We start from the raw sequence: 57,671 nt of genomic DNA, 5'->3' as shown, positions 1-57,671 counted from the left end.
TCTTTGATCATGCGTTCGATTTCATCATCAGACAATGAAGTACTAGACTGGATCGTAATCGTCTGCTCTTTTTGTGTTCCCAAATCTTTTGCTTTAACGCTGACAATACCGTTTTTGTCGATATCAAACGTTACTTCGATTTGCGGGATGCCGCGTGGTGCTGGCGGAATATCCGCTAATTGGAAACGGCCAAGCGTTTTGTTGGCTGCAGCCATCGGGCGTTCGCCTTGCAATACATGAATGTCAACAGCTGGCTGGTTGTCAGCAGCAGTTGAGAATGTTTGTGATTTCGAAGTCGGGATTGTCGTGTTGCGTTCGATCAATTTCGTGAACACGCCGCCCATAGTTTCGATACCTAGAGAAAGTGGAGTTACGTCAAGCAATACAACATCTTTAACGTCTCCTGTCAATACACCGCCTTGAACAGCTGCGCCCATTGCTACTACTTCATCCGGGTTAACGCCGCGATGTGGTTCTTTGCCAGTTTCGCGTTTAACCGCTTCTTGTACAGCCGGGATGCGGGTAGATCCGCCGACAAGGATAACGCGGTCAACTTCAGATGCTGAAATGCCCGCATCTTTCAATGCTTGGCGAGTTGGCCCCATTGTGCGTTCAACTAGAGAAGAAGTCAATTCGTCAAATTTTGCACGAGACATAGTCACTTCCAAGTGAAGCGGCCCTGATTCTCCCGCAGTGATGAATGGAAGCGAGATTTGTGTAGATGAAACGCCAGACAAATCTTTTTTCGCTTTTTCAGCCGCATCTTTTAAGCGCTGAGTCGCCATTTTGTCTTTTGACAAGTCGATGCCGTTTTCTTTTTTGAATTCTTGCACCAAGTAGTCAATGATGATTTTATCGAAGTCATCTCCGCCAAGACGGTTGTCGCCGGCAGTTGATTTTACTTCAAATACACCATCGCCAAGTTCAAGAATCGAAACGTCGAATGTACCGCCGCCAAGGTCATAAACAAGGATTGTTTCGTCTGTATCTGTTTTATCCAAACCATATGCAAGTGCTGCTGCAGTCGGTTCGTTGATAATGCGCTCTACTTCAAGTCCGGCGATGCGGCCAGCGTCTTTTGTCGCTTGGCGTTCTGCGTCGTTGAAATAAGCCGGTACCGTGATAACCGCTCTTGTTACTTTTTCGCCTAAGTATTCTTCTGCATAGCCTTTAAGGTATTGAAGAATCATTGCAGAAACTTCTTGTGCTGTATACTCTTTGCCTTCAGCCGTAACTTTTTCTGAAGTACCCATCAAACGTTTAATTGATTGGATGGTGTTCGGGTTGGTGATTGATTGGCGTTTTGCCACTTCCCCAACTTGGCGTTCGCCATTTTTAAATGCCACGACAGAAGGAGTTGTACGGTTGCCTTCTGGATTTGGAATGATTTTTGGTTCGCCGCCTTCTAATACCGCGACTGCTGAGTTTGTTGTTCCTAAGTCAATACCAATAATTTTGCTCATTTAAATTCCTCCATTGCCAATTATTCGTTTACTTTTACCATTGCCGGACGCAACACTCTGCCTTTTAAGGTATACCCTTTTTGCAGTTCTAGCAATACGGAGCCCGGCGCCGCATTGTCATCTTTTTCTTGAATGACTGCCTGATGGACATGAGGGTCGAAAGCTTCTCCGACCGACTTAATTTCTTCCAGCCCTTCGCGTTTGACCGCTTCGAGAAGTGTAGAATGGACCATTTCCAGCCCTTTCAACAAAGAAGCCGCTTCTTCGCTTTTCGCTTCAACGGACAACGCCCGTTCGAAATTATCCATTACTGGCAATAAATCCGAAAGCAGCGATTGAGCTCGGAACTTTTCTGCGTCTTGCCGATCTTTTACGGTACGCCGTTTAAAGTTATCGTAATCGGCCATTAGACGAAGGTATTTGTTTTGCTCGGCTTCTAATTCCTCGCGTAGCAAAGCAGCTTCATCTGGTTTTTCTTCAGTTTGTTCAACCGCTTCTTCAGAAGTTGCCGCCGGTTCCACAGATTCCATGGCAGCGGTTGCTTCTTCTGTTTCGTTTGTCACTGTTTCTTCTGTCTGTAGTGGTTCATTTTCTTTAGACAAATACTGTTCCTCCTTTTCATCATTTACCCCGGAACATACGGGTCAGCTCTTTCGACAAATCGCCGCTTAGCACATCGAGTAATGTGACGATGCGCTTATAATCCATACGTTTTGGACCGACAATTGCGATTGATCCCGTCTGTTCTTCGCCGATATCATAAGAAACTGTAATAACGCTGCAATCTTCCATCGCTGAAAGTGCATTTTCTGAACCGATTCGAATGTGAAGGCCTTGGCTTCCAACTGGCAAAATCATCGGGATATGCTTGGTTTGATCCATCACATCCATCAAGTTCCTGATTTTCTGAATATCATGAAAGTCAGGCTGCTTCAGGATGTTCAGTTTCCCGCCATAATACACGTTGTCTTCATGCGGCAATACAGCCGCTTTCCGCAAGGTTTGGAACAAATCTCCATAACGCTGTACATGCTGTTTCAATATCGTCATTGTCTCTTGTTCGAGCCGCCGATGCAAATCATTTAACGGCGCTCCAACAAGGCGCTCATTCAAGATATTGGTCATTTTTTCAATATCTGACGGATTGATGCCTTCTGGAATCGAGAACACCCGGTTTTCTACATGGCCATTGTCGGTCACGATAATCGCGACTGCCGTGTCCGTTGAAAGCGGGACAATCGATAATCGTTTAACAATGTGTTTTCCAACATCTGGACCCAACAAAATGGACGTGTAATTCGTCAATTCCGACAGCATCATTGCAGCGCGCTTGATGATTTCTTCGGTTTCGGTCAATTTTTCTTCGAAAATTGATCGAATTTGAACGATGTCCTGCTGCGGCAGCGGCTTGGGCGTCAACAAATGGTCAACGTAATAGCGGTAACCTTTTTCAGAAGGCACCCGGCCTGATGATGTATGCGTTTTTTCAAGAAAACCCAAACCTTCGAGATCGGCCATTTCGTTTCGAATCGTCGCCGGACTAAATGGAATTTCGGATTTTTTGGATAGTTGGTTCGATCCGACCGGCTGAGCTGATTGAATAAAATCATCAACTGTCACTTTTAAAATGAGCAACTGCCGTTCTGTTAACATGATCATCACCTCTGTTAGCACTCTAGTTACCTGAGTGCTAATACTATACTAAAATTACCAAAATCCATTGTTAATGTCAACGGTTGTGCTTTTTCCTTTTGGAATCTATTTCTCTTTTTTTATTCTTAAGCCAACAAAAACTGCTCGAATACTTCGTTGCCGACAAACCGGCCTTTTTTCGTCAGCTTAATAAAGTCGTTGTCTATCACCAAATTTTCTTTAGCGATTTCTTTTTGCAGAATATCTCCGTATACAGCGCCCATCGATTTCCGGAATTTTTCTTGGAAACCGCTCATGGAAACACCGGCCGTTTTGCGGAGCCCTAAAAACATTTCCTCTTCCATTTGTTCATGGAGCGGAACTTCGTGGGTGTTTAATAGCGGACGTGCGCCTTCATCAAGCGGTGCCATGTATTTTTTCAGCGGTCCGGCGTTCGAATAGCGGACGCCGTGGACATATCCATGCGCACCGGCGCCGGCGCCGATGTATTCGGCATTGTCCCAATACAATAAGTTGTGGCGCGATTCAAATCCGGGACGCGCAAAATTCGAAATTTCGTATTGCTTTAATCCGCGGCGCTCCATTTCATTCATGAGCTTGTCGTACATATCCGCTTCAAGGTCTTCGGTGACCGTGTTCAATTTCCCTTTTGTCATGAGGTTATAGAAGACGGTTTTCGGTTCAATGATTAAGGAGTATGCCGAGAAATGCGGCAAATCAAAAGCAAATGCCTGCTCGAGCGTATCGTCCCATTGCGCCATCGTCTGCCCAGGCAAGCCGTACATCAAGTCGAAGCTTATGTTCGTGAAGCCGACTTCGCGCGCTTCTTCGACGGCCCGTGCGACGTCTCCGTTGCTGTGCGTGCGGCCAAGGCGCTTCAGCAGATCTTCATCGAACGATTGGACGCCCATGCTCAAGCGGTTGACGCCGCCTGCAAATAGCACTTGCATTTTCTCCTTAGTCAGTTCATCCGGATTTGCTTCAGAAGTCCATTCCAGATTGTCCGCCATCGGCACATATTGGTGGATATAGCCCAATAATTTTTTCAACTGCTCGGGCGTCAGCGACGTAGGGGTCCCTCCGCCGAGAAAAATGGTTTGGAGCGGCTTGTCGAGTGCGCCTTCTTGTTTCCAAAGCGCCAATTCTTTGCCGAGCGAATCAATATACGCATCCACCGGCTGGTCTTTGAAAAAGACTTTATTGAAATCACAGTAATGGCAAATCTGGTGGCAGAATGGAATATGGATGTATAATCCTTTTACCATGCTCGTTTTTCCTTCTTTCTAATAGGAAAAGGAGGCACAAAATCGGCCTCCTTTTTTTGTTTATTTGGATTGGTCGTCCATTTTTAGGATGGCCATAAATGCTTCTTGCGGAACTTCTACAGAACCGACTTGCTTCATGCGCTTCTTGCCTTCTTTTTGCTTGTCCAATAGCTTCCGTTTACGGGAAATATCGCCGCCGTAGCATTTCGCCAAGACGTTTTTGCGCATCGCGCTGATGGTTTGGCGAGCAACGATTTTCTGGCCGATGGCAGCTTGGATCGGCACTTCAAACTGCTGGCGCGGGATCAAGGTCTTCAGCTTGTCGACGATGACTTTTCCGCGCTCGTAGGCAAAATCTCTATGGACGATAAAACTCAGTGCATCCACTTGCTCGGCATTCAGTAAAATATCCATCTTCACAAGTTTTGATTCTTTATAGCCAATCAATTCGTAATCGAAGGATGCATAGCCTTTTGTACCGGATTTCAGTTGATCAAAGAAATCATAGACGATTTCCGCAAGCGGCAATTCGTAAATGATGCTGACGCGCGTGGCGTCAATATAATCCATTGTCAGGAAGTTGCCGCGTTTTTTCTGGCAAATTTCCATGACCGCTCCAACGTAATCGTTCGGCACCATGACCGTCGCTTTGACATACGGCTCTTCTACCACTTGAATCTTTTGGGCATCAGGCATCATTGCCGGGTTATCGATTTTCAAGATTTCCCCGTCCGTCATGTGAACGTCGTAAATTACGCTTGGCGCTGTCGTGATCAAGTCAATATTGAATTCGCGTTCAATGCGTTCCTGGATGATTTCCATATGCAATAAACCAAGAAAGCCGCAGCGGTAACCGAAGCCCAGCGCTTGGGACGATTCCGGTTCAAATTGCAGCGCGGCATCGTTCAATTCCAGTTTTTCAAGCGCATCACGCAAATCGTTGTATTTCGATGTATCAATCGGATACAAGCCGCAATAAACCATCGGGTTCAAGCGCCGGTAGCCTGGCAACGCTTCTTTAGCCGGGTTGTTTGCCAAAGTGATGGTATCTCCGACAGTCGAATCGCCGACGTTTTTAATGGCGGCTGTCAAAAAGCCAACATCGCCAACGGTCAATTCTTTTTGCAAAGAAACATGCGGCGTAAAGACGCCCGCTTCAATCACTTCAAATTCTTTTCCGGAAGCCATCATTTGGATGCGGTCTCCGGGTTTAACCGTTCCTTCCATAACCCGGATATAAGCGACAACGCCTCGGTACGGGTCATACAGCGAATCAAAGATCAAGGCTTTTAACGGTGCGCTCGGATCTCCCGTTGGCGCCGGCACTTTTTCGACGATTTGTTCCAGAATATCTTCAATGCCGATGCCTGCTTTGGCAGAAGCCAAAACCGCTTCAGACGCATCAAGCCCGATAACTTCTTCAATTTCGCCTCTCACCCGTTCAGGGTCAGCAGCCGGCAAATCGATTTTGTTGATGACAGGAAGAATTTCAAGTTCATTATCAAGCGCCAAGTAAACGTTCGCAAGCGTTTGCGCTTCAATGCCTTGTGCAGCATCAACAACTAGTACCGCCCCTTCACAAGCAGCCAGGCTGCGCGAAACCTCATACGTGAAGTCGACGTGTCCCGGCGTATCGATCAAGTGCATAATGTACGTTTCCCCATCTTTTGCTTTGTAATTCAATTGGACGGCATTCAGTTTGATGGTGATGCCGCGTTCGCGTTCCAAATCCATGGAATCCAGGGATTGTGCTTTCATTTCACGGGAAGTCAAAGCTTCCGTTTTCTCTAGTATCCGGTCAGCAAGCGTCGATTTTCCGTGGTCAATGTGCGCAATGATGGAAAAGTTTCTAATCTTGCTTTGCCGTGCTAATCGTTCCTCATGATTCATTCTCTTCACTCCTAAATAAACTACTTTGAATTATAGCAGTAGAGAGGCCATTGGGCAATGAAAGGCTGTTGGAATCGTTTCGCTGTAAAGGAAAACTTCTTTGCACGTATCTATTGCATTCCTTCTTGTGATTTGATAAAATAACTCTTGTTGTATAGAGACATAAAAGATGCGAGATGCTTTCATCTCGGTTCCTATTTGTCTAGGAGGTGAAATACATGCCAAACATTAAATCTGCAATCAAACGTGTACGCACGAATGAAAAGAAAAACGCTCAAAACTCACATGTGAGATCGACAATGCGTTCTGCTGTTAAAAAAGCTGACTCAGCTGTTCTTAACAACACAGAAAACGCTAGCGATACTGTAAAAGCGGCAATCAAACAAGTGGAAAAAGCGGCTTCTAAAGGGCTTATCCACAAAAACACTGCAGCTCGTAAAAAATCTCGCTTGATGAAACAAGCGTAAAACGCTAAAAGCCAGCCCCGTTTCGGGACTGGCTTTTTTTCTTTGCTATATAAGTTGAACTAAAAAAATGTTCTTTTTTATAAGCCGGTTAGGTCGCTTTGGGAAAGGCAAAGAATAGTGCTCCTGCGCAAGCTCGTCGGCTTACGCCTGCCGCCCGTGGACGCGCCGAAGCTAAGAGATTTCTTACTACCAGAAGAAATGACCAGCAGGATCACTCTATTACTGCTGCTGGCAGGCTAGAAGATATGGAGCAAAACAGCGGAGAAAACTTTACTGTTTTTGCATCGCTGCGCTGCTTCGTCGCAAAGACTTGGCCTTGCAAGCTACGGCCAATGTCTTTAGTAATGGAGCAAAGCGACAGAGCGACTGTGCCGAAATCCACTTTGGCGCTAAACCCAAGTTAGTTCGGTGCTAGCCCGCAGGAAAGCGGAGCTGTTTTGTGGAATATCGACAAGTCAAATACTCAGTTCAACTTAAATAGTTATTCGCTTTTGCCCGTTTCATCAAAAAGAATTCCAAAATGCGTTCGCGGTTGCCGCTTACCGTTTTCAGCTGCAAATCGATGTCTGCTAAATCGCCCAGCACTTCAAGCAGCCGGTTCTCTGGAATTTGCTGGCGTTTTTCCACCAGCAATTTCACCCGGTACGGATGGGCTTTTAGCTGTTTAGAAATCTGCTGCGCGTGATAGCCTTTTTTCTGCAAATAAAACACGTGGATCATAAAGCGGATTTGCGACGCGAGCAATGCCGTCAAGGCAACCGGCTCTTCTTTTTGCCGCAGCAAATCGTAATACACCGACAAAGCGCCGCTGACGTCGCCGTCAAGATAGGACTGCAGCATCTTAAATGCATCCTGCTCCAGTGTCCGCGCCGTCATTTTCTCCACGAGCTCTGCCGTAATTTCTTCTTCTCCAGACCCCAGATACAATGACATTTTCTCCAGTTCTGAAGACAAAAGCGTCAAATTCGTGCCGGCCATTTCGACCAATTTATCGGCTGCGCCTTTTTTAATCTGCTTGCCGAAACTTTTTGCTTCGTGCTGCAGCCAAACTTCCAAATCATTCGCTTGGAGCGATTTTGCTTCCACAAGCACCGTGTGCTGCTTCATAAGTTTCGTCACTTTTTTGCGTTCGTCCAATTTTTCGTATGGCGCGATAAAAACAGTTACGCAGCTTGAAGGCGGATTTTCCAGCCACGCTTCCAGCAATTTTAAATCATGGTCGATTTTTTCCTTGCCGCGTTCAGCCGCTTTTAAAAACGAAGCGTTTTTGACCACAATCAATTTCCGGTCTGAGAAAAACGGAATCGTGTCCGCTTCTTCGATCACCCGGTCGACCGGAACTTCCTCCAAATCGAATATCGACAACTCCAATTCGCCGTCCGTCAATTTATGTTTTAACAAATCCACTGTTTTCTCAATAAAATAACTTTCGTTTCCTACCACGAGATAGACAGGGTCGATTTGGCCGCTTCGAATGGCTTTCCATATTGATGTAATCATAAATGCGCACCCCCTTTCTACTATAGCGGATTTCAGGCCTAATTGGTATTTGACATATTTGTGACGGAGCCGAAAATTGATCTGATTAATCGAGTTCAATCTAGATTTTTCTCCCCTGTTCGCTTATAATGAGAAGGAATTAGGAGGGGTACTCATGAATGAATTTGAACAGAACGTCCAATCAAAACGCAACGACGCAATAGACGCTGGAATGGGCTTTGTTGTCTCATTCGGTTTCTTTGCAGCTATCTTTGTTATTGCAGTAGTGGTAGATTTCATAGCAAGCTAAATAGAAAAAAGGTTCCAGCCAGTGGCTGGAACCTTTTTTTATTTGGTTGTGAAAGCAGCTGCTCCAAGAGATATTCTCTTTTGCATTATTTTATTTGCAAATCCCATTCACCGCATGGTGCGAATTTCCACGTTGCCGTTTTGAACCGCCATTTCAATCGTACCCCGCTCTGCCGTATTAAGCGTTTCAAGCTGAAGCTTTCGAAAGCGCTCGACCACTTCTTTGCTTGGATGGCCGTAGCGGTTCTCGGCGCCAGAGGAAAAAATCGACAGAGACGGTGCCACCACATTTAAAAACGCTTCGCTGCTGGACGTTTTGCTGCCGTGATGGCCGACTTTTAGCACGGTCATGTCTTTGATTTGGCCACCGTAATCCTTCAACAGCTTCCCTTCGCCATTTTCTTCTAAATCCCCTGTAAACAAGACGCGGAATGGTCCGTTCGCCATAAGCAGGACAAGCGAATCGTCGTTGCCAACGTATTCCGCATCATCCGGCGCCAAGTAAGCAAAGCCCGTCTCTTGCACCTGCCAAACAGAACCGCTTCCCGGGTAAAAAATTTCCGCTTCTTTTGTGAATGGCATCAGCTCTTGCATCAAATCGGTTTGTTCCGAACCCGGCGTCAAGTGGAGCTCTTTTACCCGGAAGCGCTGAAAAATTTCTTCTGCTGCTTCCGCGTGGTCGGCGTCGGCATGGGAAAGAATCATTTTGTCTATAGACGAAATGCCTCTGCCCTTTAAATAAGGCGCCACCACTTGCCTGCCGATTTCATAAGGGCGCTCGCGCCTGCGGAACTCTTCTGCATCAAACCGAAGCAGCCCGCCGCTGTCGATCAAATAAACCCCTTTTCGGTAGGGCAATTCAATGAGTGCGCTATCGCCTTGCCCGACATCTAGGAACACCACTTTCAATGCCGGGTCGAAATAAGACGGCAATGTGATAGCTGCAGCGGGCAGTATAATAATCAGCAATTGACGCCATTTAAATCCCCGCTCCGCCCAACTATAAAATAGCCATACGGAAGCCATTAACACTACGACGAGCCAAGCAGCCGGTTTTCCGGGATTCCACATTTGATAAGGCAAAGACGCAATCCACGCCATCGCATCTCCGACAAACGTGCGAAGCGGTTCATATAAACCGAAAAGCAAATCCGCAGCCGGCTGAAACACCCACGTGCACACCAGCAATAAAAAATTCACCGGCAAAATAACGAGCGTGTAAAGCGGCACAAACACGCTGTTGACAAAAAATGCCGAAAGCGAAATTTCGTAAAAATGAAAAATCAGCAAGGGATAAAGGGTCAACTGGGAAATGAACGTGATAACAAATCCGATTTTTATATTGGATGAGTCGCGGGACAGGAAACGAGCCGAGTAAATAATGGCAAACGTCGCGCCATACGACAGCTGAAAGCCAATGTTGTAGAGGCTATACGGATTCCACAGCAAAAAACAAACAAAAGAAATCAACAAAATCTGGCTAATCGGCAAACGGATTTTGAACAGCCGGCATCCTAGCACCGCACAAACCATCCAAACCGAACGCCAAACCGACGGCGCTCCTCCTGCCAAAACGGCATACAGGGGCAAAGCAACGAGCATCAGCACAAGCACCGATTCTTTCCGGATGTGCAGGCGGACGAGCAAAAAGTAAAGCAGGCCTGCTGCAATTTCCACATGCAGCCCGGAAATAGCGAACAAATGGGTGATGCCGAGCGTCTGGTAAATTTGCTGTTCGTCCATCGTCATTTTTTCTTGTTCGCCGATCAACAACGCTTCAGCTTCCGCCACCAGCGAATCCGGAAACGTTTCCCGTATATGCGTTTTCAGCGATTCGCGCTGCCCATTCAAACTGCTTAAAAAGCTTTGCTTTTCTGAAGCGCCAGCCATTTTTTCAATGGCCAGTATTTTAGATACGCCATTTCGCTTTAAATACGTTTCCATATCAAATGCGTAGCGGTGCGGCGGCGGTGACGGCACTTCAAACAGCCCATCCACTTGCAAGATGGTTTTGTAAAGATTCGCTTCTAAGGCCGCCTTTTCTTCTGCCGATTGAATTTTGTAGCGCGCGTAAACTTTCGTTCCGTCTTCAAGTTCAGCAAAACCCTTTAGACCGTCGCCGTCGATTGTATACTGGCTGCCAAAATCGAGTTGGCCAGCAAACGGCTGAGAATAATCAAAGCTGTCTTGTGCACGCATGTCTTGTAAAACAAACACGGCCAGTGCGAATACCACAACACTTGCCATGAGCAGCAGCCGTTCGCGTTTCCAAGCCATCCAACAAAAAAGCAGCGCCATGAACCCGAGAAATGCCGGTGTTTCATGCGCTGCGTAAGTTGCGAGAGCTGTCGCTGCCGCTAAATACAAAAATAAATGGGTTGTTACACTTCCACTTCTCCGAATAATTGCTTCACCCGCTCGTTGTAATAGGCCAATTCTTCGTCACTTCCGCCTTTTTCACGCAGTTTCTCGAGCAGTTCCATATACAAAGCCGTTTTTTCAACGCTTAAAAAGTCAATTTTCCGTTCATCAAATGGCACTTGAACCACCTCTACACCCGCTTGCTCCAACAATTCAATGGCGTATTCGTGGTTCTTATAATCCGCTGCATAGTACAATCTCGAAATGCCGGCTTGAATGATCGATTTTGTGCATTGCAAGCAAGGAAAATGGCTGACGTACATATCCGCGCCGCCGACATTGATGCCGTATTTGGCACATTGCAGCAAGGCGTTCATTTCCGCGTGAATCGTGCGGACACAGTGCCCGTCGACCACGTAGCAGCCTTTATCGATGCAATGGTCGCCGCCGGAGATGGAGCCGTTATAGCCGCCTGCCATGATGCGGCGGTCTCTGACAATCGTTGAACCGACAGATAACCTTGTACATGTGCTTCTCAATGCTAATAAATGGCTTTGTGCCATGAAAAATTGGTCCCAAGTTATTCGCTTCATCTAATTGCCTCCTGGTGATTGGTTTAAAACTAGTGTAGCAGAGGCAGAAATTTCGTCAACCGGCTGCTCAAAACAGAAAAACAGCACGCCAGTGGCCAAGCCGTTACTTTACGCTGATCAACTCTTTTAATTTTTCAAACGTTTTTTCGCCGATGCCAGTAACTTCTTTTAAATCTTCAACCGTTTGAAAATTGCCGTTATCCGTCCGGTAAGCAATGATCGCAGCCGCTTTGGATGGTCCGATGCCTGGCAAGGTCATTAATTCCGTGTCTGTTGCGCTGTTTAAATTGACCGTTGCGTCGCTGCTTGCTCCCGGAGAATCGCTGCTCACACCCGGTGCAGCAGGCATAACGATTTCCTCGCCTTGTGCCGGGACGTAAATGGCCATTTCATCCTGCAATTTTTGGGCAAGGTTGATGGCGCGATTGTCGGCTTTTTCGGAAAAGCCGCCGGCCGCATCAATGGCATCTTGCATTCGCGCATCAATCGGCAATTCATAAACGCCAGGATTCGCCACTTGGCCTTTTACATCGACCATAACAAAATCAGGGATTTGCACTTCTTGGGGTTGGGGTTCAGTCTGCTGAGGGGATTCAGCTTGGATCAAATCTAAGGATGCAGCCGGAACAGCGTCCGGTTCGTCTTGAGGAACTAAAAAATAAATAGCAAGAATCAAGATAACTGCCGCGGGGATCAGCAGCCAACCGATTTTATTCTGAAGCTGAGAAAAATTCATGGGAATTTCCCCTTTTCTTCAGAAGGCAATTAGATAAGAAGCTATCTGAATTATATAGCAATTCACTTTAAATTGGGAAGGATTTTTTTCTGCCAGTTTACAGCAAAAGAAAAACTTCAATAAGCTAGGGAAATCCCCTGCTAATTGAAGTTTTTCTTTACTGCATGGAAAAAGATGCGTTCGCTTTCTTCATTCGGTTTGGATTCGGCGAAATCCGCCGTAATCGACTCGACTTGGAACCCGGCGTGTTCCAGCCACGTTTGGTAGGTTTCCACTGTGAATGTGCGCTGCTCATGCATTTCTTCGAAGCGTTCAAACAACTCACCTTGCCGCACAAAAAATGTGATGTCGTGGATGACGCTCAGCGGAAATTCGCCCGGCTCTGTATGCCAAATATACGCCACGTCTTCACCGTCCAGCACAAATGGGCTGTCCATATAAACGGTTTCCATTTTATAAGTTGAATGCACGTCAAAGAAAAAATGCCCGCCTTCATTCAGCGCTTGGTGCACTTCGCTGAATGTCTGCTGGACTTTTTCTTCCGCATCTAAATAGTTTAAAGAATCAATGGCGATGGTTACGGCGTCAAAACCAGCCAGCCCTTCCAAATTGTCCATCGACAATTGAAGCGTCGGAATTACAAGCCCCGCTTCTTGAAAGCGCTGGTTGGCCATTGTCAGCATTTCTTCCGACAAATCGCTCGCCGTAACGGAAAAACCTATTTCGGCAAAAAGCTGCGACAAGGTGCCGGTGCCGCATGCAAGGTCCAGTATACTGCCGGACTGCACATGCGCCGCCACCCATTCCACATACTTTTCGTACGGAATATCTTCCATCAGCCCATCATAGACAGATGCGAACTTTCCATATCTCATATATCCAGTGTCGGCGCTTCTCTCCAGAGGCGCTCAAGGTTGTAATAAGATCGTTCGTCTTTATGGAAGACATGCGCCACAACGTCGCCTAAATCGATTAAAATCCAGCGGGCTGCGTCAAATCCTTCAACGCTTTTCACCGGGTTTCCAGCTTCGTTTGATTTGTCGATCATTTCTTTTGCGATGGCTTGCACTTGGCGGTCTGAGTTCCCGCTGCAAATGACAAAATAATCGGCAAGCAACGAAATTCCCGCCATATTCAATACGACGATATCCTCGGCTTTCTTGTCTTCTGCTGCGTTGTAAGCGGTTTGCAATAATGTTTCTTGTGTCATTCGTTCACTTTCCCTTTCTGTTGCACGAAGTATTTAAAACACTTCAGTGAATCCGGATAGACCGGCTGATTTTTTGATTCTAAAAATTCGATGGTATGTTTGACGCTGGCTTCCATCATAACATCTAATCCTTGTTCTTTTAATTGACGCAATTCTTCAACACCTGTAAATTTGCGGTTCGGCTCCACCAGATCAGCGATATATATCACTTTTTCCAAATTTGACATGCCCGCGCGCCCCGTCGTATGAAACCGGATGGCATTTAAAATGTCTTCATCTTGAACGCCAAATTCCTGTTTTGCGACAAAAGCGCCAACCGGGGCATGCCAAAGTTCTGCATGGTATTCGAGCAAAAGCGGGTCCATTTGTTCTGAGAAAATGATGGACTTCATCCACTCGCGGTCGGAAAATTTGACGACGTCATGCAAAATTGCAGCGATTTCGGCTTTTTCAACGGATACGTGAAACCTTCTTGCCAGCTCAACCGCGGTGCTGATGACGCCTTGGACATGGGCAAAACGGTTTTCAGGAAGCCGTTTCTTTACTTCCTGGAGCATTAAGCTAGGATCCATACAATTGCTCCTTTCGGATATAGGTTTCCACTTGTTCCGGCACTAAAAAGGAAATGGTGCCGCCTTTTGAAATGCGTTCACGAAGCATGGAAGAAGACAAATGAATTTCAGGTGAATCCACCATCAAAACCGGAAAAGCGGTTTTGTTGTCATAGCCAGGACGTCTGATGCCGATAAAACGGACCAACTGGATGAGTTCATCGACCCGGTGCCAGCTTCCCAATCCATCAATCATATCGCCGCCGATAATAAAATAAAACTCATTATGGGGTTCAGCTTCCGTCATTTTCACCATCGTATCATAGGAAAACGAGACACCGCCGTTTTTTATTTCAAAATCTTCGACTGCGAAATAAGGATGGTCGGCTATGGCAAGGCGGGTCATTTCCAGCCGCTGGGCAGCATTTGCTCCGCTGACTTCTTTATGCGGGGCGATAAAATTCGGCATAAAGCGCACTTCATCCAATCCTGCTGCATGAAGAGCTTCATTGGCCATGATGAGATGGCCGAGATGAGGTGGATTGAAGGTTCCGCCTAGTATCCCGACTCGTTTCATCTTTTTACCGGAAGCTCAATCCGTTTGTGATTGACCGATTTTTTGTAAAGAATAACGGTATGGCCGATTAATTGGACGAGTTCCGCATAAGTGCCTTCTGCCAATGCTTTTGCCACTTCGTTTTTATCGTCATCGTTGTTTTGGAGAATGCTGATTTTGATCAATTCCCGCTTTTCAAGCGCTTCTTCGATTTGGCGCAGCATCGTTCCGCTGACACCACCTTTTCCTACTTGGAAAATCGGATCGATGTGATGGGCTTCGCTGCGTAAAAAACTTTTTTGTTTACTGGTTAACATAATGTCCTCCTAATTTATCCGTGATGATGCTGATCATTTTTTGGCTGTCCGGTTTGATGCCGGTCCATTTCTCAAAAGCGATGGCTCCTTGGTAGACAAACATCCCGACACCGTTCAGCGTGGTGCATCCCTTTTTTTCAGCTTCCTGCAAAAAAGGCGTGGTTATCGGGTTATAAATGATATCTGCCGCCAAGGAACTCGGGTTTAAATGTGTTAATGAAATCGGCAATGCCTGATTTTTGTCCAATCCGACTGAAGTGGTTTGAATAATTGCCCCGAATTCACCTAAAGCCGTTTCTGCTTCTTCCAGCGTCAACGCTTGTCCGCTGATTTCTGCCGCTAATTCCTCGGCTTTCGCCTGCGTGCGGTTCGCGATAACAACAGATGAAAAACCAGCGCGTTTTAAGGCATGGGCAATTCCTCTTGCCGCTCCGCCTGCACCGATGAGCAATACACGCGATTGCTTGTCGACCGGATGGACAAGCAGCGACTGCACAAAGCCGTCTCCATCGGTATTGAAACCGGTAAATTGCTTTCCGTCAAACACCACCGTATTGACGGCATTCATCGCCTTGGCCGTTTCGTCAATTGTATCGAGCAGCGGCAAAATCGCCTGCTTGTGCGGCAGCGTGACATTAAAACCGCTAACGCCGAGGATTTTTAGCCCTTCAAACGCTTGGCCCAATTTTTGCGGCTCGACGTGGAGCGGAATATAAGCCGCGTCCAAGCCGTGCTCGCGGAACCAGGTTTCGTGCATAAACGGCGACAACGAATGAGCAATCGGATCGCCCATGACGGCGTACCATTTTTTCATAAGCTGCCTCCTAAATTAATGATGGACGAATCATGACTTCGACGCCTTTTGGCGCATAAGCTGCTACAACTACGTTCGGATGCTGCACGGTGATCCAGCCAAGCCCGGAAAAGACAATATCGGTCTTGCTGTCTTTAACCCGGAACTCATGGCGGACTAACTCTGGATAATCGTCTTTGAATTCCACAGATGGCGGAGCCAGCATTTCGCCTTTGTGCTGTTCGTAAAGCGCATCGGCGTTTTCCAATTTTGTGCGGTGAATGGCTAAATCGTTCGCAATGTGGACCGTAAATGAAGATCGGTCTCCTTGAATAAAATCAAAACGGGCCAAGCCGCCAACGAAAAGCGATTGTTCTGCATTTAATTGGAACACACGCGGTTTAATTTCTTTTTTCGGCATGATTTTCTTCAAGTCTTCGGTATGAAGGTGATGGGCCAATTGATGATGGTTGATAATCCCTGGCGTATCGTACATCGAACGCTCGTCATCCAACGGAATTTCAATCATGTCCAAAGTGGTGCCCGGGAAATGGGAAGTGGTGATGATATCCGATTGGCCGGTCGCTTGTTTGATGATGCGGTTGATGAACGTCGATTTCCCAACATTCGTACAGCCCACGACATAGACATCTTCGCCTTTTCGGTAATGGTCAATGGCTTTCATTGCTTCTTCAATGCCAGTGCCTTTATGGGCAGAAACGGTCAAAACATCGATTGGCTTAAGCCCAAGCTTTTTCGCTTCTTGCTTCATCCAATTGATTAGTTTGTGCTGTTTGACCGATTTTGGCAAAAGATCCGCTTTATTGGCAATCAACAAAATGTCATTACCGCCGACAAACCGGTGAAGCCCTGGCAGCCAGCTGCCGTTAAAATCGAAAATATCAACAATTTTGACGATCAAGCCTTTGCGTTCGCCGAGGCCGTTTAAAATCCGCAAAAAGTCATCATCCGTCAGCGAAACCGGTTGAAGTTCATTGTAGTTTTTTAGCCGGAAGCAGCGTTGGCAAATAATTTCTTCTTTATTTAACGATGATGCAGGCGCGTAGCCCAGTTCTCCAGGGCGGTCCGTTTGGATTTTCGCTCCGCATCCGATGCAAGTTGGTATTTCGTTCAAAGTTAATCCTCCCAAGTCAATTGACCTTTTTCTTTTAATTTTTTCATGATTCTTCTTTCAACTAGACGGTTAAAGCGCGTTATGAAGCCATCTGATTGAGCTACTGGCAATACGAGGATCGTATGCAGCTTGTTTCGGTTTCCTCCAAAAATATCCGTCAGCATCTGATCGCCAATGACCACAACGTTTTCCCGTTTGCATTCCATGATCGCGAGCGCTTTCCGGAATGCCCGGCCCATCGGTTTTCTTGCCTGATGAATAAAAGGAATGCCAAGCGGATCGGCAAATGACTTTACCCGCATTTCGTTGTTATTGGAAACAATGACCACTTGGATGCCTGCATCTTTCATCGACTTTAGCCACGCAACCAACATGGGCGTTGCATTTGGGCGATCCCATTCCACAAGCGTATTGTCCAAATCAGTGATTATGCCATGAATGTTTTTCTGTTTCAAGGATTCTGGTGTAATGTCATAGACTTTTTTCACGTATTGGCTCGGTATAAATTTTTGGTACACTGCAATCCACTCCTGTTTCCCGTACTTAATTCTATAGATTATACCATATTTGCGAGCGCTTCTCCCACCTTGACTCGTTCGCCGTTCTTTACTTTCGTGGAAAATTCTATTGTTTTTTCCTCAAAAAACAAAACGACTGTCGAACCGAAGCTAAAATAGCCGATTTCTTCGCCTTTATTCCATTCGGAACTGGAATTGGTCAACTCAATTGAATTGACGAACATCGCGCCGACTTTGACAACCAGCATCTTCCCGCATTCTGTTTCCAGTTCTGAAATCAAACGGTAATTTCCGCTGATCGGCGCTTTCCCATACTGCAACCCTGCCTGATTGACCGGATATGATTTTTTTCCCAGCACGTATTGTGTGCCGACCCGTCCATCAGCGGGGCTGTGGATGCGGTGGTAATCTGCCGGCGACAAATAAAGCACGATATAATGCCCGTTTTTGTATCGTTCTGAAAGGGTATGGTTTCCAAGAAGGTCAGCCAATGAATATTGCTGATTTTTTACGAGGAAGTGAATGCCTTCGTGCATCGTTCCGGCAATCTCGATTTTTCCGTCAACCGGAGAAACGATAGGCGCTTCTGCGACCGGCCGGCTTTCCTCCTTGAGTTTTCGTATAAAGAAATCATGGAGGGAGGGAAAAGAAGCTAACGGATTTTCTATGTCATCAATTGATATTTTATAGGTTTTTATATAGTTCGGAATCATCCAGCGGCTCTTGTTTGACCGCGCAAATTGGCGGATCATATTGGACGTGACCGGACCATTTGTCAGTTCGATTGCTCGCTGATATATTTTTTTCTTCACATAAACACCTCCATTACTTAAAATAGTCTACCATTTTTTCTGCTTACACAGTATAATGAACAGAATAAGTTGACAAAAAAGGAGTGTTTTCCATTGTTATTTATAGAGCGAATGGATCACACAATCAAAAAACTCAGATCCCAAACCGCGAATATCCTCACGATTGGCAATATGTCATTTGGCGGGGCTTCGTTGATGGCCGCTTTAAATGGCGCATTCAGCTATAGCGTGCTGTTTATTTTTATTGCCGCATTTTTGGACCGTTTTGATGGAATCGTCGCCAGGAAGTTTAACCAAGAATCGGAACTCGGCAAACAGCTGGATTCGATGAGTGACATTATTTCGTTCGGAGTCGCTCCGGCGATTTTGATTTACGAACTCGTTTTATCCGATTTCGGCATAACGGGAATGGTTTTCACCGTTATTTACATTGCCAGCGGTGCTTTCCGCTTAGCCCGTTTCAATATTACCGAATCGAACGGCTATTTTACCGGATTGCCGATTACCGCTGCAGGAACCGTTATCACTTTATCGTTTTTCGGGCTTTCGGTTTTCCCGCCCGTCTTGTACATGTTCTTATTTATGCTTTGTTCATTATTGATGATTAGCACATTCACATTGAAAAAAGTTTAAAAGCTGCAGGCGTTTTGACAACGCCCGCAGCTTTTTTGTCTGTTCTTTTATTGTTAGCGATATATGTCGAACTTAAAAATCATCCTTTTATATACCGCTTCGGACACTTTGGCAGGGCTCTACTCGCTATATGGAATGAATAGTACTCCTGCTTCTACATCGCTCGGAACCTAACGTCCCAAAGGTTACATAATTTAATTATTATTTTTTTGACAGTTCTTCGATTACCCGGTGGACTATTTGCGTAGAGTGCTTGGCGGCAACCGGCAAAAATTCGTCGAACGAGACATTCGATTCTTTGCCTGCAATATCGGAAAGCGCGCGGATGACGACAAACGGCACGTCGAACTGGTGGCAAACTTGCGCAACTGCCGCTGCTTCCATTTCAGACGCCTTCATTGCCGGGAAATGCGCACGGACGGTTTCTACCCGCTCTGGATCGTTCATGAACGAATCTCCTGTAGCGATCAACCCCACTGCATACGGATGTTCGCCAATTTCTTCTACCGCTTTCACGGCCACGTCAATGAGCGCTTGGTCAGAATGGAACGCTGCCGGCATTTGCGGGACTTGGCCCATTTCGTAGCCGAAAATTGTCACATCTACGTCGTGGTGGCGCACTTCGTCTGAAATGACGATGGCCCCAACTTCCAAATTCTCATCAAATCCGCCAGCCGAGCCGGTATTGATGACGACATCCGGTTTAAAATGCTGAAGCAGAATTGTTGTCGACAGCGCTGCATTGACTTTTCCAATGCCGCTTTTCAACAAAACCACTTCTTGTCCTTTGTATGTACCGGTTGTGAATTCGCTATTGGCGATTTCTTCTGTTGCTGCGTTTTCCAAACTGCTTCTCAAGCATTCCACTTCTTCTTCCATTGCACCGATTACACCGATCTTCATAAATTTCTTCTTCCTTCCTTTATTGGATTTGCTCAAAGAAAAAGACGCCTCTTATTAATAGGCGCCTTCCAGCGTTCTTAAAATGTCCATTTTAACAGGTTTCCAGCCTTTGCCTTCTACCCATTCCAAATGCACGCGGTATTTTTTGGATTCATCTTTTGATTTGACAACGCCGACAGATTTTTGAGGTCCGCCGCCATTTTCAAGCCGCATGACGTACATGTCGCTTTCTTTCAATCCGGTCGCATACGTAATGGCAGAAATTTTTTCATTCCAGTCAACCGATCCCTGATTGTAGTCGGAGACATGGTCACCTGTTTGTTTGGTTTTCACAGGTTCCCAGCTTGTGTTAATGACCGATTCTTCAACTACCGGGTCTTTCGAGCCTTCCCGGGTAATCGTTCCGCCCGTTACTTTGCCTTCTTTATCTACGGCTTTTTCTTTATCTTTTTTTGCTTGCTCTTTTTCTTTCGCTTCTGCTTCTTTAGCAGCTTTTTCGGCTTCTGCTTTTTCAGCTTCTTCAGCAGCTTTTGCCTCTTCGGCTTTGGCTGTTTCTTCAGCGGTTGGCTCATCTTCAGCCGGTTCTTCTTCAGCGGCAGTTTCTTCAGTTGCTTTTTCTTGGCTGCTATCCGTTTCTTCGGCTTTTGCTTCATCACCCGTCGCAATTTGCACGGTTTCCTGCTGCTGGCCGCTTTCGTTGCCATTGTCCAGGAAAATAAATGCGCCTGTGATGACAATCAATGCAAAGACTAACCCAATCATCATATTCAAAATGGAATTAGACCGGTTCTTTTTTTTCACCCGAGAAGGATAGCGTTGTTGTGGTTCGTTAGACATTCAAATGCCTCCTCTTCAAATTATTTTACCATAATACACTGTAACAAATTTGACGTTTAGACAATTGAAATGTTTCATTTTCAATGCAATTTAGTAAAAAAGCCATTCTAAAAAGAATGGCTTTCCGGATTAGGAGATTGAAACGATTTTGATTTCCATTTCTCCGCCCGGAGTAAGCACTTTAACATTCTCGCCGATTGTTCGGCCAATCATGCTTTTTGCGATAGGCGAATCGTTTGAAATTCGTCCTTCAAGAGGGTCAGCTTCCGCAGATCCGACAATTGTGTACGATTCTTCATCGCCAGTTGGGATTTCGACAAATGTTACAGTCGTCCCTAGACGGACAATATCTTTGTTTGATTCATTTTCATTTATGATTACAGCGTTGCGGATCATCGACTCTAATTGAGCAATGCGTCCTTCGACGAATGCTTGGTCTTCTTTTGCTGAATCATATTCCGAGTTCTCGGACAAATCCCCGAAACTGCGGGCAACTTTAATGCGTTCAACAACTTCTTTACGTTTTACGGTTTTTAAGAAGTCTAGTTCATCCTCCAACTTCTGCTTTCCTGCAGCTGTCATTGGAAATTGTTTTTCGTTAGCCATTGTTTCCACTCCTTCAACTGCTGACTCTAGATAAGGTACAATCCGTCAGTCTCGTATCATCATATTATAATATCAAGCGCTATTCAAGAATTGTTTTAATTTTTGTAACCATTAAATCGATCGCCACTTCGTTTTGGCCGCCTTCAGGGATAATCACATCGGCGTAGCGTTTTGTCGGTTCGATAAATTGATTGTGCATCGGGCGCACGACCGTTAAATATTGATCGATGACCGAATCAATCGTCCGTCCGCGTTCGTTGATGTCGCGCAGCAAGCGGCGAATAATCCGCAAGTCGGCATCGGTATCCACAAACAGCTTGATGTCCATCAATTCGCGCAGCCGCGGATCTTCAAGCACCAAAATTCCTTCTAAGATGATGACATCTTTTGGATCGATCAGCACTGTTTCGTCTGAACGGGTGTGCAGCGCATAATTGTAAACCGGCTTTTCGATCGGCTTGCGTTCGATCAATTGGTTGATATGGTCAATCAGCAAATCCGTATCAAATGCCAGCGGATGGTCGTAGTTGGTTTTCAAGCGTTCTTCAAACGCCAAATTGCTTTGGTCTTTGTAATAATAATCTTGCTCGATGACCACTACTGAATTTTCTTTGAACACTTCATAAATAGAATTTGTGACACTCGTTTTTCCAGATCCCGAGCCCCCTGCAATTCCAATTACAACAGGACGATTTTTCGACATTTTTCCAAGCTCCTTGCAGCTGCTTTATTTTGCATTTCTATTTCTTTTTGCACACCATGATGCCATCCCCTGCCGACAATAAAACCGTGTCATACCCCGGGTGGTTCATCATTCGTTCTTTGAACCCTTTGATTTTCCGGATCATCGTCCGTTTGCGCTTTGGAACATCAGCCAATTCCTGCTCCGCCAAACCGTGCATTTTCATATTGTCGCAATACACCACGCCGCCGCTAGCCAATACGGTTTCGTATTTGTCAAAAAAGCGTTCATACTGGCCTTTTGCCGCATCAATGAAAATGGCGTCATAATGTGTATTCAATTGTCCAAGATCAAACTCCAGCGCATCATCGTGGAAGATCCGAATTTGGCCATTGAGGCCCGATTCCCGAATAAATTCCACCGCTTTCCCGTAGCGTTCATCGTCCCGCTCGATCGTATCCACACGGCAATTCGGCAGCGCTTCGACCATTTTGATTGCAGAAAAGCCGATGGCCGCACCGATTTCCAAAATGGCGGCCGGCTGCTGGGCGACCAGCAATTCCAAAAGGGACGCTATGCCTTGGTCTTCCATAATGGGAACGCGGTGCTCTCTAGCATAAATTTTCATAGACTGCAGCACAGTCCCGATTTGCTCGTTTGTCATGCATATAGCTCCTTTTTACCGCCGCAAAAATTACAATCAATAATAGCATAAAAGAAAAAGGAAAGCGAGGCCGCTTCCTTTTCCGCAGTTTAGTTTCCAATGTATTTTTCTTGATTAGCTAGATGTTCTTCGTACGTTTCAGCAAAATGGTTGACGCCTTTGGAATCAGCCAAGAAGTATTCATATTCCGTATGGGCTGGGTCAATGACAGCTTCAATGGATGCAAGCCCTGCTGACGCAATTGGCCCTGGAGGCAAGCCTTTGTTCTGGTATGTGCTGTACGGGTGCTCGAATTCATAATCCTTGTTGAACAAACGGTCCTTGTGTTCGCCCATGGCATACAAGACAGTCGGATCTGTTTGCAGCGGCATGTCTTTTTCCAAGCGGTTGTAGAATACGCTGGCAATGGTTTGGCGATCGGCTTGTGCGGTCGCTTCTTCTTCTAGCAGCGAAGCAAACGTCAACAGCCAATGCGGCGTTTTGCCCATTTCTTCTAAAACCGTCTGGTATTGCATCACGTTCGCTTCCGTAGAATCAATCATTTGCTCAATGATGAGCGTGAGTGATGGATCTTCTTCGTAGAACGGATATGTCGCTGGATACAAATAGCCTTCAAGCGCATAGCGGATATCTTTGCCTTTAATTTCATCGGTCAGCAAGTCCGGGTATTTTGCCATCAGCTCGTCAATGTAGGCTTCATCTTGCACTTTATCCAAAAATTCTTTGGCAGTGTACGGCGTCTTTTTCGCAATGACGTTTTCTGCGATTTGATCAATTGTCAAACCTTCTGGAACCGTAATCGTAAACAATGGTTCGCGGTAGACCTTGCCGGTTTTCAAACTCTCCGTAATTTCATCAAGCGTCATGGAAGGCAGCAAGCCATAAGTTCCTGCTTGAAAATCCGCTTGGTTGTTGAATTTCACGTAGTATTTATAAACCCGTGCATCTTTAATAAGGCCGTTTTTCTCCAGCAATTCCGAAATGCTGTCCAAGTTCGAACCAATCGGCACTTCGATGTCCACCACTTTATCCGAATCCGGATCTACCGGTTTGAGTGCATCGGTGACATAATAATAAGTACGGAAGCCGACAATGCCGACTACGAGCAGCAAAACGAGCATGATAATTAAAACAATGCGGCGGACAATTTTCACTTCTTGCTTTTTCTCTTTCATCCGTTCAAACATAATCTCTTTTTTTGATTGGTTCTCCACGGGTTCCCCCCCTTAGCTTTTCCATTACCAGTATACAAGAAGTCGGCACAAAAGAAAAAGACGGAATTAGCGATCAATTCCGTCCCTTTTCTCAGTTGGTGCTTAAACTTCTTCGTTTTCTTCTTCTTCGTCAAGGAACGTGTTCAGCATTTCTTCGATCATGTCCCATTCTTCGTCAGTTTCAATCGGTTGAAGTTCTCCGCCGCCAACTGGAGCATCTGAATCAGCAGTTTCGATAAACGAAGATGCATGAATTTCAATTTCGCCTTCTTCGTCTTCTTCAGCGCCTACCGGGAAATACAAAACATATGATTTTCCGAATTCTTCACTCTCAAATGTAAACAATACTTCAAATAATTGCTCGTTGCCGTTTTCATCAACAACCGTGATGTGTTCTTGTCCGTGTTCCATTTGCGTCACCTCATTATTTTTTAAAATCAAGATAGCCTTGCAAAATCATAACCGCAGCCATCTTGTCGATCACTTTCTTGCGGTTCTTACGGCTGACATCAGCTGCAATCAACATCTTTTCTGCAGCAGACGTTGTAAGCCTTTCATCCCATAAGACCACCGGTATAGCATACGCTTCTTTGAGCAAAGCTGCAAATTTTTCCGAAGCTTCTGCCCGTGGCCCGATGGTGTTGTTCATGTTTTTTGGATATCCTACGACCACTTCGGTGACTTCGTATTGCTTGATCAGTTCACCTAAGCGCTCAAATCCAAAGTCTTCGATCGCTTCATTAATTTTGACGGTTTCGATGCCTTGCGCCGTCCAGCCAAGGGCGTCGCTAATTGCTACGCCGATCGTTTTCGAACCGACATCCAATCCCATAGTCCGCATGTTTATTCCTCATTATTCTTTTTGATATAAAATTTCACAAGCTCTTCGAGAATTTCATCCCGTTCAAGTTTGCGAATCATATTGCGTGCATCCTGATGGCGAGGGATATAAGCCGGATCACCTGATAATAAATACCCGACAATCTGATTGATTGGATTATAGCCTTTTTCCTCCAGGGAAGCATGGACTTGAAGCATGACTTGCTTCACTTCTTGCTCCAGAGATTCGTCAGGCGAATTAAACTTCATAGTTTGATCAAATGAACTCACGACAAGCACCTCGCTTTCTGATTTAGATAGGAGAACTCGTTCCCGCTGCCTTGAATCCCATTATATACGAAAACTGCCATTTATAAAACTTATTTCAGAAGTTCGTATACAGATTCCAACGCGCCGTCGAGTTTTTCAGGGTTTTTCGCGCCGGCCATTGCCATGTCCGGACGTCCGCCGCCCTTGCCTCCACACTGTTCTGCTACATGTTTGACGATTTGTCCTGCATGATAGTTCCCGCCAGCCAAATCTTTTGTAACACCCGCGACCAGCATCACTTTTTCGCCGTCAGCTGCACCAAGGACGATCACCGCTTTTTCAAACTTCGGTTTTAAGTCATCCATCATTTGGCGCAATTGGTTGTTGTCTTTCGCTTCCACTTTTGCAGAAAGAATGGTGATGTCGCCAACTTTGCGCGCTTTTTCCAAAATTTCGCCAGACTGGGCATTTGAAATTTTCGCCATCAAGGATTCGTTTTCACGCTGCAGACCTTTCATTTCTTGCTGGAACGATTGCACTTTTTGGACCAAATCTTTGGTGGAAGATTTCATTAAGCCCGCAACTTCTTCAAGCGTCCTCTCGCTGTCTTTCAAGTTTTCGTAAGCACCTTTTCCGGTTACCGCTTCAATTCGGCGGATGCCGGCTCCGATGCCGCTTTCTGAGACAATTTTAAACAAGCCGATTTCCGAAGTGTTGACCACGTGGACACCGCCGCAAAGTTCAAGCGAGTAATCTCCGATTTCAACCACTCGGACCACGTCGCCGTATTTCTCGCCGAACAAAGCCATCGCACCCATGTCTTTTGCTTCCTGCAAATTGTGGTATCCCGTTTGGACCGGAATGCCGCTCCATACTTTTTCATTAACGATTTGTTCGATTTGTTCGAGTTCTTCTGTGGTCACGCTGCCGAAATGCGAGAAGTCAAAACGCAGGCGGTCCGGTCCGACATACGAACCTGCTTGATTGACATGCGTCCCTAAAATGTCTTTTAACGCTTGGTGCAACAAATGCGTTGCTGTATGGTTTTTTACTGTGTGGCGTCGCTCAGACGCATCTACTTGCGCGTGGACAGCCGCTTTCGTCAATTCGCCGGATTCCACTCGCACCGTATGCAAGTTTTGGCCGTTTGGCGCTTTTTTGACGTCTAGAACTGCCGCTTGAACCAAGTCATTAGAAAGAGTGCCGCGGTCGGCAATTTGCCCGCCGCTTTCTGCATAAAACGGTGTTTCGTTCAAAATCACTTGCGCTTCTTCGCCTTCTTGGGCGCTTTCCGCAAGTTCGCCGTCTTTGATGATAACAATCACTTGTGCATCCGCCACGGTGTTGCTGTAGCCGATAAATTCGCTCGCATCCTTGATGTTTCCAAGAACTTCCGACTGGCTCTGCATCGAATTGACGTTTTGGCGTGCGCTTCGTGCGCGGTCGCGCTGCGCTTCCATCGCTTTTTCAAAGCCGGCATAGTCGACAGTCATGTTTTCTTCTTCTGCGTATTCTTCCGTCAATTCAATCGGGAAGCCGTACGTGTCGTAAAGGCGGAATGCATCTTCGCCCGGAATCTCCGTTTTGCCTGCAGTTTTCTCTTGCGTTACCACTTGCGACAAAATTTCCAGTCCGTCGTGAAGCGTTTCATGGAAGCGTTCTTCTTCCAGTTTCATGACGCGGATAATAAAATCTTGCTTGTCGTTCACTTCCGGATAAAAGTCGACCATGATGTCGCCGACTACTGGAACCAATTTGTACATGAACGGTTTTTCTACGCCTAATTTTTTCGCGAAGCGGATAGCACGGCGCAACAAGCGGCGCAATACGTAGCCACGGCCTTCATTCGATGGAAGCGCTCCGTCGCCGATTGCAAATGCCACGGTGCGGACGTGGTCAGCGATGACTTTGAACGCCATATCGGCTTCACTGTTTTCGCCGTATTTCTTGCCTGAAATTTCTTCTGTTTTTTCGATGATTGGCATGAATAAATCCGTGTCGTAGTTGGTTGCTACGTCTTGGACAACCGAAGTGATGCGCTCCAAGCCCATGCCCGTATCGATGTTTTGCTTCGGCAGCGGCGTGTACGTGTGGTCCGGATTGTGGTTGAACTGCGAGAACACCAAGTTCCAAATTTCCAAATAACGGTCGTTTTCGCCGCCTGGATACAGTTCCGGGTCAGTCAAATCATTTCCGTAGCTTTCGCCGCGGTCATAGAAAATTTCCGAGTTCGGTCCGCTTGGGCCTTCGCCGATGTCCCAGAAGTTGCCTTCTAAACGGATAATGCGCTCAGCCGGGACGCCGACTTCATTGAGCCAGATGTCGTACGCTTCTTCGTCTTCCGGGTGGATCGTTACGGACAATTTTTCCGGGTCGAAGCCGATCCATTTGTCATCGGTCAAAAATTCCCAAGCCCAGTGAATCGCTTCTTTTTTGAAGTATTCGCCGATCGAGAAGTTTCCAAGCATCTCAAAGAATGTATGGTGGCGCGCCGTTTTCCCGACGTTTTCGATATCATTTGTGCGGATCGATTTTTGGGCGTTGACGATGCGTGGGTTTTCCGGAATGATGCGCCCGTCAAAATATTTTTTTAAGGTTGCAACTCCGCTATTGATCCACAAAAGCGACGGATCCTCAAACGGCACAAGCGGTGCGCTCGGCTCTTGGTCGTGGCCTTTTTCTTTAAAGAAATCCAAATACATTTTTCTGATGTCTGCAGCTTTCATTGTCTTCATCGTTTTCATTTGTTTTTCCTCCTTTATAAAATAAATGCATTTGTGATAAAGAGCGGCAATAAAAATAGCCTCCACCCCTTGCTTGCGCAAGGGACGAAGGCTATAGATTCGCGGTACCACCCTAATTACACGGATAAAATCATTCCGTGTCTCTCATAAATGCCTTAACGCGGCTAAACGGCAGGGATTAGCTGCACTCAGGAGTAGCTTTCTAAAAACGCATGGCGAAGGTTCTTTCAGCCAGGGAACCTCTTTCTGAACGGATGCACTTTTATACTTTCTCCATCATGGTGTTGGTTATGAATATAAATTGAATTATATAGAATAGAGTGGAATCGTGTCAATAGGCGTGTGTTCTTTCGGTGGTTTGGAGAGAAGTTTGCGGGACTGCGCACTCGTTCATGGGGATTGTGCACGTTCGGTGAAAAATACGCACGTTCACGCGAAAATACGCACGCTCAATGAGAAATACGCACGCTCACGCGAAAATATGCACGCTCAGCGAGAAATACGCACGCTCACGTGAAAATATGCACGCTCAGCGAGAAATACGCACGTTCACGCTAAAATATGCACACTCAGCGAGAAATATGCACGCTCACTCACCCCCTCGCCAAAGGCAAATAAAAAAAGCGCCCGCCGTCGTTTTTTACTGTTCGATAAAATCACGCGGCGTGACGCCTTCCATCCCAATTAAAGGATGGATGGTGTGGGCATTTTCGGCGGTCAAGCTTGCCGGGCCCGTTTCTTCTTTAATTGCGACGGTTTCATCTTTGCCTGATTCAGGAGTTGCTTGGGAAATTGCCAGGCGGTCTTTTAGCGTTGTCATGCGTTGGGTGTCATCCGTGCGCTCCACGCCAAAGCGGAAGACGCCCGGGTCGCCGCAAAGAATCAAGAAGTCTTTGCTGCGCGTGATGCCGGTGTATAGCAAATTGCGCCGCAGCATTTTCATGTAGCCGCGGACGACCGGCATGATGACGGTCGGGAATTCCGAGCCTTGTGCTTTGTGGATTGAGCAGCAATACGCGAGCGTCAGCTGGTTCAAATCGCTGCGCTGGTACGTCACTTCGATGCCGTCGAACGAGGCGACAAGCATGTCTTGTTTTTCCACCGTTTCTTTCGCCTTCATTATGGCGACCACTTCGCCCATGTCGCCATTAAAGACATTGCTTTCCGGCTGGTTGACAAGCTGGAGAATCTTGTCGCCAATCCGGTACGTAATGTCGCCAAAAACGAGTTCTTTACGTTTGCCGTCCGTGTTCGGGTTGACCATTTCCTGGATCATGCGGTTCAGTGCATCGATTCCGGCAGGCCCTTTGTACATCGGCGCAAGCACTTGGATGTCTTTGATGGAATGGCCTTTCGCCAATGCGCTTTTCACGACTTTTTCAACGACTGCCGGAATTTGGTCGGCTCCCGCTTTGATGAACGAGCGGTCTGACGTTTTTGCGGTGATGTCTGCCGGCAGCTGGCCGTTTTTCATTTGATGGGCCAGTTCAATGATCGACGATCCGGAAGACTGGCGGTAAATGTCTGTTAATTCAACCGTCGGAATGCGCTTTGAATCGAGCAGATCGCGGAGCACTTGGCCAGGTCCGACTGGCGGAAGCTGGTCTTGGTCGCCGACAAAAATAATCTGTGCGTCTTCCGGCACGGCTTTTAAAAGTTGATGCGCAAGCCACGTGTCGACCATCGACATTTCATCAATGATAATCAAGCGCCCTTCGATTTCTTTTTCGGTTTCTTCTTCTTTTTCCTGGCCATTAAAGCCAAGCAAACGGTGGATCGTCATCGCGGGAAGCTCCGTCGATTCGCTGAGGCGTTTAGCTGCGCGCCCGGTCGGAGCCGCCAAAATGATTGGGAACGGCTCTTTTTTCTTGGCGTATTCTTTCGGGTCGAGCGATAAGCCGTGCAGTTCAGCGTACACTTCAACCAAGCCGCGGACGACCGTCGTTTTCCCGGTGCCCGGCCCGCCTGTCAAAATCATCACCGACGAATTGATGCTGCCGTCGATTGCTTCGATCTGCGTTTCCGCGTAATTCACGCCGAGCCGCTCTTCCGCTTCGCCGAGCGCTTTGCGGACTTCAGATGCCGGGAACCGTGCCCGGTTTTCCTGTGATGCCAGCAAAGTTTCCAGCTTCGTGGCGATGCCGACTTCCGAATAATAAAGCGAAGGCAAATAAAGCCGCGTTTCTTCCCCCGCCACTTTGCCTTCTTCGTTCAATTCGATCATCGCTTTTGAAATGGCTTCAAAACTGATCGGCTCTTTTTGGCTAGCTTCCAGCATCCCTTTGACCATCGGAATAAGCGTTTCGGCATCGATATAAACATGCCCTTCCGACAGCGAAGCCTGATTCAATAAATGCAAAACGGACGCTTTGATGCGGTCCGGGTGGCTTCCGGTGATGCCGAGCTTCGAGCCGAGTTCATCGGCCCGCTGAAAACCGATGCCTTCAATTTCTTCAATCAAACGGAACGGGTTTTTCGTCAGCAAGTCGATCGTTTCTTCCCGGTACGCCTGGTAGATTCGCATGCCGACTTGCGGGCCGAAGCCCCAGTCATTCAGCTGAATCATAACCCGCTCAAGCCCCAAATTCATTTGCAGTGTGGCGCGGATTGTGTCTTTTTTGTCATCCGATAAACGCGGAACTGCGTCCAGCGCATTCGGATCTTCCAAGATTTTTTTAATGGCGTCTTTGCCGAGTTTTTTTACGATCGTTTCAGCGGTTTTCCGGCCGATGCCGTTAAACATATCGCTCGACAAATAATGGATGATGCCTTGCTCGGTTTCCGGCACTTCTTTTGTAAACGTCTCAACTTGGAACTGGACACCGTATTTCGGATGGTTTTTCACCAATCCGGTAAAACGGTATTGTTCTTCTAGCGACAATTGTGGAAAATAACCGGAAACGATAATTTCTTTTTCTTCGTACGAGGTGTTGGTTTGTTGGATTTTCACTTTTGCGATGGAAAATAAATTATCGGGATTGTGAAAAATAGAAACGACCGGACGACCCAGCACAAACTGAACTTCTTCTTGAAACAAATCGATTTGCCCCGCCATGCCAGCCGTCTCCTTTCACGTAGACTATAGTGTTGTAGCAATCATATCATATGCATAGCGTGCCATTTCATTCGTTTCGTCCAATGTATACGCTTCTTTTAAATGGCGCATGGCATCTTCTGTGCGATCCGTTGATACTGCGTAGAGAACGCCGAGGTTGTAATGCGCATCCGGCTGCAACGGATCTTGTTCAAGCACTTGCAGAAATTGCGGTTCTGCCAGCTCGAACAATTCCAGAGATGCGAGCGTAATGCCGTAGCTTAAACGCGCCTGTACGTCCGTTTCGTCCAATTCAACCGCACGCTGCAAATATGGCAGCGCCAATTTTGGCTGTTCCATTCTTTCCAAGCATTTGCCGATCATGAAATGCGCATCGGCGCCTTCGAGTTTGTATTGAACAGCTTTTTCATAAAGCTTCAGCGCTTCTTCAAAACGTTCAACGTTAAAATACAAATTGGCCAAGCCGTAATAAGCCGTCGCCGACGTTTCGTCGAGCGTGATCGCTTTTTGGAAAAAGCGCTCCGCCCGTTCGATGTCGTCCATCGACGTCAATACGTGGCCGAAATTGATATAGCCGAGTGGATTGTTCGGTTCTTCTTCAATCGCTTGCGTAAAAGCTTGAATCGCTTGCTCGGTATTGCCTTCTTGAAGCGCTTGGATGCCGATTTCATTAAAATTCATCTTCGTCTCTCCCATTACCCGACATACTCCAATCGGGCGCCGTTTTTAAAGACGCGGTCAATCGTTCCGCCGCCCAGGCATTCTTCGCCGTCGTAAAAGACGACCGCTTGTCCTGGCGTAATCGCACGGACCGGTTCTGCAAACGTTACGATCGCTTCGTCGCCAATAAATTCCACGGTTACGCCGACGTCAGCTTGGCGGTAGCGGAATTTCGCTGTGCATTCCATTGTACCTGTCGGAGCGGTATCAGAAGTAAAGCTTAAATTCACTGCCGACAAGCTGTGTGAATAAAGCGCTTCGTGGTTGATGTTTTGGCCGACAAACAAAATATTTTTGTCCAAGTCTTTGCCGATGACAAACCACGGGTCTCCCGCTCCGCCAATGCCTAGTCCTTGGCGCTGGCCGATCGTGTAATACATCAAGCCGTCGTGCGAGCCCATTTTGACGCCGTCAAGAGTCTCCATTGAACCGGGTTGTGCCGGCAAATACTGGCCCAAAAACTCCTTGAAATTTCGTTCGCCGATAAAGCAGATGCCGGTCGAATCTTTTTTCGTCGCTGTGGCAAGCCCTGCTTGGAGTGCGATTTCCCGCACTTTCTTTTTCTCCATATGGCCGATCGGGAACATGACTTTTGACAATTGGTCTTGGTTTAATTGATTCAAGAAATAGGTTTGGTCTTTGTTGTTGTCTTTGCCGCGCAGCATTTTCGTTTCGCCGTTTTCTGCGTGTTCCACTTGCGCGTAATGGCCCGTTGCCAAATAATCGGCGCCGAGGCTCAGTGCATGCTCAAGAAATGCTTTGAATTTGATTTCTTTATTGCACATCACGTCCGGATTCGGCGTACGCCCCGCTTTGTATTCTTCGAGGAAATATGTGAACACTTTGTCCCAATATTGTTTTTCAAAATTGACGGCATAGTACGGAATGCCGATTTGGTTACAGACGCGGATAACATCTTCGTAATCATCCGTCGCTGTGCAGACGCCAAATTCATCGGTATCGTCCCAGTTTTTCATAAATATTCCGATAACATCATAGCCTTGCTCTTTTAATAAATACGCGGCGACCGAGGAGTCGACGCCGCCGGACATGCCGACGACTACGCGTGTATCTTGTGGTGCTTTTGCAGTCATTTCTTATCACCTTTTCATTGAAGCGCTAAACGCTTGCTGATTTGAGCGGTTTTCGCAGCCGCTTGTTTGATATTTTCTTCTGTCAATCCAATGCCAAAGCTGAAGCGGATCGAATTGCGGCTTTGTTCCGCGTTTTCGCCGAACATTGCCACCAACACATGCGACGGATCGATTGAACCCGCGGTGCATGCAGATCCGCTTGATGCTGAAATTCCGGCTAAGTCCAAGTTCACCAAAAACGATTCGATTTCGATTCCCGGCATGCTCAAGTTTAAAACATGCGGCAATTGGTTTGCGCCGTTTTCGCTGAATTCCACGCCTTCTTGCTGAAGAACAGCTTTAAACAGCTGTTTAAAGTGCATATATTGTGCAGCACGTGCTTCTTTTTGCTCTTGCGCAATGGCAACCGCCTTGGCGAAAGCTTTAATGCCCGGCACGTTTTCGGTTCCGGCGCGGCGCTTTCGTTCCTGTTCTCCGCCGAATAAAAGCGGTTCAAGCGGCGTCCCTTTTCGCTGATATAAAAAGCCGATGCCTTTTGGCCCGTTCAATTTATGGCCCGATACAGACAATAAATCCACGTTTAATTGTTCCACATCGATCGGCAAAATGCCATAAGCTTGCACCGCGTCTGTATGGAACGTGACATCGGTGTCTTTTAACAGCTCCCCGATTTCCGCAATCGGCTGGATCGTGCCCACTTCGTTGTTGCCAAGCATGATCGTCACTAAAATTGTATCGTCCCGCAAAGCTTTTTTCACGTCTTCTGCTTGCACCAGTCCGTTTTCGTCGACCGGCAAATAAGTTACGTCATAGCCTTCACGCTCTAATTTCTCGCAAGCGTGCAAAACGGCATGGTGCTCAATTGTGGACGTGATGATGTGCTTGCCTTCTTTTTTCGCAGCTGTTCCAAAAATCGCCATATTGTCGGCTTCAGTCCCGCCGCTAGTAAAGACGATTTCGGGATCGTTCGCATGGATGCTTTCGGCGAATACGCGGCGCGCTTCGTCCAAGGCTTTGCGCGCATCTCGCCCGGTGCTATGGATGCTTGACGGGTTACCGTAAATAGTGCCAAGGGCTTGTGCAAATGTTTCAACCACTTCCGGATGCATAGGAGAAGTGGCTGCGTGGTCTAAATAAATTCGGTTCATTTCATTAACTCCTCTATATATAAAACATGTAATTTTCGTTTTCACCTTTTTGGTGATTGGCTAAATCTTCAATCGACGTCGTATCAAGCACGTTTTTCACGGCGTCGCGAATGCGCACCCACAGTTCACGCTGCGGCTGGGCTTCGTCGTCAATGCCTTCAACCGGCTGTATCGGCCCTTCTAAAACGCGGATCACGTCGCCTGCAGAAATTTCTTTTGGATGGCGCGTCAGCATATAGCCGCCGTAAGCCCCCCGGACACTTTTCACCAAACCTGAATTACGGAGCGGCGCCACCAATTGTTCCAAGTATGCTTCCGACAACTCGTATTCTTCAGCAATCTTGCGGAGCGGCAATGGCCCTTCTCCATATTGTTTTCCTAACGCAATCATAATTGTTAAACCATACCGGCCTTTTGTCGAAATTTTCATGGATACACCTCTAAGTCAAATTCCAATATTCTTCAAAACAGTATAGCATATTTGGGGCAAATGGACGCGCAATGACTTTTGAAACGTGAAACGCTATACTAAACTTTAGAACAAATGTACGGAAGGAGTTTTTTATTTGCATAACGAACCTCTGGCTTTTCGGATGCGCCCACGGACGATCGATGAAGTCGTCGGACAAAAAGACGTCATCGGGCCGCAAACCGCTTTATATAAAATGATTAAAAACGGGCACATCCCGTCCATGCTGTTATATGGCGAACCGGGAATCGGCAAAACGTCGATCGCCCATGCCATCGCCGGCACGTCAAAATTGCCCTTTATCGCGTTGAATGCCACCACTTCAGGCAAAAAAGACGTGGAAGACGTCGTTATGGAATCACGGATGACCGGCAAAGTGCTGCTGTTTCTCGATGAAATCCATCGTTTTAATAAACTCCAGCAAGATGCGCTGCTGCCGCATGTCGAAAGCGGCTCTATTATCTTAATCGGCGCCACAACGGAAAATCCCTTCCATGACGTCAACCCGGCCATCCGTTCCCGCTGCGGCGAAATCAAGCAGCTGAAACGGCTGACACAAGATGACATAATAAAATTATTAACAAGTGCATTGGAAGATCCGAAACGCGGACTCGGCAATCAAGCCATCGACATTTCGCCCGAGCAAATCGACCGCATCGCTTCCGGTTCCAACGGCGACGCGCGAAAAGCGTTGACGATGCTCGAATCGATTGTCATGGCATCGGATGAACGCGACGACCGGACGATTGTCGACAACGGCATAATTGAACAGATGATGAAGCGCATCGGCGTCTTCGGCGACAAAAAAGGCTCGCATTATTTTAATTTATTGTCCGCTCTCCAAAAATCGGTGCGCGGCAGCGACGTCAATGCCGCGATGTACTATTTGGCGCATTTATTAGAAAACGGTGATTTGACGGCCGTGACGCGGCGGTTGCTGGTCATGGCTTACGAAGACATCGGACTTGCCAATCCGGCAGTCGGCGGGCATGTGCTCGCCGCTTGTCAGGCAGCCGACCGCCTCGGCTTGCCAGAAGCACGCATCCCGCTTGCACAAGCTGTCGCGGAAATGTGCTTGTCCGAAAAATCCAACTCTGCTTATAAAGCGATTGACGCTGCCACTGCTGCCATCCATAAAGGCGAAACGGGTGACATTCCAATGCACCTGCGCGATACGCATTATGCCGGAAGCGCTGAACTCGGCCATGGCGGTTACCGCTATCCGCACGACACGCCGATCGGCTCGTTCGGCGGCTGGGCCGACCAAGATTATTTGCCGAAAGAAATCCGGACAGCCGAATACTACAAGCCGGTCGTGGCTGGCGAAGAAAAGAAATTTGCCGGCATTTACGAGAAATTAAAGACGTTCAGAAAGAGAAAATAAGTTTACGAAGCCGTTTCCTGAAAAGGAGGCGGCTTTTTTGATGGTGTTTGACGATGAATTTGAGTTGGAGAGTTTATTTGTGTACGTTTACGAAAAAATACGCACGTTCAGCCCATCTTATGCACGCTCACAGGAAAATACGCACGCTCAGCAAATTTTATGCACGTTCACGGGAAAATACGCACGCTCAGCCAAACTTATGCACGTTCACGGGAAAATACGCACGCTCAGCCAAACTTATGCACGTTCACGGGAAAATACGCACGCTCAGCCAAACTTATGCACGCTCACGGGAAAATACGCACGCTCAGCCGATCTTATGCACGCTCACGAAAAACCCCACAGAAAAGCCGGCTCTCTACTCGAGCCGGCTGGGATTAGTTCATGCGCACACGTTGGATCAAAATGTTTTTCGTGATGTCGTTGATGACCCAGCTCGCGGCGATCAAGCCGACCGCTGAAGGCGTGAATGCGTTCGAGCTTGGCGGCATTTGCGCTTTGCGTATGGCAGCATTCGGTTTCCCGACCGTTTCAACCACATCTTCACGCACAACAATTGGGCTTTCATCCGAGAAAATTACCGGGATGCCTTTTTTGATTCCTGAAAGGCGCAGTTTTTTGCGGATAATTTTCGCTAGCGGATCGGTATGTGTTTTGGAAATGTCCGCAATTTTAAAACGGGTTGGGTCCGTTTTATTAGCAGCGCCCATGCTGGCGATGATTTTCACGCCGCGCTTGTAGCATTCCTGCATCAAATGGACTTTGTAGATCATCGTATCGGACGCGTCGATGACGTAGTCCGGATTGTAGCTGAAAAACTCTTCACATGTTTCTTCGGTGTAAAACATATGTAGGGAAATCACTTCGCACTCTGTGTTGATGTCGGCGATGCGGCGCTTCATCACTTCTGCTTTAGACTGTCCAACGGTCGATAAATTGGCTACCAATTGGCGGTTGATGTTGGTGATGTCGACGTTGTCTTTATCTACTAGAATAATTTTTCCGACGCCGCTGCGCGCGCAAGCTTCAGCTGCAAACGAGCCTACGCCTCCGACGCCGAGTATGGCAACGGTTGAATTTTTTACAAGATCAAGGCCTTCTTTGCCTATGGCTAATTCATTTCGAGAAAATTGATGTAACATGATTTTCCTGCCCTTCAAATGGTATCGGTGTACTAGGAATTATACACATAAAAAATCCCTCCGACAAACTATCGGAGGGAGAACGTATAAGTTGATAAAGAATCCCAATCGTGCCGTCTTTTTTGATGCTCATCGCTTTGAACCCGCTTATAGCAGGTGGGTGACCTCTCCATCACTTATAACTTCCGGTGAGGGCATGTTAGCCATGATGAAATCTGGTCTCCCGACGACAAAATGTTGGGTCAAAACTGAATTGCTGAAAACGAACACATCAGGATTCTTTAATAACTGTATATTATCATACCTTTTTTAAATGCACAAACATTTTACTCTGAAACTTTTTGATTATTCTGACCCTTAACTGCTAGGCTTAATTCCTCAAGCTGTGCATCGGATACTGGGCTCGGGGCATTCGTCAACAAGTCGCTGGCGCTTGCTGTTTTCGGGAACGCAATCGTGTCGCGCAAGTTTGTGCTGCCAGATAACAGCATCACCAAACGGTCCAAACCGAAGGCGATCCCGCCATGCGGAGGTGTCCCGTATTCAAATGCTTCCATTAAGAAACCGAATTGCGCGCGCGCTTCTTCGGGCGTAAAGCCAAGAACGCTGAACATTTTCTCTTGGATGTCACGGCGGTAGATCCGGGAAGATCCTCCGCCAAGTTCATAGCCGTTCAAAACCAAGTCGTAAGCTTGTGCTCGGACATTTTGCGGCTCTGTCTCCAACTTGTCGATGTCTTCTTCAAACGGCATCGTGAACGGATGGTGGGCTGCAAAATAACGGCCTTCTTTTTCGTCGTATTCAAACAATGGCCAATCGGTAATCCAAAGGAATTTATAAACCGAGTTGTCAATCAACCCGAGTTCTTTGCCGAATTTCATGCGCAATGCACCTAGTGCATCTGCAACAATCGATTTGGCATCTGCGACAAACAGCAGCAAATCGCCAGCTTCAGCTTCTGCGCGTTCAATCAAACCAGCCGCAGCTTCGCCTTCAAAGAACTTGGCAATTGGCCCTTTCACGCCTTCTTCTTCCACTTTCAACCACGCCAAGCCTTTTGCGCCGTAACGGGATGCGAATTCACCAAGCGCATCGATGTCTTTGCGCGAATAATTCGCCGCAACCCCTTTGACGTTGATCAATTTGACTTGGCCACCGTTTTCGACAGCGCCAGAAAATACTTTGAACGAAGAATTTTTCACAAGTTCCGATACGTCAATAAGCTCCAGCCCAAAACGGACGTCCGGCTTGTCAGATCCGAAACGGTCCATCGCTTCCGTATAGCTCATACGCTGGAAAGTCGGCTCGATATCAATCGCTTTTACTTCTTTCATCATTTGAACCATCAAGCGTTCGTTCAATTTGATGATGTCTTCCATCGTCTGGAAACTTACTTCCATATCGATTTGCGTGAATTCCGGCTGGCGGTCCGCACGCAAATCTTCATCACGGAAACAGCGGGCGATTTGATAGTATTTGTCGAATCCAGAAACCATCAGCATTTGCTTGAACAATTGCGGCGATTGAGGAAGCGCGTAAAATTCGCCTTCGTGAACGCGGCTTGGCACCAAATAATCGCGCGCGCCTTCAGGAGTGGATTTGGTCAAAATTGGTGTTTCCACTTCCAAGAAGCCTTCTTTGTCCAAAAAGTTGCGGACCGATTTCGTAATGTCCGAGCGCATTTTGAACGTTTCGAACATCGCCGGACGGCGCAAATCCAAGTAACGATACTTCAAACGCAAGTCTTCACTGACATCCGTATCGTCTTCGATTGCGAACGGCGGGTTTTTCGCAGCATTGACAATCGCTGCATGGTCCACTTGCACTTCGACTTTCCCGGTCTTCATCGATGCGTTAATTTGGCCGTCTGCACGTTCCACAACTAGCCCGTCAATGTGGATGACGAATTCATTGCGCAATTTCTCGCCGATTGCAGCAGCTTGTTCAGAAATTTCGGGGTTGAAAACCACTTGTACGATTCCTGAGCGGTCGCGTACATCCACAAATATCAAGCCGCCTAAATCGCGGCGTTTTTGGACCCAGCCGTTTAATGAAACACGCTGCCCGGTAACCGTTTCGTTCACTTCTCCACAATAATGTGTTCTAGCCATGATTAACCCTCCAATGATTTCTTCTTCAGAATTGTTTCAGCGATCGCTTCAAATCCGACTTCGTGCTGCTCGCCTGTTGCCATTTCTTTGATTGCGGCTTTGCCTGTGGCCATTTCCGTTTCGCCAATGACGATTACGTAGCCTGCTTTTTTGCGGTCAGCTGATTTCATTTGCGCTTTTACTTTGCGTCCGCCAAAATCCATGTCGGCCGATACCCCGTTATCGCGCAAATTTTTAACGACGCTGACAGCTTTTTTCTTGGTTGACTCATCCATCGCCACAACGTATACATCCAAATTTTGCGACTGGCCAATTTCAACTTTTTCCATTTCCAACGCCAAAAGCAGGCGTTCGATGCTCATCGCAAATCCGATGCCCGGTGATTCCGGTCCGCCAAGGTCTTCTACAAGCCCGTTATAGCGTCCGCCTCCTGCAAGCGTCGTGATTGCGCCAAACCCCTCAGCATCGCTCATAATTTCAAAAGCGGTGTGGTTGTAATAATCAAGACCCCGGACCAAATTCGGATCTACGACATAGTCGATTCCGAGTGTCTCCAGGTAGCCTTTGACGTCATCAAAATAGTGCTGCGATTCTTCGTTCAAATAATCTGCAAGCGACGGCGCAGTCGCCATCAATGGGTGGTTGCGGTCCACTTTGCAATCCAAAATGCGAAGCGGGTTTTTCTCAAGACGCGTTTGGCAATCGCCGCAGAATTCACCGATTCGCGGCGCAAAGTGCCCAATCAGCGCTTCTTTGTGTGCAATACGGCTTTCTGTGTCGCCAAGCGAGTTGATGACCAGGCGCAATTGCTTTAAGCCGACAGAACGATAAACGTCCATGGCAAGCGAAATCACTTCTGCATCGATCGCAGGATCTTTTGACCCGATTGCTTCGACGCCGAATTGGACAAACTGGCGCATGCGGCCGGCTTGCGGGCGCTCGTAGCGGAACATCGGGCCGGTATAGAACAATTTTACCGGCTGGTCGGGCATGCCGAATAATTTATTTTCCACGTACGACCGAACGACCGAGGCCGTTCCTTCCGGGCGAAGCGTCAGGCTTCTGTCTCCTCTGTCTTGGAACGTGTACATTTCTTTTTGGACGATGTCGGTCGTGTCGCCGACTCCGCGCTGGAACAATTCCGTATGTTCAAAAACCGGCGTGCGGATTTCTTTATACTGGTACAATCGGCATAACTCATTGATTTTTTGTTCGACTTCCTGCCATTTTGCAGATTGGTCTGGCAGCACATCGTACGTGCCGCGCGGTGCTTGAATGCTCATGTTTTTTCACTCCTTTGATTTTTCCATACAAAAAAGCTCCCGCCCCTTGCTGTTACGCAAGGGACGAGAGCCTGTATTAGCTTCCGCGGTTCCACCCTAGTTGATGCAAAACGCTGCATCCTCTCATTCCGGATAACGGCCGGTTCCGTCTTTTCCTAATAAATAACCGGAGTTACCTTTCAGAAAAAAGCCTCGTAAGTGTTTTTCGTCGCACATTTCTGCAGGAAAGTTTTCAGCCCGAGACTTCCCCTCTCTTTTCAGCCAATCATGCAATTACTTTCTTCGTCATCAGCAAATATATAAGGATAATAAAGTTAATCTTAATTATTCTCATAAAACTTGTCAACCTTTTTCCCCGATAGCTTTATTTTTTGCTATTATAGTATCATGATTATATTAGGAGGTGCTAAATGAACCGCAAGTGGTTAACCGCATTTATTTTAGTTATTTTACTCACTGCCGGCAGCTTGCCTCTGCAAGCCTCCGACCATGCGGCTGCCGATACGGGATCCAGAGAAATCAGTTCTTCAACTGTAAATATCCGTTCAGGCCCAGGCTTGTCGTATAGCGTGCAAGGTTCACTTGCAAAAGGCGAAAAAGTTGATGTGATTTCCCAGGAAGGCGACTGGTACGAAATCAAAAATGGCGGCGAAACCGGCTGGGTAGCTGCTTGGCTAACGTCTTCCACTTCTGCTGAAACGCAAAACCAAAAAGCGGTTTCTTCTGTCGACCGGCTGAATGTCCGTTCACAGCCCGATCTTTCTTCCTCCGTCTTAACGCAAATGAATGCCGGCGATCAAGCCGAAATCATTAGCGAAACGGGCGATTGGCTCGAAATCGACTTTCGCAACACGCGAGGCTTTGTATCGAAACAATACATAACTGCTTCAGAAACAACTAAAGAAAATCCAGCCCCTGCAGCGAGCGATGTTTCTTCATTTGAAGTAGCTGTCAGCGCATTGAACGTCCGGACAAAACCGAATTTGAGCTCTTCAAAAAAAGCGACAGTCCACGAAGGCGAAGTGTATGCGGTCGAATCCACAGAAGGCAACTGGGTGCAAATCCGTTTGTCTACTGATAAAACTGGCTGGGTCTATGCATTCCACGGCCACCTGTCCGATCAATCGGTGAGAACAGCTGAAAGCAGCAACGCGGAAATGGTCACTGTCTTGACGGACGGCACGAATTTGCGCAGTGAGCCTTCTACTGGTTCTGGCGTTGTCAGCCGGGCTAATGCCGGCGATCAATTGGTGGTGGCCGACCGCCAAGGCGACTGGTACCAAGTCACACTGAATGACGGCCAACGCGCTTATATTGCTTCATGGGTCGTGACGGCAGATGAAGCCGAAGCTGCACCAAAGACGCCAAAAGAAAAATCTTCACGCAAGCAAGGCACTCTAAACGGACTCACGATTGTATTGGATCCTGGACACGGGGGAAATGACGGCGGTACGACGGGCGCACGCAATACGCGGGAAAAAGATTTGACGCTGAGAACTGCTGAAATTCTTTCCCACCATTTGCGCGCGGCCGGTGCTGACGTGACGTTGACGCGGCAATCCGACGTTTATGTCGACTTGCGCAACCGGGTAGCCGAAGGGCACCAACTCGGGGCGGACGCTTTTATCAGCATCCATTACGACGCCAACACCGACAATAGCGTCCATGGCTTCACGACCTATTATATGCAAAATCACCAGCTCGAACTTGCCGAATCCGTCAACTCGGGGCTCGCAGGGAAACTGTCGCTCCGCAACCGTGGCGTACAGCCCGGCAATTACTTAGTCCTCCGGGAAAACCAGCAGCCTGCAGTATTGGTAGAACTTGGCTATTTGAGCAATTACAACGAAGAACGCATCTTGACGACGGAACAATTCCGCGAACAAGCGGCACTCGGTTTGTATTCAGGCATCGTCAATTATTTTGATGCTCAGCTTCAATAGAAAACAGCACGGGGACAATTCCCCGTGCTGTTTTTTGTGATTTTAGGATTCTGCAAATAAAGTCTTCGATTTCGCAAACAAGCGCTTGAATTCTGCAAATAAATCCCGGAATCCGCAAATAAACGCCCAGATTTTGCAAACAAACTTGATTTTCCGCAAACAACGCTTCCACACAAATAAAAACGGTACAGGAAACCGAATTCCTGCACCGTTTTTTATTTGGATTCCACTAATATCGTAACAGGGCCATCGTTGACGAGCTGGACGTCCATCATGGCGCCAAAGATGCCGGTCTCAACTATTAGTCCGTTTTCCCGCAGCGCTTCATTAAACGCTTGCCACAGCGGTTCCGCTTGTTCCGGCCGGGCTGCCGAAATAAAACTCGGGCGCCGGCCTTTCTTGACGTCTCCGTAAAGCGTAAACTGCGAAATCGACAAGACGTCTCCCCCGTTTTCCAAAATGGAACGGTTCATTTTGCCGTCTTCGTCTTCAAAAAGGCGAAGTTGGGCGATTTTGGCTGCGACGTAGTTGGCGTCTTCCACCGTGTCTTCGTGCGTAATGCCGACAAGCAGCACGTAGCCCGAATCGATGGCACCCGTAATGTTGCCTTCTACTGTTACAGAAGCTTGTTTGGATCGTTGCAAAATTACCCGCATAGCTCCTCCTTAATTGGTCACGCGCGTCACCGAATAAACATCCGGCAATTGCTTGATTCGTTCAACGACTCGGTTCAAATACGAAATGTGCGGAATCATAATCGTCAAGTTGATCGTGGCGACTTTGTCGTTGTCGGCACGACCGCTAACCGCAGTAATGGTCGTTTTTGTTTCACTGACCATGTGCATCACTTCGTTGATTAGACCCGTTCGGTCATAGGCTTGCACTTCGATGTCGATCTGGTAGGATTTGGTTTCTGTCGGCTCCATGTTTTCCCATTCAACCGGAATGAGCCGGTCGGTTTCATTTGCCTGGACATTCGGGCAATCGCCGCGGTGTACGGATACACCCCGGCCTTTTGTAATAAAACCGATGATGCTGTCGCCGGGAACCGGGTTGCAGCATCGCGACAACCGGATCATGACATTGTCGATGCCCCGGACAATGACGCCTGAGTCGGTTTGTTTTTTCGGCTGAGCGGTTTTCATCTCGACCGTAATTTTTTCTAGCGCTTCTTCTTGCTCACGTTTTTTGCGCATTTTTTCAGCCAGGCGGTTGACCACTTGCTGCGCGGTGATGCCATTAAAGCCGACGGCCGCGTACATATCGTCTTCGCCGGTGAAATTAAATTTGTCGCAGACGCGTTTTATGTTTTCATTCGTCAAGACGTCTTTGACCGCAAATTCCTGAGCCCGGATTTCTTTTTCAATCAATTCTTTGCCTTTTTGCACGTTATCCACGCGCAACTGCTTTTTGAAGAATTGCTTGATTTTATTTTTCGTTTGCGTGGATTTGGCGATTTTCAGCCAATCGCGGCTTGGCCCGACGCTTTGTTTGGACGTTAAAATCTCCACAATGTCGCCAGTGATGAGTTCGGTATCGAGCGGCACCATTTTGCCGTTGACTTTGGCGCCGATGGTTTTATTGCCGATTTCCGAATGGACCCGGTAAGCGAAATCAATCGGGCAAGAACCGGCAGGCATTTCGATGACATCGCCTTTTGGAGAAAAGACGTAAACCATATCCGAAAACAAATCGTATTTCAAACTTTCCATAAACTCTTCCGCATTGTCGGACTCGTTCTGGAAATCTAAAATTTCGCGGAACCAGGTCAGACGGGAGTCCACTGAGTTTTTCGGCTTCTCCGGTGTTTTGCCTTCTTTATACGCCCAGTGCGCCGCGACTCCGTATTCGGCGATGCGGTGCATTTCTTCCGTACGGATCTGCACCTCTAGCGGATCGCCTTGCGGGCCGATCACGGTCGTATGAAGCGATTGGTATAAATTCTGTTTCGGCATGGCAATATAATCTTTGAAGCGGCCCGGCATCGGCTTCCATGTGGAGTGGATGATGCCAAGAACGGCGTAGCAGTCTTTTACACTTTCAACCGTTACCCGCACAGCCAATAAATCGTAGATTTCATTAAACTGTTTGTTTTGCAGCACCATTTTGCGATAAATGCTATAAATGTGCTTCGGCCGGCCGAACAGTTCGGCTTTAATGTCGACATCGCCAAGCTGCTTGCGGATTTCGCCCATGACGTTGTTTAAATACTCTTCGCGTTCCGTCCGTTTCTTTTTCATCAAATTGACGATCCGGTAGTATTGCTGCGGATTCAAATAACGCAGCGCCGTGTCTTCGAGCTCCCATTTAATGGTGTTGATCCCTAAACGGTGCGCAATCGGTGCGAAAATTTCCAAGGTTTCGTTCGCTTTGATGCGCTGCTTTTCAACCGACTGGTATTTCAGCGTGCGAAGATTGTGCAAGCGGTCAGCCAGTTTGATCAAGATGACCCGGATATCCTGAGCCATCGCAACAAACATTTTGCGATGGTTTTCTGCTTGCTGTTCTTCTTTTGACATGTATTTGATCTTGCTTAGTTTCGTGACTCCATCCACCAACATGGCCACTTCTTCGTTGAAATTCTCGACGATGTCTTCCCGGCTGACATGGGTGTCTTCTACGACGTCGTGCAAAAAGCCCGCAGCTACTGTTGCCGGGTCCATTTGCAGGTCCGCTAAAATGCCTGCCACTTGTACGGGATGCACAATATAGGGCTCTCCCGATTTACGGAATTGCCCTTCATGTGCCTCTAGCGCAACCTCATATGCTCTTTTTATCATTTCAACATGATCGGCATTCATATAAGACGACACCATTTGGAATACGTCTTCAGCTGTCCTCACTTGATCTTTGGCCATAATTGCCCACCTTGCTTCTATTTTTTCGAAAAGTATATCTTTCTATTATAAAAAACAAGAGGCATAAAAGTAAAGTGTTGTTATTGCACCGCTCTTACTTAAATGAAATACCTCATAATAATCTGACACATCCGGCGGACGGCATCTTAAAATTCCTCGCCGACCATGACTACTGGTTTACTCGTTACTTTTGATTCACGCCTTCAACAAACACTTCGATGCATTCTTCGCCGACTTTGACAGCTTCGCCTGAAGAATCGATGCTTTCGATGTTTTTAACGCGGACATGATTGGCGCCTTGTTCGCCGCCGGAAATCAAAATATCCGCATTCGACGTCTTGAAACCTTTGACAACGCCGTTCGTCAGCGACACGTGTTTCGCACGGTACTGGATCGTCGCCGCCGGATTGCCTTTATAATCGTATTCGGGATCTCCTGCGAATAAAAAGCGGTTGATTGCCACGTTGCGGTAGCCAGAAACCACCAATGCACGCGGCGTGGATGCCCAGTACAAATTAGAGAAGACAGGCGCAATTGCCACGAGCCGTTCAGCCGTGATGTTGAACGCCGACCGTGATTCTGGATCCGTGATTTTGTGGTGTCCGATGTGGCGGAAATTAAATGCGCGGTTGTCGTTTAATGATATATGGCCTGAAATGTAGACGCTCGATGCCGCAGAAGAAGAGCCGTGCGCTTTAATTTCAACGCCGCCGAAACAGCGCGCCGTTGCATTGTTGACGAGCCAGACGTGGCGTGAGCCATCATCAATTTCGAGGCCGTTTGAATTGGCAACTCCGGCATCGTGTGCGCTGCCGCTCGGGTCGTGGAAATACGAATTGGAGACGAAAATATAATCGCTGTGGTGGGTCGTCACTCCGTCATCGCCAAAGCCGTAGCCCGATACTTGGTCTAGCCAAATATACTGGCAGCCTCCGCGCGCGCGGTAGCCGTCGCCCGAATAGTTGTACAAAGGCGACGTGATATCGAAACAATGAAGTCCTGGGTTTATCCCTTCAACGTTTTTTACCCAGCCGTATTTGACTTGAGCAAACACTAGACAGCTGGAGAAGTTGCCGCCAAAGCCGGTTTTTTCCAGGCTTTCCAAGCGGTGCACATTCCAGTCCATGCTCAAGTTTTCAACTGCGATATTGCGGTTGCCTTTTAAGTAATTGGAATTGGTGATCAAGCGGCGGCGTTTTGGCGCATCCGCATGAAGTTTCAAAATGGTAGCGCCTTTGCCTGCCCCGACTAGCCGAGTCCAAGAAGGAAGTTCAATAAATTTTACTATGTATTCGCCAGGCGGCACATAGACCTGCACGCGGCCATTGCCGATCGCTTTTTTGAACGCTGCAGTACAATCCGTTTTGCCATCGCCGACTGCTCCAAAATCTTCCACGTTGACGTGGCGAGTAATGGTTTGTTCCAGTTTTTCATATTCATTGTCCAATTCCGTTTTCCATTCGGGATACAAATCGGTTCCATTAGTTGCCCATTTGTAGTTGTGCGGATCTGGAATGGAATGGTCCATCCGGTAAAACGATAGCGCCCGTTCTGCAAGAGATGCCGGCTGAGGCATTTTGCTCACCGACGGCTCGATTTTGATTTCGTCAAAAAAAGCCTCGGTTTCGCTCAAAGTTTCGCTTGGCGTTAACGGGTTATTCAAAAGTTCCTCCAATAATTGTGCATTTCTTGATGGATCATGGTTTTTTCCTAGTTCAATCATATAGACACCTCTTTTGGATTTGGTTTCTTTTCATTATACCCATCCTAGAACAAAAAAACCTCTTCGCCCCGAAAGACGAAGAAGATCTTTTAGTATTTCAATAGCGTATTAACGTCATAGCCGTCAAGATTTTTACGTCCATCCAAATACGTTAATTCAATTAAAAACGCACAGCCCACGACAATGCCGCCAAGCTGTTCCACTAGATTGATCGTAGCGCCGATCGTTCCGCCGGTCGCCAATAGATCATCGGTAATCAGGACACGCTGGCCTGGTTTGATAGCATCTTTATGCATTGTTAAGACGTCTTTTCCGTATTCAAGGCCGTATTCGGCACGAATGATTTCACGAGGCAATTTGCCTTCTTTGCGGACAGGCGCAAAGCCGATCTCCAGTGCATAAGCAACCGGGCATCCGATAATGAATCCGCGCGCTTCCGGTCCAACGATGATTTCAGCGTTCACGGTTTTGGCATACGCAACGATTTGGTCGGTCGCGTATTTGTAGGCTGTTCCATTATCCATCAACGACGTGATGTCTTTAAAACGGATTCCTGGTTTGGGCCAATCTTCTACAATTGTTACATACTGCTTTAAATCCATATCTTTTCCTCCTTGGCCGATAGTTTCGTATCGAACCACTCTTTTAAATCTTTATAGGATGCGTACAAAAGCTTTTGCTCAAGCGCAATTTGCTGTTCGCGCTTTTTGTAAATTGGCGCTTCCGCCAAATCGCGTTTGCTCGGAGCTTGTGCAATTTCCGTAATTCCATTGTTAAGTGTAACAAAACCAAGTTCAAAAAACACCTGCAGCATGAAAAATATCGCATCACGCGTCCAGCCTTTGTGCTTCGCCAGTTCGTCGCCATTTTTCTTAAAATCGAATGACCCACGTTTTTTCAAGAACGAAAACAGCCACGCAAATTGGTCGCGCGTCGGAATCTGTTCGAAAAACTGCGAATCTTTGGCGTAGAAATGCGCATAGATCCGCTTTGGGTTAATTTCAGCGAGCACTGAGGCGAGCTGCTCTTCCGTCTCCGGCAAATCCAGCAGCACGAGATGGTGCTTCGCCTGTTGCAGCGCCTTAAGCGTTTCCACGCCGTAAATCGGTTGTTGGATGAAGGTTTTAAAAATCGCCTCGGTTTCCGGTTTGAACGCCAAATACACTTGGTCTTTTGACGGAATCAGTTTCGACCATCGGGACACTTGGCGGATGCCCCGGATATCAAACAACTGCCATTCATCGGTGCGGACGTCTTCTACAAGCAGCTGCGGCTTTTTTCGGCCGTTCCACTCGTTGATTTGAAGGTCGCCGATGACGTCGATCAATACGTCCGGCGTCAATTCGTCGCCGACCGGCCCGATGCCGAATCCGACCGCATCAAGAGACGCTCCGTTTTGGACCAATTCCATTTTCAAATGGTTTTGGGCCGCACCGATTTTTCGGATGGATGATACTTTCACGCCGCCCAAGTAAAATTTCGGTTTGGCAAACCCCATGCCAAACGGCGCCAAATCGCGCATCGATTCGATCGTCTTGATATCGATTTCGTCCAGCTGCACCGGTATGTCAATATCCACAACCGGCATCAACTCTTCTTCCGTCAAGCTCGTTTCCGCCTGGCGGTTCAAGCGCGTCCGCAGTTCATCAACGTCGCCAAGTTCAAGCGTCATTCCTGCTGCCATCGGGTGCCCCCCGAAATGCGGCAAGATGTCCCGGTTTTCCGCCAGTTCGTTGTACAAATGAAAGCCTTCGATGCTGCGCGCGGAACCTTTCGCTTTGCCGGTTTCGGGAATGAGCGACAAGACAATCGACGGCCGGTAGTATTTTTCAGTCAGTTTTGAGGCAACAATGCCGACCACTCCCGGATTCCAGCCTTCTTGCGCCACCACAATGACGAGCGGCGGGCCATCCGGATAGCGGGCTTCGACTTGCGCCGTGGCTTCATCGGAAATTTGTTTAACAATCGCTTGCCGTTCTTTATTCAATAAATCCAAACTGCTCGCCAAATCGCGCGCTTCTGCCGGATCTTCCGTCATAAACAAATGAACAGCCGGATCCGCATCTTGCAGACGGCCGATCGCATTGATGCGCGGCCCGAACATAAAGCCGATCGTTTCTTCCGAAATGTCTTGCTGTTTGACGCCGGATACTTCACATAGCGCATCAATAGCTGCCCGCGGCGTATCTCGAAGCGCTGCCAGGCCTTCTTTCACCAAATAGCGGTTTTCGTCGTGCAGCGGCACCAAATCGGCAATCGTGCCGATCGCCACCAGTTCCAGCAAATGGTCGGGAATTTCTTCATAGAGCGCCTGCGCGATTTTAAATGCCACGCCAACCCCCGCCAGTTCACCGAACGGATAGTTTCCTTCCGGGTGGCGTGGATGGATAATCGCCAATGCATTTGGCATCGTTTCGCCGATGTCATGGTGGTCGCTGATGATGACATCGAGCCCCAAACTATTCGCAAAGTCCACTTGTTCAATTCCCGAGATGCCGTTATCGACCGTGACGACCAGTTTTGCCCCTTCGTCATGTGCTTGCTGGAACAATTCGTTATTTGGGCCGTAGCCATGTTTAAAGCGGTTTGGAATCATGAATGACACCTCTGCACCCAAGTCCTGCAAGACCGTCATCATGACCGTTGTGCTCGTCACGCCATCGGCATCATAATCGCCATAGACGACGATTTTTTCGCCATTTTCAATCGCTTGGTGAATCCGCTCCACCGCAATGTCCATGTCTTTCATCAAATACGGATTATGTACACTACCGGAGTCCATTTTCATAAAGCTTCGTGCTTCGTCGGCAGTGGCAATGCCGCGTGTCACTAATATTTTGGCCAAGACGGATGATATCGACAATTGGTTTTGAATGGTTTGGACCGTTTCGTGGTCGGGCGTCGTCAAACGCCATCTTTTTTTGGATTCTATCATTGATGGTCACTTCCTTACTTGTCCATTATACAGAAAAAATCGACAGACAAAAACCTTTCGGCATTGATCCGAAAGGTTCGAGCACTTTATAATTTATTTTCGCTGGTCACAACCATTGCTTCAGGCACGACATCCGCCTTCTGGTATTCCGCAATCTCATTTTGCTGGGTGGCAATTAGCGATTCTTTGACGGTGATTTCTTTTTGCAGCGATTTGACTTTCCGTTGAAGCGAATACGTGCGCACAAGCGCAAACACGCCGCTGAGCAAAAAACCTAAAAGCGCTGAAGCCAAGATCACAAGGATCAACGGCCACTGTGCTTCACCGAACACGTAATTGACTGGCACTGCATCCACGTTGACAACGGCAAAAATGGCGATAATAACGGCAAAAACCAAACCGATCAATAGGAGCCATTGAATTTTCATGGGCTGACTCTCCTTTCAGGAAATAAAAAAATGGAACAAGGTCAGTAATCTATACCCCGTTCCATTTCTTTTATAACCTTCTTATACGACTGGCTCGTCAGAACCCCATTTGGCTTCTTCTTCTTTTTTCTCGATGTCGATCGGGCCGTTTTTGCGCAATTCGCGTTTTTTCAGCACCAGCCACAATTGGGCAGCGATGAAAATAGACGAATACGTACCAGCGATCAATCCAATCAACAAAGCGAATGAGAAATTATAGATAGAGGGAGCACCGAACACTAAGAGCGCCAATACGACAAAAACTACGGCCAATACAGTATTGACAGAACGGGCGAGCGTTTGGCGAAGCGATTTGTTTACGACAAGCGCCAGCTGTTCTTCTGAATCGACTTTCTTCATGCTTCTTAGGTTTTCCCGGATGCGGTCGAACGTGACGATCGTATCGTTGAGAGAATAACCGACAATGGTCAGGATTGCAGCCACAAAAGTGATATCAACCTCCATGCGAAGCAAACTGAAGGCCGCTATGATGAAGAATACGTCATGCAGCAAGGCAACAATTGATGCCACACCCATTCGCCATTCAAATCGGAAGGCTACGTAAATAATGATGCCGATGGATGCCAATGCTAGCGCCCATATCGCATTTTTCACCAATTCTTCCCCAACTGTCGGCGACACCGTGGAAATATTCGCATCGTTTCCGAATTCTTCCATCGAAGCTGCTTTCAATTCATTAATTTGTTCTTGGGTGAACGGTTCTGTGTAGCTCGTCACTCCAATATTGGAAGCATCTCCTGAAATGACGACATTCTCAGGCGGATAGCCTTCTTCCGTTAAGAATGTTTCCACTTGTTCTTGCGTCAACGCAGAATTTGACGTTACTTCCACACGCGTACCGCTCGAGAAATCGATTCCCAAGTTCAATCGGAATATTCCGATGACGGCCATTCCGGCGATAATCGTAGCAAGCGAAAACAAGAAGAATTTATTCCGGTTCCCAGCAAAATCAAAACGGTCAAAACGTGTTGATAAATCAAGAATTTCCATCTTCTCTTCCGGTTTGTGGACAAGCGATTTCCGCAATCCGAACAAGCTGACCTTGCCATCCAGAATGCCGCTGCCGACCAATAAGCCTAAAAGGATGCGTGATCCCCAGACAGCTGTCAGGAAGCTGACCAAGATTGAAATGATCGAGAGAGTCGCAAACCCTTTAACCGCACTTGTCCCGAAAAAGAACAACACAACTGAAGCGATCAAAGTGGTAATGTTTGCATCAAAAATAGCTGAAAACGATGACTTCGCCCCGGCGAGGAACGAATCTTTCACAGAACGCCCGATGCGCAGTTCTTCCCTGATGCGTTCGGCTGTGATGATATTGGCATCAACTGCCATCCCCACACCAAGCACAATTGCTGCAATACCTGGCAAAGTCAGGACGCCGCCGATCCATTCAAAGGTCAGCAGAATTAAATAAACAAAAACTGCTAACGTAATGACAGCGATCAATCCAGGCAAACGGTAGTAAATAAGCATGAACAAAAGAACAAGCCCAATACCAATCGCAGCTGCCAGCATCGTTTCATCCAGTGCCTGTGCACCAAACTGCGCACCGACAGATGTTGAAGAGATTTCTTTTAAACTTACTGGAAGAGCTCCGGCATTTAAAATCCCTGCCAAATTCTGTGTTTCTTCCACTGTGAAAGCGCCGCTAATTTCCACAGATGATGAATTGATTCGCTGAGATACGCGTGGGTCGGAAACGAATTTCGGATCCGGCTTCGTGCGTTCTTCCTGATACGAATCAACCCCTTCTTCAAAATCCAGCCAAATGACCAGCACATTATCAGGTGCAGGCATTTGCGAAATTGTTTGCGTCACTTCAGCAAACTTGCCTGGATCGTTAAGTTCAAGCGTAACGATCGGCTGGCCGTCTTGCCCAAACGTTGAAGCGGCACCGCCTTGTTTCAAATCGTTACCCGCAAGCATGATGTTGTCATTGGCATCGCGGAACGTTAAATTTGCTTCTGTTGACAAAAGTTCACGAGCAGACTCCTGGTCCTCGACACCAGCCAGCTGAACCCGTATGCGGTTCTCGCCTTCGATGGCAATAACCGGTTCATTGACTCCTAGCACGTCAATACGGTTTATCAATGCATCCGTAGTATCCGCTAAAACTTCTTGTGTGATAACTTGCCCCTCTTCAAGTGCTTCCACTTCATAAAGAACTTCGAAACCGCCTTGAAGATCCAATCCCAACTTGATGTCTTTTGCTATCGGCATTGAAGTAGTGCCAATCAAGCTGAAAAACAAAACCAGCAGAATTAAAAAGGCAATGATGCGACCTCTAGATTTCATATGTATTCTTTCCCCCTCAATCTGTAAAACACAGCATTATCATTATGAAACAGGTCTTCTCAGCTGTCAAATTGTTCTTACTTTTTTGCCGAAGGGCGAAGCAGCTCTTCCAAATCGAAATTTTTCGAATCCGAAAACCAATTATCGCCTTTAAGACCTTCTATTTGGTGGTATGCCACAAAGTCAGAAGCGGTCATTTCCATAATGCCGCCGACCATTTCATAAAGCCGCATGTCCCCAATGTCTTTTTTTCGCCACTTTTTCTTCAAACAATATTGCCATAAATCTTCTGGCGTGAATGTATCATAGCCAAAATAATGGAACTCCTCCACTTTGCTTTCTAAGGCGGGCAGCACCATATCGTATTGATCCGTAAACTTTAACATGCTGTTTCTCCTCTCAGCCGTTCTTCTTCTATTGTAGTCGAAAGCAAGAGAATGGTGAACATTAGCTGTGCTCTTTTTAACAAATTATTTTGTAAAATATTTCTTTTTTTATTTTCTTTTGTGAAATCGGCAAAACAAAAAAATCGCCCTCATGTCGAAGGCGAAGTTTCCATTAGATCGTTGATTTTGCTGAATCCACTACACGTGCGATTGCCTGGCGCTCGAACTGCAAGCGCGTACCATCTGCGACTTTGATGTAGATCGTTGCATCGTCAACTGCATCCACTGTTCCGTGAAGGCCGCCGATCGTGACGATCTGGTCTCCACGTTTAATTTCCGACTGCATGTTCGCCGTTGCTTTCTGGCGCTTTTGGGCCGGACGAATGATGAAAAACCACATTAACAAAAACATTAATAGTAAAGGTGATAAAGCTATTAAAGTATCCACTGTTCATTTTCCCCCTTTCGCATTCTCTCTTCTCTTTTGCTTAGAAATTTTTCGCGTTGGGTTTATTGAAACCGTAAGCTTCGAAGAACTCTTCGCGGAAATCTCCCAGGCGGTCTTCGCGAATCGCTTGGCGCACCTGTTTCATTAAGTTTAACAGAAATTGAAGGTTATGATAACTAGTAAGTCGGATTCCAAATGTTTCGTCCGCACGAATCAAGTGATGGACATACGCACGCGTATAGTTTGTGCATGTGTAGCAGTCACATTTTTCGTCAATCGGACCAAAATCGCGTTTGAACGCAGCGTTTTTGATGTTCAAACGGCCTGTGCTCGTCATCAGCGTGCCGTTGCGTGCAATACGGGTCGGCAAGACGCAGTCAAACATGTCAATGCCGCGGATCGCGCCGTCAATAAGCGAATCGGGTGACCCGACGCCCATCAGGTAGCGCGGCTTGTTGAAAGGCATCAACGGCGTTGTGAATTCCAACGCACGGTTCATAACGTCTTTCGGTTCTCCGACGGACAAACCGCCGATTGCGTATCCTGGGAAATCAAGCGACACCAAATCTTGCGCACTTTGTTTGCGCAAGTCTTCGTATTCGCCTCCTTGGATAATGCCGAACAACGCTTGGTCATTCGGACGGTCATGCGCTTCTAGGCAGCGTTCTGCCCAGCGCGACGTGCGTTCTACTGATGACTTCATATATTCGTGGGATGCAGGGTACGGCGGGCATTCGTCAAAGGCCATCATGATGTCCGATCCCAAATCGTTTTGGATTTGCATCGCTTTTTCCGGGCTCAAGAACAATTTGTCGCCGTTCATGTGGTTGCGGAAATGGACGCCTTCTTCTTTGATGTTGCGGAATTCGCTGAGTGAAAACACTTGGAAGCCACCGGAATCCGTCAAAATCGGACGGTCCCAGTTCATGAATTTGTGCAAGCCACCCGCTTCTTTGACCACGTCATTTCCTGGACGAAGCCATAGGTGGTACGTGTTGCTCAAAATAATTCCCGCGTCCATCGCTTTTAATTCTTCGGGGGACATCGTTTTTACTGTGGCCTGTGTGCCGACCGGCATAAACGCCGGCGTTTCAAACGAGCCGTGCGGCGTGTGGACGATGCCGAGGCGCGCGCCTGTTTGTTTACACGTTTTGATGTGTTCGTACGTTACTGCTGCTGTCATGAATAGTCTCCTTTTTCTGTGGTTCAATAAACATCGCATCTCCAAAACTGAAGAAGCGGTATTGTTCAGTGATCGCTTCGTTGTATGCATGCAAAATAAAATCGCGGTTGGAAAGCGCGCTAACGAGCATGACCAATGTCGATTTCGGCAAATGGAAATTGGTGATCAAGCCGTCGACCGCTTTGAATTCATATCCCGGGAAAATGAAAATATCAGTCCAGCCGCTGTCTTCTTGAAGCTCGCCGCCGAATTTATTGGCCACGGATTCAAGTGTCCGCGTAGATGTCGTCCCGACGGAAATGATGCGTCCGCCTCGGCGCTTAGCTTGATTGATGACGTCTGCCGTTTCTTGGGTGATGCGATAAAATTCCGAATGCATAGCATGGTCTTCGATCGAATCAACGCTCACCGGACGGAAAGTGCCAAGCCCGACATGCAGTGTGATAAACGCAATTTCCACGCCTTTTGCGCGGATTTCATCCAATAATTCCTCGGTGAAATGAAGGCCGGCCGTCGGAGCCGCAGCACTGCCGCGCTCTTTTGCAAAGACGGTCTGGTAGCGGTCCTGGTCTTCGAGTTTTTCGCGGATATACGGAGGCAATGGCATTTCACCCAATTGATCCAATATCTCGTAGAAAATGCCATCGTAGATCATTTTAAAGTGGCGGCCGCCATGGTCCAGGATGGCGGTGCATTCTGCGCGCAGCAAGCCTTCCCCAAATGACACAACGGTTCCGATTTTCACTTTTTTCGCAGGTTTAACAAGAGTTTCCCACACATCGTCTTCAATCTGCTTCAGAAGCAGCAACTCAATATGTGCACCAGTGTCTTCTTTGACGCCCATTAATCGGGCCGGCAAGACGCGTGTATCGTTTAACACGAGAACGTCCCCGGCGTGTAAATGCTCAGTGATGTCGCGGAAATATCGGTGTGTGACGTCGCCCGTTTCTTTGTTCATGACCAATAGCCGGCTTGACGTTCGGTCGAGAAGCGGGGTTTGTGCAATTAATTGTTCCGGCAAATCAAAATCAAAATCGTTTACATTCATATGGATTCTTCCTTTATAGTAGGGTTTGGTGATTTTTAGACATTATGCAAAATAGCTTTGCTTGTCGCAGGCATCTGGACTATTTTGCTCCATTTTTTTATCACCTATTATATAAGTAGAACTAAAAAAGATACTTTTATAAGTCGCTTCGATCGCTTTGGGCAGAACTCCTGCAATAAGCCGAGCCCCTGGACGCGCCGAAGCTAAGACAGTTCTTACTGCCAGACGAGATGATTAGCAGGGGAGTTCTATTACTGCTAGCAGGCTAGAAGATATGGAGCAAAACAGCGGAGAAAACCCAACTGCTTCTGCATCGCTACGCTAGCTTCGAAACATGAAAGAGCGTTGCTCCTGCAATGCTACGCACTTCGTCGCAAAGACTATCTAACGAACTACCTTCGGTCAATGTCTTGCCTGCGGGATAGCGACACGTCGAATACTTAGTTCAATTTATATAAGTAGATATAATTTTTCTCACTCCGGCATTTCAATATTGAAATGCTCGTATGCGGAGGAGGTAACGACGCGTCCGCGCGGGGTCCGCTGGATAAAGCCGATTTGCAGCAAATACGGCTCGTAGACGTCTTCGATCGTCGTCGATTCTTCGCCGATGCTCGCAGCAATCGTATCCAAGCCAACCGGTCCTCCCCGGAATCGGTGGATCATGCCGGTCAGAAGCTTATGGTCAATATGGTCGAGCCCGAGCGGATCAACTTGAAGCATTTCGAGTGCTTGATTGGCCATGTCCATCGTAATCGAACCGGTGCCGCGGACTTGCGCATAATCACGCACCCGCTTCAGCAATCGGTTGGCGATACGCGGGGTCCCGCGGGAACGGCGTGCGATTTCAACCGCCGCCATCGGGTCGATGTCTGCTTCAAATAATTTCGAACTGCGCACCACGATTTCAGTCAGCGCTTCGGTGTCGTAATACTCCAGGCGCGACAACACGCCAAAACGGTCGCGCAGTGGTGCCGACAAAGCACCGGCGCGCGTGGTAGCGCCGATCAATGTAAACGGCGGCAAGTCCAGGCGCACGGATCGCGCGGTCGGCCCTTTTCCGACGACGATGTCGAGCGAGAAATCTTCCATCGCCGGATACAGCACTTCTTCAATCGATCGGTTGAGCCGGTGGATTTCATCGATGAATAACACATCTCCAGGCTCAAGCGACGACACGATCGCAGCTAAATCGCCCGGACGTTCAATCGCAGGTCCGCTCGTCATTTTGATGTTGACGCCCATTTCGTTAGCAATGACTGCGGCTAGAGTCGTTTTCCCTAATCCAGGAGGCCCGTACAACAGTACATGGTCAAGGCTTTCCTCGCGCATTTTCGCAGCTTCGATGAAAATTTCCAAATTGTGTTTTACTTTATGCTGGCCGATATACTGCGCCAAAAACTGCGGGCGCAACGATTGCTCGAAGCGTTCATCAAACTCGGAAATTTCGCCTCCAATAACCCGATCTTCCATGCCGTTCGCCTCCTTTCTTTTAATTTAATTTCAATAAAAGCTGCAGCGCTTTTTTCATATAGCCTTCGGTATCCAGGTCCAGATCTTTCAGCTTCGGCTTCACTTTCGCAATTTCCCGCTCGGAATAGCCAAGCGCCGCGAGTGCCAGCATCGCTTCTTCAAGTTCTGAGTCGTCATTCGCAAACAAACCATGCGGCTCATGCGATTCCAATGGCTCTCCAAAAAATTCAGCAAGCTTGCCTTTCAAATCCAAAATCATTTGGCGCGCCGTTTTTTTGCCGACGCCTGGGAATTTCACCAAATAGGATTCGTCTTCTCGTTCAATTGCTTCAATAACATGCTGCGGCTGACCGCTTGCTAAGATCGCGAGCGCCCCTTTTGGCCCGATGCCTGAAACGGAAATAAGTTTGCGGAAAAGCTCCCGCTGTTCAAGCGTCGGAAAACCGAACAACAGCTGCGCATCTTCACGGACATGATGATGCAAAAACACTTGCAGCTCCTCCGAGCCGAACGAATACGGGTTCGGCGCGAAAATTTGCCAGCCGATTCCTTGCTGTTCTACCACTAAAAACTCAGGCGTCACTCGTGTGACCGTCCCTTTTATGTAATCGTACATGTAAGTCTCCCCTTTAATTCAACCTACTGATTATAGCATATTTGTTCGCATTAGACGAAATAAACCCGTTAGTAATTGCGCCGTGGTAAAATAAAATTATTCATTCTATTACGCGGAGGTTCCCAATGAAAAAATTATACGGCGAACAGCGCCGAGAAATTTTGTTAGATAAAATAAAAACCGCAGCATCGCCTTTAACAGGCAGTGAACTTGCAGCGATTGCGAACGTTTCGCGCCAAGTAATCGTCAGTGACATGACCTTACTAAAAGCAAAAGGCGAACCGATCATCGCCACGAGCCAAGGCTATCTGTATTTAAACGACCGTACTAATGACGGCATCAGCCGCTCAATTGCTTGCCTTCACAAAAAAGAAGACACCGAAACT

At 47.4% G+C, this 57,671-nt stretch carries 55 protein-coding genes, 1 other RNA gene and 2 other annotated features (2 of these 58 running past the window's edge); of the genes, 6 read left to right on the top strand and 50 right to left on the bottom strand.

What is annotated here, in order from left to right:
* The 5 genes from dnaK to lepA form a co-directional block, all read right to left on the bottom strand.
* Positions 1 to 1,463: the 5' portion of a molecular chaperone DnaK gene (gene dnaK / locus ACRRQV_RS01485; RefSeq protein WP_432526927.1), read on the bottom strand. It extends 367 nt beyond the left edge of the window; only the first 1,463 of its 1,830 coding nucleotides appear in the window; it begins with the start codon at positions 1,461 to 1,463; the stop codon falls past the left edge of the window.
* Between the two features lie 20 nt (positions 1,464 to 1,483).
* Entirely contained in the window at positions 1,484 to 2,065 is a 582-nt protein-coding gene (gene grpE, locus ACRRQV_RS01480; protein WP_432526925.1) for a nucleotide exchange factor GrpE, read from the bottom strand.
* Between the two features lie 19 nt (positions 2,066 to 2,084).
* Positions 2,085 to 3,116: a heat-inducible transcriptional repressor HrcA gene (hrcA, locus tag ACRRQV_RS01475; protein ID WP_432526923.1), complete on the bottom strand. Its 1,032-nt coding sequence runs from the start codon at positions 3,114 to 3,116 to the stop codon at positions 2,085 to 2,087.
* Positions 3,117 to 3,241: 125 nt separating this feature from the next.
* Positions 3,242 to 4,381 carry a radical SAM family heme chaperone HemW gene (hemW, locus tag ACRRQV_RS01470; protein ID WP_432526921.1) on the bottom strand — a complete coding sequence of 380 codons (1,140 nt, stop codon included), beginning with the start codon at positions 4,379 to 4,381 and terminating at the stop codon, positions 3,242 to 3,244.
* A 60-nt stretch (positions 4,382 to 4,441) separates the two neighbouring features.
* A complete protein-coding gene (lepA, locus tag ACRRQV_RS01465; RefSeq protein ID WP_432526919.1) occupies positions 4,442 to 6,271 on the bottom strand; it encodes a translation elongation factor 4 in 1,830 nt (609 codons plus the stop codon).
* Between the two features lie 218 nt (positions 6,272 to 6,489).
* Here lepA and rpsT point away from each other — a divergent pair, with 218 nt between their 5' ends.
* A complete protein-coding gene (gene rpsT / locus ACRRQV_RS01460; RefSeq protein WP_432526917.1) occupies positions 6,490 to 6,738 on the top strand; it encodes a 30S ribosomal protein S20 in 249 nt (82 codons plus the stop codon).
* Between the two features lie 468 nt (positions 6,739 to 7,206).
* On the opposite strand, the gene holA is transcribed toward rpsT, so the two are convergent.
* Positions 7,207 to 8,238, bottom strand: a complete 1,032-nt coding sequence (holA, locus tag ACRRQV_RS01455) for a DNA polymerase III subunit delta (RefSeq protein WP_432526915.1) — start codon at positions 8,236 to 8,238, stop codon at positions 7,207 to 7,209.
* Positions 8,239 to 8,392: 154 nt separating this feature from the next.
* Between holA and ACRRQV_RS01450 the strand changes: the two genes are divergently transcribed.
* The gene (locus ACRRQV_RS01450) at positions 8,393 to 8,527 is read left to right on the top strand and encodes a YqzM family protein (RefSeq protein WP_146494554.1); all 135 of its coding nucleotides are present in this window, start codon (positions 8,393 to 8,395) and stop codon (positions 8,525 to 8,527) included.
* Between the two features lie 107 nt (positions 8,528 to 8,634).
* On the opposite strand, the gene ACRRQV_RS01445 is transcribed toward ACRRQV_RS01450, so the two are convergent.
* The 12 genes from ACRRQV_RS01445 to ACRRQV_RS01390 form a co-directional block, all read right to left on the bottom strand.
* Entirely contained in the window at positions 8,635 to 10,893 is a 2,259-nt protein-coding gene (locus ACRRQV_RS01445; protein WP_432526913.1) for a DNA internalization-related competence protein ComEC/Rec2, read from the bottom strand.
* A 14-nt stretch (positions 10,894 to 10,907) separates the two neighbouring features.
* Positions 10,908 to 11,480: a ComE operon protein 2 gene (locus ACRRQV_RS01440; RefSeq protein ID WP_432526911.1), complete on the bottom strand. Its 573-nt coding sequence runs from the start codon at positions 11,478 to 11,480 to the stop codon at positions 10,908 to 10,910.
* Positions 11,481 to 11,583: 103 nt separating this feature from the next.
* Positions 11,584 to 12,216 (bottom strand): helix-hairpin-helix domain-containing protein, encoded by a 633-nt coding sequence (locus tag ACRRQV_RS01435; protein ID WP_432526909.1) that lies wholly within the window; start codon positions 12,214 to 12,216, stop codon positions 11,584 to 11,586.
* Positions 12,217 to 12,356: 140 nt separating this feature from the next.
* Positions 12,357 to 13,091, bottom strand: a complete 735-nt coding sequence (locus ACRRQV_RS01430; RefSeq protein ID WP_432526907.1) for a class I SAM-dependent DNA methyltransferase — start codon at positions 13,089 to 13,091, stop codon at positions 12,357 to 12,359.
* Positions 13,088 to 13,426, bottom strand: coding sequence for a ribosome silencing factor (gene rsfS, locus ACRRQV_RS01425; RefSeq protein WP_432526905.1), 339 nt, complete (start codon positions 13,424 to 13,426; stop codon positions 13,088 to 13,090). The genes ACRRQV_RS01430 and rsfS overlap by 4 nt, the downstream gene beginning before the upstream one ends.
* Positions 13,423 to 13,998 carry a bis(5'-nucleosyl)-tetraphosphatase (symmetrical) YqeK gene (yqeK, locus tag ACRRQV_RS01420; RefSeq protein WP_432526903.1) on the bottom strand — a complete coding sequence of 192 codons (576 nt, stop codon included), beginning with the start codon at positions 13,996 to 13,998 and terminating at the stop codon, positions 13,423 to 13,425. The genes rsfS and yqeK overlap by 4 nt, the downstream gene beginning before the upstream one ends.
* Entirely contained in the window at positions 13,988 to 14,554 is a 567-nt protein-coding gene (locus tag ACRRQV_RS01415) for a nicotinate-nucleotide adenylyltransferase (RefSeq protein WP_432526901.1), read from the bottom strand. Before ACRRQV_RS01415 ends, yqeK begins: the two co-directional genes overlap by 11 nt.
* On the bottom strand, positions 14,551 to 14,850 hold the full coding sequence (gene yhbY / locus ACRRQV_RS01410; protein WP_432526899.1) for a ribosome assembly RNA-binding protein YhbY: 300 nt from the start codon (positions 14,848 to 14,850) through the stop codon (positions 14,551 to 14,553). The genes ACRRQV_RS01415 and yhbY overlap by 4 nt, the downstream gene beginning before the upstream one ends.
* Complete coding sequence (gene aroE, locus ACRRQV_RS01405; protein ID WP_432526897.1) at positions 14,837 to 15,664, bottom strand: shikimate dehydrogenase; 828 nt, start codon at positions 15,662 to 15,664, stop codon at positions 14,837 to 14,839. Before aroE ends, yhbY begins: the two co-directional genes overlap by 14 nt.
* A 10-nt stretch (positions 15,665 to 15,674) precedes the next feature.
* Entirely contained in the window at positions 15,675 to 16,778 is a 1,104-nt protein-coding gene (gene yqeH / locus ACRRQV_RS01400; RefSeq protein ID WP_432526895.1) for a ribosome biogenesis GTPase YqeH, read from the bottom strand.
* A 2-nt stretch (positions 16,779 to 16,780) separates the two neighbouring features.
* A complete protein-coding gene (locus tag ACRRQV_RS01395) occupies positions 16,781 to 17,326 on the bottom strand; it encodes a YqeG family HAD IIIA-type phosphatase (RefSeq protein WP_432527707.1) in 546 nt (181 codons plus the stop codon).
* A gap of 8 nt (positions 17,327 to 17,334) precedes the next feature.
* Complete coding sequence (locus tag ACRRQV_RS01390; RefSeq protein WP_432526893.1) at positions 17,335 to 18,108, bottom strand: phosphatidylserine decarboxylase; 774 nt, start codon at positions 18,106 to 18,108, stop codon at positions 17,335 to 17,337.
* 93 nt (positions 18,109 to 18,201) lie between these two features.
* Here ACRRQV_RS01390 and pssA point away from each other — a divergent pair, with 93 nt between their 5' ends.
* Positions 18,202 to 18,741 (top strand): CDP-diacylglycerol--serine O-phosphatidyltransferase, encoded by a 540-nt coding sequence (gene pssA, locus ACRRQV_RS01385; protein WP_432526891.1) that lies wholly within the window; start codon positions 18,202 to 18,204, stop codon positions 18,739 to 18,741.
* Positions 18,742 to 18,942: 201 nt separating this feature from the next.
* Here the strand turns inward: pssA and mtnN are convergent, their stop codons facing one another.
* The 15 genes from mtnN to cymR form a co-directional block, all read right to left on the bottom strand.
* Positions 18,943 to 19,644 carry a 5'-methylthioadenosine/S-adenosylhomocysteine nucleosidase gene (gene mtnN, locus ACRRQV_RS01380; protein WP_432526889.1) on the bottom strand — a complete coding sequence of 234 codons (702 nt, stop codon included), beginning with the start codon at positions 19,642 to 19,644 and terminating at the stop codon, positions 18,943 to 18,945.
* A gap of 54 nt (positions 19,645 to 19,698) precedes the next feature.
* Positions 19,699 to 20,481 (bottom strand): YrrS family protein, encoded by a 783-nt coding sequence (locus tag ACRRQV_RS01375; RefSeq protein ID WP_432526887.1) that lies wholly within the window; start codon positions 20,479 to 20,481, stop codon positions 19,699 to 19,701.
* Between the two features lie 129 nt (positions 20,482 to 20,610).
* A complete protein-coding gene (greA, locus tag ACRRQV_RS01370) occupies positions 20,611 to 21,087 on the bottom strand; it encodes a transcription elongation factor GreA (RefSeq protein ID WP_432526885.1) in 477 nt (158 codons plus the stop codon).
* A gap of 79 nt (positions 21,088 to 21,166) precedes the next feature.
* Positions 21,167 to 21,790 carry a uridine kinase gene (gene udk / locus ACRRQV_RS01365; protein WP_432526883.1) on the bottom strand — a complete coding sequence of 208 codons (624 nt, stop codon included), beginning with the start codon at positions 21,788 to 21,790 and terminating at the stop codon, positions 21,167 to 21,169.
* Between the two features lie 37 nt (positions 21,791 to 21,827).
* Positions 21,828 to 22,433 carry an O-methyltransferase gene (locus ACRRQV_RS01360; RefSeq protein WP_432526881.1) on the bottom strand — a complete coding sequence of 202 codons (606 nt, stop codon included), beginning with the start codon at positions 22,431 to 22,433 and terminating at the stop codon, positions 21,828 to 21,830.
* An 89-nt stretch (positions 22,434 to 22,522) separates the two neighbouring features.
* Positions 22,523 to 23,647, bottom strand: coding sequence for an endolytic transglycosylase MltG (mltG, locus tag ACRRQV_RS01355; RefSeq protein ID WP_432526879.1), 1,125 nt, complete (start codon positions 23,645 to 23,647; stop codon positions 22,523 to 22,525).
* Positions 23,648 to 23,749: 102 nt separating this feature from the next.
* Entirely contained in the window at positions 23,750 to 24,058 is a 309-nt protein-coding gene (locus tag ACRRQV_RS01350; RefSeq protein WP_432526877.1) for a DUF1292 domain-containing protein, read from the bottom strand.
* Positions 24,059 to 24,071: 13 nt separating this feature from the next.
* A complete protein-coding gene (ruvX, locus tag ACRRQV_RS01345; protein WP_432526875.1) occupies positions 24,072 to 24,488 on the bottom strand; it encodes a Holliday junction resolvase RuvX in 417 nt (138 codons plus the stop codon).
* Positions 24,489 to 24,490: 2 nt separating this feature from the next.
* Positions 24,491 to 24,757 (bottom strand): IreB family regulatory phosphoprotein, encoded by a 267-nt coding sequence (locus ACRRQV_RS01340; RefSeq protein WP_432526873.1) that lies wholly within the window; start codon positions 24,755 to 24,757, stop codon positions 24,491 to 24,493.
* Between the two features lie 89 nt (positions 24,758 to 24,846).
* Positions 24,847 to 27,471, bottom strand: a complete 2,625-nt coding sequence (gene alaS, locus ACRRQV_RS01335) for an alanine--tRNA ligase (protein ID WP_432527705.1) — start codon at positions 27,469 to 27,471, stop codon at positions 24,847 to 24,849.
* Positions 27,472 to 27,557: 86 nt separating this feature from the next.
* Positions 27,558 to 27,769: a binding site (T-box leader), on the bottom strand.
* A 351-nt stretch (positions 27,770 to 28,120) separates the two neighbouring features.
* Entirely contained in the window at positions 28,121 to 30,535 is a 2,415-nt protein-coding gene (gene recD2, locus ACRRQV_RS01330) for an SF1B family DNA helicase RecD2 (protein WP_432526871.1), read from the bottom strand.
* A 24-nt stretch (positions 30,536 to 30,559) separates the two neighbouring features.
* Complete coding sequence (locus ACRRQV_RS01325; RefSeq protein ID WP_432526869.1) at positions 30,560 to 31,216, bottom strand: tetratricopeptide repeat protein; 657 nt, start codon at positions 31,214 to 31,216, stop codon at positions 30,560 to 30,562.
* Between the two features lie 14 nt (positions 31,217 to 31,230).
* Positions 31,231 to 32,349, bottom strand: a complete 1,119-nt coding sequence (mnmA, locus tag ACRRQV_RS01320; RefSeq protein WP_432526867.1) for a tRNA 2-thiouridine(34) synthase MnmA — start codon at positions 32,347 to 32,349, stop codon at positions 31,231 to 31,233.
* Between the two features lie 14 nt (positions 32,350 to 32,363).
* Positions 32,364 to 33,497, bottom strand: a complete 1,134-nt coding sequence (locus ACRRQV_RS01315; protein ID WP_432526865.1) for a cysteine desulfurase family protein — start codon at positions 33,495 to 33,497, stop codon at positions 32,364 to 32,366.
* A 13-nt stretch (positions 33,498 to 33,510) separates the two neighbouring features.
* Positions 33,511 to 33,927 (bottom strand): cysteine metabolism transcriptional regulator CymR, encoded by a 417-nt coding sequence (gene cymR, locus ACRRQV_RS01310; RefSeq protein ID WP_432526863.1) that lies wholly within the window; start codon positions 33,925 to 33,927, stop codon positions 33,511 to 33,513.
* Between the two features lie 136 nt (positions 33,928 to 34,063).
* Here cymR and ACRRQV_RS01305 point away from each other — a divergent pair, with 136 nt between their 5' ends.
* Positions 34,064 to 35,350, top strand: coding sequence for a replication-associated recombination protein A (locus ACRRQV_RS01305; protein WP_432526861.1), 1,287 nt, complete (start codon positions 34,064 to 34,066; stop codon positions 35,348 to 35,350).
* Positions 35,351 to 35,727: 377 nt separating this feature from the next.
* Here ACRRQV_RS01305 and ACRRQV_RS01300 read toward each other — a convergent pair whose 3' ends face one another.
* The 4 genes from ACRRQV_RS01300 to hisS all read right to left on the bottom strand — a co-directional run bounded on the left by ACRRQV_RS01300 (position 35,728) and on the right by hisS (position 39,886).
* Positions 35,728 to 36,492 (bottom strand): tRNA threonylcarbamoyladenosine dehydratase, encoded by a 765-nt coding sequence (locus ACRRQV_RS01300; protein WP_432526859.1) that lies wholly within the window; start codon positions 36,490 to 36,492, stop codon positions 35,728 to 35,730.
* 97 nt (positions 36,493 to 36,589) lie between these two features.
* A non-coding RNA gene (ssrS, locus tag ACRRQV_RS01295) (6S RNA) lies at positions 36,590 to 36,773 on the bottom strand.
* Positions 36,774 to 36,818: 45 nt separating this feature from the next.
* On the bottom strand, positions 36,819 to 38,603 hold the full coding sequence (gene aspS, locus ACRRQV_RS01290; RefSeq protein ID WP_432526857.1) for an aspartate--tRNA ligase: 1,785 nt from the start codon (positions 38,601 to 38,603) through the stop codon (positions 36,819 to 36,821).
* Between the two features lie 2 nt (positions 38,604 to 38,605).
* Entirely contained in the window at positions 38,606 to 39,886 is a 1,281-nt protein-coding gene (hisS, locus tag ACRRQV_RS01285) for a histidine--tRNA ligase (protein WP_432526855.1), read from the bottom strand.
* 56 nt (positions 39,887 to 39,942) lie between these two features.
* Positions 39,943 to 40,184 (bottom strand) — a binding site (T-box leader).
* Positions 40,185 to 40,296: 112 nt separating this feature from the next.
* Here hisS and ACRRQV_RS01280 point away from each other — a divergent pair.
* Positions 40,297 to 41,829, top strand: coding sequence for an SH3 domain-containing protein (locus tag ACRRQV_RS01280; protein ID WP_432526853.1), 1,533 nt, complete (start codon positions 40,297 to 40,299; stop codon positions 41,827 to 41,829).
* 215 nt (positions 41,830 to 42,044) lie between these two features.
* Here ACRRQV_RS01280 and dtd read toward each other — a convergent pair whose 3' ends face one another.
* From dtd to ruvA, 13 genes are all read right to left on the bottom strand, one after another.
* A complete protein-coding gene (gene dtd, locus ACRRQV_RS01275; protein ID WP_432526851.1) occupies positions 42,045 to 42,485 on the bottom strand; it encodes a D-aminoacyl-tRNA deacylase in 441 nt (146 codons plus the stop codon).
* Positions 42,486 to 42,494: 9 nt separating this feature from the next.
* Positions 42,495 to 44,687 carry a RelA/SpoT family protein gene (locus ACRRQV_RS01270; RefSeq protein ID WP_432526849.1) on the bottom strand — a complete coding sequence of 731 codons (2,193 nt, stop codon included), beginning with the start codon at positions 44,685 to 44,687 and terminating at the stop codon, positions 42,495 to 42,497.
* Positions 44,688 to 44,871: 184 nt separating this feature from the next.
* Positions 44,872 to 46,410 carry a glycosyl hydrolase family 28-related protein gene (locus tag ACRRQV_RS01265; protein ID WP_432526847.1) on the bottom strand — a complete coding sequence of 513 codons (1,539 nt, stop codon included), beginning with the start codon at positions 46,408 to 46,410 and terminating at the stop codon, positions 44,872 to 44,874.
* Positions 46,411 to 46,499: 89 nt separating this feature from the next.
* On the bottom strand, positions 46,500 to 47,012 hold the full coding sequence (locus ACRRQV_RS01260; RefSeq protein ID WP_432526845.1) for an adenine phosphoribosyltransferase: 513 nt from the start codon (positions 47,010 to 47,012) through the stop codon (positions 46,500 to 46,502).
* On the bottom strand, positions 47,003 to 49,345 hold the full coding sequence (gene recJ, locus ACRRQV_RS01255) for a single-stranded-DNA-specific exonuclease RecJ (RefSeq protein WP_432526843.1): 2,343 nt from the start codon (positions 49,343 to 49,345) through the stop codon (positions 47,003 to 47,005). The genes ACRRQV_RS01260 and recJ overlap by 10 nt, the downstream gene beginning before the upstream one ends.
* Before the next feature lie 86 nt (positions 49,346 to 49,431).
* Positions 49,432 to 49,773 carry a LapA family protein gene (locus tag ACRRQV_RS01250; protein ID WP_432526841.1) on the bottom strand — a complete coding sequence of 114 codons (342 nt, stop codon included), beginning with the start codon at positions 49,771 to 49,773 and terminating at the stop codon, positions 49,432 to 49,434.
* An 81-nt stretch (positions 49,774 to 49,854) separates the two neighbouring features.
* Entirely contained in the window at positions 49,855 to 52,131 is a 2,277-nt protein-coding gene (secDF, locus tag ACRRQV_RS01245; protein ID WP_432526839.1) for a protein translocase subunit SecDF, read from the bottom strand.
* A gap of 77 nt (positions 52,132 to 52,208) precedes the next feature.
* On the bottom strand, positions 52,209 to 52,517 hold the full coding sequence (locus ACRRQV_RS01240; protein WP_432526837.1) for a post-transcriptional regulator: 309 nt from the start codon (positions 52,515 to 52,517) through the stop codon (positions 52,209 to 52,211).
* Between the two features lie 172 nt (positions 52,518 to 52,689).
* Positions 52,690 to 52,965: a preprotein translocase subunit YajC gene (gene yajC, locus ACRRQV_RS01235; RefSeq protein WP_432526835.1), complete on the bottom strand. Its 276-nt coding sequence runs from the start codon at positions 52,963 to 52,965 to the stop codon at positions 52,690 to 52,692.
* A 40-nt stretch (positions 52,966 to 53,005) separates the two neighbouring features.
* A complete protein-coding gene (gene tgt, locus ACRRQV_RS01230) occupies positions 53,006 to 54,148 on the bottom strand; it encodes a tRNA guanosine(34) transglycosylase Tgt (RefSeq protein WP_432526833.1) in 1,143 nt (380 codons plus the stop codon).
* A complete protein-coding gene (gene queA, locus ACRRQV_RS01225) occupies positions 54,108 to 55,196 on the bottom strand; it encodes a tRNA preQ1(34) S-adenosylmethionine ribosyltransferase-isomerase QueA (RefSeq protein ID WP_432526831.1) in 1,089 nt (362 codons plus the stop codon). Before queA ends, tgt begins: the two co-directional genes overlap by 41 nt.
* 474 nt (positions 55,197 to 55,670) lie before the next feature.
* Positions 55,671 to 56,669: a Holliday junction branch migration DNA helicase RuvB gene (ruvB, locus tag ACRRQV_RS01220; protein ID WP_432526829.1), complete on the bottom strand. Its 999-nt coding sequence runs from the start codon at positions 56,667 to 56,669 to the stop codon at positions 55,671 to 55,673.
* Between the two features lie 19 nt (positions 56,670 to 56,688).
* Complete coding sequence (gene ruvA / locus ACRRQV_RS01215; RefSeq protein WP_432526827.1) at positions 56,689 to 57,285, bottom strand: Holliday junction branch migration protein RuvA; 597 nt, start codon at positions 57,283 to 57,285, stop codon at positions 56,689 to 56,691.
* 125 nt (positions 57,286 to 57,410) lie between these two features.
* Between ruvA and ACRRQV_RS01210 the strand changes: the two genes are divergently transcribed.
* Positions 57,411 to 57,671, top strand: partial view of a transcription repressor NadR gene (locus ACRRQV_RS01210; protein ID WP_432526825.1) — the 5' portion only. Its footprint extends 273 nt past the window's final position; 261 of the gene's 534 nt are visible here — the first part of the coding sequence; its start codon is at positions 57,411 to 57,413; its stop codon lies off the right edge, out of view.

The organism is Planococcus sp. YIM B11945, from assembly GCF_050864155.1.
Taxonomy (GTDB): Bacteria; Bacillota; Bacilli; order Bacillales_A; family Planococcaceae; genus Planococcus.
This window is presented reverse-complemented; position numbering and strand designations above follow the sequence as displayed.

Excerpts from the sequence above, each read along its gene's own strand:
- yhbY (WP_432526899.1), bottom strand. The coding sequence starts at position 14,850 with ATGTTAACCAGTAAACAAAAAAGTTTTTTACGCAGCGAAGCCCATCAC.
- dtd (WP_432526851.1), bottom strand. The coding sequence starts at position 42,485 with ATGCGGGTAATTTTGCAACGATCCAAACAAGCTTCTGTAACAGTAGAA.
- ACRRQV_RS01280 (WP_432526853.1), top strand. The coding sequence starts at position 40,297 with ATGAACCGCAAGTGGTTAACCGCATTTATTTTAGTTATTTTACTCACT.
- ACRRQV_RS01450 (WP_146494554.1), top strand. The coding sequence starts at position 8,393 with ATGAATGAATTTGAACAGAACGTCCAATCAAAACGCAACGACGCAATA.
- greA (WP_432526885.1), bottom strand. The coding sequence starts at position 21,087 with ATGGCTAACGAAAAACAATTTCCAATGACAGCTGCAGGAAAGCAGAAG.
- ACRRQV_RS01325 (WP_432526869.1), bottom strand. The coding sequence starts at position 31,216 with ATGAATTTTAATGAAATCGGCATCCAAGCGCTTCAAGAAGGCAATACC.
- ACRRQV_RS01300 (WP_432526859.1), bottom strand. The coding sequence starts at position 36,492 with ATGTTACATCAATTTTCTCGAAATGAATTAGCCATAGGCAAAGAAGGC.
- ACRRQV_RS01260 (WP_432526845.1), bottom strand. The coding sequence starts at position 47,012 with ATGGATTTAAAGCAGTATGTAACAATTGTAGAAGATTGGCCCAAACCA.
- yqeK (WP_432526903.1), bottom strand. The coding sequence starts at position 13,998 with ATGGATCCTAGCTTAATGCTCCAGGAAGTAAAGAAACGGCTTCCTGAA.
- aroE (WP_432526897.1), bottom strand. The coding sequence starts at position 15,664 with ATGAAAAAATGGTACGCCGTCATGGGCGATCCGATTGCTCATTCGTTG.
- ACRRQV_RS01435 (WP_432526909.1), bottom strand. The coding sequence starts at position 12,216 with ATGAATTTTTCTCAGCTTCAGAATAAAATCGGTTGGCTGCTGATCCCC.
- ACRRQV_RS01350 (WP_432526877.1), bottom strand. The coding sequence starts at position 24,058 with ATGGAACACGGACAAGAACACATCACGGTTGTTGATGAAAACGGCAAC.
- recJ (WP_432526843.1), bottom strand. The coding sequence starts at position 49,345 with ATGATAGAATCCAAAAAAAGATGGCGTTTGACGACGCCCGACCACGAA.
- ACRRQV_RS01375 (WP_432526887.1), bottom strand. The coding sequence starts at position 20,481 with ATGTCTAACGAACCACAACAACGCTATCCTTCTCGGGTGAAAAAAAAG.
- mnmA (WP_432526867.1), bottom strand. The coding sequence starts at position 32,349 with ATGACTGCAAAAGCACCACAAGATACACGCGTAGTCGTCGGCATGTCC.
- ACRRQV_RS01250 (WP_432526841.1), bottom strand. The coding sequence starts at position 49,773 with ATGAAAATTCAATGGCTCCTATTGATCGGTTTGGTTTTTGCCGTTATT.
- rpsT (WP_432526917.1), top strand. The coding sequence starts at position 6,490 with ATGCCAAACATTAAATCTGCAATCAAACGTGTACGCACGAATGAAAAG.
- alaS (WP_432527705.1), bottom strand. The coding sequence starts at position 27,471 with ATGAAGACAATGAAAGCTGCAGACATCAGAAAAATGTATTTGGATTTC.
- ACRRQV_RS01240 (WP_432526837.1), bottom strand. The coding sequence starts at position 52,517 with ATGTTAAAGTTTACGGATCAATACGATATGGTGCTGCCCGCCTTAGAA.
- ruvX (WP_432526875.1), bottom strand. The coding sequence starts at position 24,488 with ATGCGGACTATGGGATTGGATGTCGGTTCGAAAACGATCGGCGTAGCA.
- hrcA (WP_432526923.1), bottom strand. The coding sequence starts at position 3,116 with ATGTTAACAGAACGGCAGTTGCTCATTTTAAAAGTGACAGTTGATGAT.
- hisS (WP_432526855.1), bottom strand. The coding sequence starts at position 39,886 with ATGAGCATTCAAGCACCGCGCGGCACGTACGATGTGCTGCCAGACCAA.
- hemW (WP_432526921.1), bottom strand. The coding sequence starts at position 4,381 with ATGGTAAAAGGATTATACATCCATATTCCATTCTGCCACCAGATTTGC.
- ruvB (WP_432526829.1), bottom strand. The coding sequence starts at position 56,669 with ATGGAAGATCGGGTTATTGGAGGCGAAATTTCCGAGTTTGATGAACGC.
- ACRRQV_RS01430 (WP_432526907.1), bottom strand. The coding sequence starts at position 13,091 with ATGAGATATGGAAAGTTCGCATCTGTCTATGATGGGCTGATGGAAGAT.
- aspS (WP_432526857.1), bottom strand. The coding sequence starts at position 38,603 with ATGGCTAGAACACATTATTGTGGAGAAGTGAACGAAACGGTTACCGGG.
- holA (WP_432526915.1), bottom strand. The coding sequence starts at position 8,238 with ATGATTACATCAATATGGAAAGCCATTCGAAGCGGCCAAATCGACCCT.
- secDF (WP_432526839.1), bottom strand. The coding sequence starts at position 52,131 with ATGAAATCTAGAGGTCGCATCATTGCCTTTTTAATTCTGCTGGTTTTG.
- ACRRQV_RS01265 (WP_432526847.1), bottom strand. The coding sequence starts at position 46,410 with ATGATTGAACTAGGAAAAAACCATGATCCATCAAGAAATGCACAATTA.
- udk (WP_432526883.1), bottom strand. The coding sequence starts at position 21,790 with ATGTCGAAAAATCGTCCTGTTGTAATTGGAATTGCAGGGGGCTCGGGA.
- cymR (WP_432526863.1), bottom strand. The coding sequence starts at position 33,927 with ATGAAAATTTCGACAAAAGGCCGGTATGGTTTAACAATTATGATTGCG.
- lepA (WP_432526919.1), bottom strand. The coding sequence starts at position 6,271 with ATGAATCATGAGGAACGATTAGCACGGCAAAGCAAGATTAGAAACTTT.
- recD2 (WP_432526871.1), bottom strand. The coding sequence starts at position 30,535 with ATGGCGGGGCAAATCGATTTGTTTCAAGAAGAAGTTCAGTTTGTGCTG.
- mtnN (WP_432526889.1), bottom strand. The coding sequence starts at position 19,644 with ATGAAGATCGGTGTAATCGGTGCAATGGAAGAAGAAGTGGAATGCTTG.
- ACRRQV_RS01360 (WP_432526881.1), bottom strand. The coding sequence starts at position 22,433 with ATGACAAACGAGCAAATCGGGACTGTGCTGCAGTCTATGAAAATTTAT.
- tgt (WP_432526833.1), bottom strand. The coding sequence starts at position 54,148 with ATGACAGCAGCAGTAACGTACGAACACATCAAAACGTGTAAACAAACA.
- ACRRQV_RS01440 (WP_432526911.1), bottom strand. The coding sequence starts at position 11,480 with ATGAAGCGAATAACTTGGGACCAATTTTTCATGGCACAAAGCCATTTA.
- rsfS (WP_432526905.1), bottom strand. The coding sequence starts at position 13,426 with ATGACACAAGAAACATTATTGCAAACCGCTTACAACGCAGCAGAAGAC.
- ruvA (WP_432526827.1), bottom strand. The coding sequence starts at position 57,285 with ATGTACGATTACATAAAAGGGACGGTCACACGAGTGACGCCTGAGTTT.
- ACRRQV_RS01415 (WP_432526901.1), bottom strand. The coding sequence starts at position 14,554 with ATGAAACGAGTCGGGATACTAGGCGGAACCTTCAATCCACCTCATCTC.
- ACRRQV_RS01270 (WP_432526849.1), bottom strand. The coding sequence starts at position 44,687 with ATGGCCAAAGATCAAGTGAGGACAGCTGAAGACGTATTCCAAATGGTG.
- ACRRQV_RS01315 (WP_432526865.1), bottom strand. The coding sequence starts at position 33,497 with ATGAACCGAATTTATTTAGACCACGCAGCCACTTCTCCTATGCATCCG.
- queA (WP_432526831.1), bottom strand. The coding sequence starts at position 55,196 with ATGAATGTAAACGATTTTGATTTTGATTTGCCGGAACAATTAATTGCA.